A 57,671-nucleotide genomic window follows, 5' to 3' on the forward strand; every position below is an offset into this window, starting at 1 on the left:
CCGGTATCGATTCTTGGAGTGAATTTCAGCCACTAGGTGTGATGGCGGGTATTACGCCGTTTAACTTCCCCGCGATGGTGCCACTGTGGATGTATCCCATGGCGATTGTTTGCGGTAACACCTTTATCCTCAAACCGTCTGAACGTGATCCATCATCCACGCTTTTTATCGCTCAGTTGCTGCAAGAAGCGGGTCTGCCTAAAGGCGTGATCAACGTGGTTAACGGTGATAAAGAAGCGGTGGATGTACTGTTGACCGATAGTCGTGTTAAAGCCGTGAGCTTTGTCGGTTCTACGCCGATTGCGGAATATATCTACAGCACGGCCAATGCCAACGGTAAGCGTTGTCAGGCACTGGGTGGCGCGAAAAACCATGCCATCGTTATGCCCGATGCGGATATGGATAACGCCGTTAACCAACTGTTAGGCGCGGCCTTTGGTTCTTCGGGTGAGCGTTGCATGGCGCTGTCTGTTGCGGTTGCTGTTGGTGATGCGGCGGCAGATACCCTGGTCGCGAAAATGAAAGCGGCAATGGAGCCACTTAAAGTGGGTGCCTACAGCAACAGCGAAAACGACTTTGGCCCGGTTATTACCCGTGCTCATCAGTTAAAGGTGAACGGTTTTATCGATAGCGCCGAAGCGGATGGTGCGACGGTTGTGGTCGATGGTCGTAACCCGGTCGTTGATGGTTTCGACAATGGTTTCTTTGTTGGCGCGACGCTGATTGATAATGTAACCCCGAGCATGTCCAGCTATGAAGCGGAGATCTTCGGCCCAGTATTACAGGTGGTCCGTGCGAATACCATGGAAGAGGCGATGCAGCTGATCAATGACCATGAATATGGCAATGGCACCTGTATCTTCACCCGTGACGGTGAAGCGGCGCGTTACTTCTCAGACAATATTCAAGTAGGTATGGTTGGTATTAACGTACCGTTACCAGTACCGGTGGCGTACCACAGCTTTGGTGGTTGGAAGCGTTCATTGTTTGGTGATCTACACGCTTATGGTCCAGATGCCGTACGTTTCTACACTAAACGTAAAACTATCACCCAGCGCTGGCCTTCCAGTGGTGTGCGTGAAGGTGTTTCGTTCGCCTTCCCAAGCTAAGGTGGTAATGAGTCAGTAGGGCAATCCTGCTGATTCATCTGTCAAAGAGGCACTTTAATGAGTGCCTTTTGAGGATCTTCGATTAACCGGTAGCCGTTCACGCGGCTACCGGTTTTTTGTGTCTGATGATGAGCTTCATGGCCGGTAATGAACAGTAGATCAACCTGATGAATACCCGCTTAGAGTGTCGAATATAATTGTTTATGAATTATATTCACGTATTATCAAATATAAACCATTTTCATTCATGATACGGTGCGGGTATAAAATAGCCTCAGCTATAAAGCCTAGACACGATTGCCGTTGATTCTTGGCGAGCCCCCACATATCAAACAATTGTGGCGGCGACTCGCTGGAGAAACCGGAATAAAAATTGAGACTGTCTAGAAATAGCAAGGAATAAGCTCAGGCTTTATCTCAGACATTAGGGTGCTATTACAATGAACACAGACTTTACCTTTACGATTAAGAGCATAGGCTTCGATGAGAACTATCGCCCGTTAGAGAATACGCGTATCACGACCAATTTTGCGAATTTGGCGAGAGGCGAGAGCCGTCAAGAGAATTTGTGCAATACCTTAAAGATGATTGATAACCGTTTTAATGCTTTGGCGCATTGGGATAATCCCAACGGAGATCGTTATTCTGTCGAACTGGATATTATTTCTGTTGATATGGACATTGAAGGCAATGGTCAGAGCTTCCCCGCCATTGAAGTGTTGAAAACAAACATTGTTGATCATCAAACCGGTGAACGTATCGAAGGTATTGTTGGCAATAACTTCTCCTCTTATGTGCGTGACTATGACTTTAGCGTGTTGTTGATGGATCATAACAAGAACCAGCCCAAATTTACTGTGCCAGAGAACTTTGGCGAGCTACACGGAAAGCTCTTTAAATATTTCGTGAATTCGACGGCTTACCAGCAGCATTTTAAAAAGCCACCGGTTATTTGCCTCAGTGTGTCTGATAACAAAACCTATTATCGGAAAGAAAACCAACATCCTGTTTTAGGCTTTGAGTACCAGCCAAATGAGCCATCGTTGACTGAGCAATACTTTGAAAAAATGGGCTTGCAGGTTCGTTATTTCATGCCTTCAAATAGCGTTGCGCCGTTGGCCTTTTACTTCTTTGGCGATTTACTCAACGATTACACCAACCTCGAGCTGATCAGCACGATTAGTACGATGGAGACCTTTCAGAAAATATACCGACCTGAAATTTATAATGCCAACGCGGTGGCAGGCCAACGCTACCAGCCTAAGTTGAAAAATCAGGACCACTCAGTCACTCAAATTATTTATGACCGAGAAGAGCGAAGCCAATTAGCCAATGCGCAAGGGAAGTTTGCTGAAGAACACTTCATCAAGCCCTACCAAACCGTGCTGGAACAATGGTCCGCTAATTACGCTTAAGCGCTACCTACAATCATCTACTTACACAGACGGCATGACTTATTATGAAAACATTATTACCGACTTCAACGGCAGGCAGCTTACCTAAACCTATTTGGCTGGCGGAACCTGAGACACTTTGGTCACCCTGGAAACTGCAAGGTGAGGAATTAATCGACGGTAAACACGACGCCTTACGGGTGGCATTACAAACGCAACAACATGCCGGTATCGATATTGTCAGTGATGGCGAACAAACGCGGCAACATTTTGTGACGACCTTTATTGAACACCTTGATGGTGTTGATTTTGAAAAACGTAAGACCGTTAAAATTCGTGATCGTTATGATGCGAGTGTACCGACGGTCGTTGGCCCTGTTCAGCGCCGCAAGTCGGTCTTTGTGGAAGACGCTAAATTCTTACGCCAACAAACCCAACAACCGATTAAATGGGCGCTGCCAGGCCCCATGACAATGATCGACACCTTGTATGATGATCACTATAAAAGCCGTGAGAAACTGGCTTGGGAATTTGCCAAAATTCTGAATCAAGAAGCTAAAGAGTTAGAAGCGGCGGGCGTCGATATTATCCAGTTTGATGAACCTGCCTTTAATGTTTTTTTTGATGACGTTAATGATTGGGGGATCGCGTGTTTAGAGCGAGCCATTGAGGGGCTAAAGTGCGAAACGGTGGTACATATTTGCTACGGCTATGGCATTAAAGCCAATACCGATTGGAAAAAGACATTGGGGTCTGAGTGGCGACAATATGAAGAGGTGTTTCCTAAACTGCAAAAATCGAATATCGATATTATCTCATTAGAGTGTCACAACTCTCATGTGCCGCTTGAGTTACTGGAACTTATTCGAGGTAAAAAAGTGATGGTAGGGGCTATTGATGTGGCAACCGATACCATTGAGACCCCCGAAGAGGTCGCTAATACTTTACGAGAAGCGCTCAAGTATGTTGATGCTGACAAGCTCTATCCATGCACCAACTGTGGCATGGCACCTTTATCGCGTGGAGTGGCAAGCGCCAAGCTTGATGCTTTAAGGGCTGGCGCGGAGATTGTTCGACGCGAACTCTTGGCCTAAAAAGTGACTGGGTCAGGTGTTGCTTGTTGCCTCTTGACCCGCTTTGTTTCTTATCAGATTAAACGTGCTTGTTGGTGATGCGTACAAAAGCGTGTGCATAATCTCTAAACCGTTCAGACGGGCCATCGTTATGTTGGTGGTGCGTTATTCAAAGCCCCTTCGGTATAGAGGCGCCGGGTGATGGCCGCGCCGATACCGTTAGCGGCGCCGGTAACAAGTGCGATTTTACCTTGGATACCTTTCATTGTTTTGCTCCTAAGGTCTGAGACTTTTTAACATTAAAAAAGCACATCAGCAAAAGCCCGTGGGATGCGGTATGGGCCTCAGTGCGACGTTGATGTGCTAGGCGTTCGTAAAAAAGGCAGCGATTACCGCTGCCAACGTGTCATAGAGCTAGCTTAGATGATGGACCTCTTGCAGTCCGTAAACCGGCGTGTCGATACCCTCCATGCGGGCTTTAATTTGCAGCGATAGGTACTGTGAGTAGTGGCGGGACTGGTGTAGATTGCCGCCATGGAACCACAATGCTTCTTGCTGAGTTGGCTTCCACATGTTGCGTAATTCACCCTCCCATGGGCCTGGATCTTTCGCGGTATCGGAGCCTAAGCCCCAACATTTACCCACTTTGTCGGCGACTTCTTGGGAGATGATTTTAGCGGCCCAGCCGTTCATCGAACCAAAACCGGTAGCGTACACAATCAAATCTGCTTCTAGCTCTGTACCATCGGTAAGAACAACCGATTTCGGTTTTACTTTGGCAATTGATACCCCGGATTTGAGTTTAATTTCACCGTCGGCAACGAGATCGGATGCACCGACATCGATGTAATAACCCGATCCACGACGTAGGTATTTCATGAATAGCCCTGAACCGTCTTCACCAAAGTCGAGTAAGAATCCCGCATCGGTTAGGCGTTGGTAAAATTCGGCATCGCGCTCTGCAACGGCTTCATAGGCAGGAATATGAAATTGCGGCATGATCTTGAACGGAACCGAGCCAAAGGTGAGGTCGGCTTTATAGGTCGTCATACCATTTTCAACCGCTTCTTCAGAGTACAAACCGCCTAGCACTAGCTCCATTAACGAATCTGATTTGATGATGTGTGTCGAAGAGCGTTGAATCATGGTCACATCGGCATCGTTTTCCCAGAGGGCACAGCAAATATCATGGGCTGAGTTGTTACCGCCCAGCACGATGCATTTTTTACCTTTATAGGCTTCGCCACCGGGGTGCTGGCTCGAGTGATGTTGCTCGCCTTCAAAGGTATCCATGCCCGGAATATCGGGCATGTTGGGAATGCCGGACATACCGGTTGCCAGTATCAACTGTTTAGGGTGTAGCGTTAGCTTTTCGCCATCGCGATCGACTTCTACCGTCCACTCTTGCTTATCCTCATCATATTTTGCGCGTGTGCAGCGGGTTGATCCCCAGTAATTTAGTTCCATGACCTTGGTGTACATTTCGAGCCAATCCCCCACCTTGTCTTTAGGGGTAAATACTGGCCAGTTTTCAGGGAAAGGTATGTAAGGCATATGGTCATACCAAATAGGGTCGTGCAGCGAAAGCGACTTATAACGATTACGCCATGTATCACCCGGCTTAGGTAACGCATCAATCACGATGGTGGGTACTTCTAATTGTCGAAGGCGTGCGCCTAACCCGATCCCGCCTTGTCCGCCACCAATAATTAAGCAGTAGGGCTGTTCGGTGTAGCCTAAGTTAGCTTCTTCATGCTGACGTTTTTCGAGCCACGTTTGGCGGTTTTTGTTCGCGCCGTGTTCAGCACCTTTGGGACGTAATTTGTTACGCTTTTCGGGAAAATCTTTTAGCTCCGTCATGGTGGTAAGGAAGGTCCATGCGAGTCCATCGCGTAACCGCACATAGGCACGACCTTTCGCTATGTTCGTTTCGAAGGTAATCCAAGCATCGACTACGCCATCGGTTTCAGTGGCGTCTTCTTCAACTTGCCAGTTGCTCGGTGCAGCATCGGTCATGGTGGCGGTGAGCATGTCGCTGATAGCGTCACGGCCTTCCATGGTTTTAATGTTCCATGTAAAGGCGACTAGGTCGCGCCAGTATCCATCTTCTTCAAATAAAGAGACGGCGTCGGCGGGTGATGTAGAGCTGAGTGTAGCGGCTAACTTTTCCACCCATGCGACAGCGTCAAGTGTGGGTTTATGAGTAGCGGTTAGTGCGGTATGGGTCATATTTATCTCCAGTGCAGTTTGTTTTTTTTGTGCTGCGTTGACCTAGGAGATAAAGCAGCAAACGTGCCAGTATCAGCAGTTTTAATTTTTATAAAATATAAGTATTTGAATTATATGGTAAGTTTTTGGTTATTTGCTCTGTGTTGAGTGAGATAAGTTAAATTTGAGATTCTCGCTGAGTGTTACAGCTGTAATGCGAACACATAACAGCTGTAACGCTGGATGGTCGTGAACGTTACAGGTGTAACGCTTTTCAGTTAACGATTTTATGCGGCTTGCAGCTACACCATTGATCGAATTTGACGACCGAAGGTGAGGTTAGATACATGCCTGAAAGAAGTATAGAAAACGCCTCTTGTCAGCGGTAGACTCGATGGGATCGTGAAATAAAAATAACAGTCACGGGCTAGGAATAGGCATGAATAACGCAAGCCAACGTCGTCATATCGATACCATACTCAGCTATGGCGGGCATGAGTCAACCAATAAACGTTACTCGCCCACCCATGAGTTGATTGGGCGTTCGTGGCAACGCTGTTTATCAGAATATGGTTTAGATCCGAGCCAGCCAAGGCCGGCGCGCATCGTCACCCATCAAACATTACGTGAGCATCAAGATTCGGTGGATGAGTTTTTGAACGTCGCGCGTGCCGGTGTCGAACAGCTGTACACACAAATTTCTGGCCTTGGATACGTACTGTTATTAAGTGACCATCGGGGGATTACCGTTCAGTTTTTAGGTAATAAGCATGATGATGACCGCTTGCATAAAGCAGGGCTTTACTTGGGGGCTGATTGGAGTGAGCAATATGCTGGCACATCGGCAGTAGGCACCTGTATTCAAGAGCAGCAAGCACTGACTTGTCATCGTGTAGATCACTTCGATAGCTCCCATATCAGCCTAACCTGCACGGCGGCACCGATTAAAGATCCATCCGGGCAGTTGTTGGCGGTATTGGATATCTCTGCATTAGACTCATCCCGTACCCCTGAAAGCCAAAACTTTGCCTTACACCTAACGCAACTGTATGCCCGTCTGATTGAAGATGCTTATTTCTTACGGCGCTATCGCCATAGTTTGATTTTTAAGTGTGATCAATCCCGTGAGCTGGTTCAGGTCAATGGCCAGTTATTGTTTGCCTTAGATGAGCAAGGCAATATCCTGGCGGCTAATACCGCGGGTCGCGCTTTGCTGGCGCAATATCAGCCCTTCGCAACCGATTCGACTTCATTACCGGACTTATTGGAGTGCCAGTGGCGGGATATTTTATCTATCACTTACGAAAGCAAAGATGGCGTCCGTGCGTTTCGGGTAGCAGGCTCTCAGCAAATGTTATACGGCATTTTGATTGAGCCAAGGACGAATACCTCTAGCCAGTTGAACGTATCAGAAGTGTTAGCCTCACAAGAGGAGTCAGTCCCACCGTTAGATAAGCTGTGTGCTGATGATCCTGCTATGCGGCAAACGATTAGCTTAGCTAAGCGGTTACGCCATCGTGATGTTAGCCTGCTTATTTTAGGTGAAACGGGCACAGGTAAAGAGGTGCTGGCTAAAGCCATTCATGCAACCAGCCATCGGTCGGATCAGCCTTTTATGGCTGTTAACTGCGCCGCTATCCCTGAATCATTAATCGAAAGTGAGCTGTTTGGTTATGCGCCGGGTACTTTTACCGGAGGCCGAGTAAAAGGTGCAAAGGGCCTGATTCAAGAAGCCAATGGCGGCACACTCTTTTTAGATGAAATTGGCGATATGCCGTTACAGCTACAAAGTCGTTTATTACGGGTATTAGCCGAAGGGCAGGTGTTACCCCTTGGGTCATCACAGCCAGTTAATATTGATGTCCGTGTTCTTGCGGCCACGCACTGTAATCTGACGCAGCTGATTGCTGACGGACTGTTTAGAGAAGACCTTTACTATAGGCTAAACGGCGCAACATTAAAGCTATCCGCTTTAAAAGCGCGGGTCGATAAGCAGTACCTAATCAAGTTGCTGTTAAAGCGTATCAACCCCGCTGCTCGACTCCGCGCCGATGCGATGAGTGCGTTACTGGCCTACTCATGGCCAGGTAATATTAGGCAGTTAGTTAACACGCTTACGTTTGCCGAAGCTGTCTGCAAAGAGGGAGAGATTACCGTCCACCATTTACCGGAAGAGTGCATTGCCGGGCGACTGGATAAACCGACTCTTGCTTTATCAGTGCAATCACCAACCCCTCATTACGCATCAACAGTGTCGCCAGAACCCTGGTTGGATCCTTTGTTAGATAAGGTTGATGCCATCTCCGAGCAGCAAACACTAATTGATAGGCTCCGTCAGCAGCGCTGGAACATTTCTGCTGTTGCTAAACAGTTAGGGGTATCTCGGCCGACGGTTTATAGACGAATGAAAAAGCTTGGGATTAGCTTGCCGAGGGATGTTTAGCTATTCTCTAATCAAGATTTGCATCGATTTTTACTTTATGAAAAACTGCTTAAAAACACAGTACAAGGATGTACCGTATGAACTTTCTTCTTATTGGCAAACGATGCCAAGCTATTGCTGTCCCTCTCAATTGTAAGCGCAGCGCATGGCCTTCGGGCTTCAGGCTAAACCGCAATTGCCTTATGTCTTTTCATGCTCTGGTGCTGCTCATCACTCTATTGATGACTGCTCTTGGTTTGGCTGATAAAAGCTTTGCTGATAAACCTAAACTACAACTCGCAACGGTCTACCATGCTGGCCTCGATGTACCTCAATATTGGGTGAGTGAAAAGCTCGATGGTGTGCGAGGGTATTGGGATGGTCAGCAGCTTTTAACACGACAAGGCTACCGGATAGATGCGCCGGATTGGTTCACCGAGGTTTTACCCGAACAGCCCCTGGATGGTGAGCTGTGGATCGGGCGAGGGCAGTTTGCTGCGGTGTCCGCATTGATCCGACGTAGCCATATCGACGGGTCGCAGGATGCCTTGAATGGCTGGCGGCAGGTCAAGTTTATGTTATTCGATCTGCCCCGATTTCCCGGCACCTTTAGTCAGCGTTTAAAGCAATTACATCAGCTCGTGGACAGGGTCGATCGGGACTGGATTCAGTTGATCGAACAGCGGCGAGTGTCAAGTGATAGCGAGCTAATGGCGTGGTTAGAACGGGTGGTTGCTGAAGGCGGCGAAGGCTTGATGCTGCACCATCAGAATGCGCGGTATCAAGCGGGGCGTAGCGATCACCTGTTAAAGCTGAAACGATGGCAGGATGCGGAAGCTAAAGTGATTGGGCACCAGCCGGGGAAGGGGAAGTATGTGGGTATGCTCGGTGCATTGTTAGTTGAAACGCCGACGGGTATCCGTTTTAAACTGGGCAGTGGCTTTACCGACCAACAACGGCAGAACCCACCGGCCATTGGTAGTATCGTTACCTATAAATATACCGGAGTGAGTGCAAAGGGTGTGCCTCGGTTTGCCAGCTTTATGCGGGTGCGTCAGCCGTGAGTGTTTATTGGCTTGTTATTCTGTGATGCCTAAGGGCGAGTTGGCATAGTCGCGTTGCTTCTACGGATTGCCTGCCCTTGGGCTTGCCTTGGTGATCATCTATCTATTTTTAGGTATCTGATATTGTCTATTTCTATTCTATAATGATGCGGTTATTGCCGAGCGTAACAGTTGTTACGGGGCACCTATGTCGGATTATTACGGACGCTATCTTATGAAGGCTGTTTCACTTGCTGAGCTTGAGCAACAGTATCCGCAAGGCTTCTGTCAGTCTCTTTCTATGTTCGGTGCTTTGTCTAATGAAAGTTTGCAGTTTTTACTGCAGCAAGGGGAGCTGTTATCGGTGCAGCCGGGTGATCGCCTATTCAGTATTGGCGATGTCTCTGAGCAGTTTTATGTCATTATCAAAGGTGGAGTGCGGTTTTATCAGCATCGCCCTGAAGATGACGTGAGTGTGCCTATGCGTCTCTATGCCGAGGGCGAGCAGATCGGTTTTGTTGGGATGATTGGCTTGCATGCCCGTCGGGGTGATGCCGTTGTCGAAAACGAGGGGTATCTGCTTAAAATCAGTACCGAACTGTTTCACCGGCTGTGTGAGCAGTATCCTGAGATGTTTATGATCTTCCTGATCAATATCACTCGCGAGATGAGCCGTGAAATCAGTCATCTTGATCAAATGTATGCCGATAAAAACTGACGATGGTTATTTCTTTTACGACCTCTCTCTTTGCTGAATAAGTGACGATGAAACTCACTCGATGAGTTCCGTTGATTGTTGAGTTAACAGGCCGATTATTCAACTCTGGACTATTATCAAACTATTGTTCGATTTTTGATCAGCTTAGGTTCGAAAGCCTAAGCTGTTTTAAAAACGGATGACTATCTATCTGATCATTGTTTCACTGAGGTTCAATAAGCCCGTTTCTATCAACCAGCCCTAGGGGGTAAGCGTCATGGAACAGCAACAGTTTTTAGTGGATGAACTGGATAAAAAAATTGAGATGTTTCGCGACAACTCTCAGTCCCATAAAGCCTTACATCGACGCTTGCGCTACGGCTCCTTTGGTCTCACCGCGATGTTGTCGCTGCTGTCCGGGTTAGCGCTTTATCTGCCAGCGTATGCCACCCATCTGAATGTCGCTATTCTAGTTTTCTCTGGTACTGCCGGTATTCTCGCGTCCCTCGAGGGGCTGCGTAAGGCGGATGAACTGTGGATTCATGAGCGGACCACTTATTACACCCTGTGTGATTTAAGGCGTGAGCTGATGTTTCAGATTAAAAGCCAAACCTTGAAGGCCTCAGAGCTTGAGGTGTTTTTTGATCGACTGCAAAAAGTATTGAATAACTCGGCCGAAAAATGGAGTTCTGGCATTGTGCAGGGGCGACAAGGGGATATCGTTCCGGCGGAATAGGGTCGTAAGCGCCGGACTATGGATAAAGCTGCTTGTTGTTATGGCTTTGGTGATACCGAGGTACTCTGATCGAGCGGCTCTAGCGTCACGCGTCCTCGGCGGCCTCCGAGTTCAGAGATCAACATGGCAGCGATAATCATACCTGCACCCACTAACCCCAATGTGCCTAGTTGTTCGTTTAGGAACAACCAAGCGGAGAGGCAAGCAAACACGGGTTCGGTGGCAAAGATCAGCGCCACCTGATGCGAGGCGAGTATCTGCTGACAGGCCGATTGTGCCCAGTAGGCATAGGCCGTGCCCAGTAGGCCGGTAATCAACACCGCACTGATAATCAGAGGGTTAGTGGCGAGGTCCTGCCAACTCAAGGGGGGTGAATCCGAGTGATAAAATGCGGGCTCAGGGCTAATCCAAGCAGCAATACTGCTATACAAAGCCACGGCCAGTAGCTGGAGGATGCTCAAGGGCATCACCGGGAGTGAATCGACGAAGCGGCCGGTCAGCAAAATATGAATGGCAAAGCCAAATGCACAGACCAATATGAGAGTGTCACCCCGGTTGAATTCCAGCTTATCACCCACGGTTAACAGATAGAGCCCTGCCGTGGCGATCACCATGCCGATCCACACCGCCGTGGCGGCCTTGATACGAAATAGCAGAAAGCCTAGCAACGGCACTAACGGCACGTTTAAACCGGTAATAAAGCCAGCATTAGACACCGAGGTGTAATGCATGCCCTCTGTCTGAGTGTAGAAACTGACAAACAGCAAAAAACCGAGCAGGGCGCTGGCGCCACAAAGCGGTAACCAGCGAATGTTGACCAGTTGCTGTCGGTTAAACCAAAGCAGGGGGATCAGTGATAAGCCTGCTAATAAGAAACGGATGGCATTAAAGGTGTGTGTAGGTATCTCTTCAATAGCTAGATCGATCAACACAAACTCCGCGCCCCAGATAAAACAGACGAGCAGGAGTAGCAGTTGTGCTGTGCGTGATGATCGGATAAGCATGGGAAGTCCTTGTCGATAAAGCTAGTTAGTCAGTTTTGCCTGCATCGTTAAGCGGGTTAAACCGTGAGACCCTATGGGTTTAAACAATGGAGACCGAAGTCTCCATGAAACGATGCTACATTCTACGTTAGGCCAGCATAAATCCCAGTGTTACCAGACAGATAAAAGCGATAACGGCGCCAATTAAGGCGTAGGGGATCTGGGTCAGCGCATGTTGCATCGGGGTACAGCCTGACCCTTGGGATGACAGTACTGTCGAGTCACTGAAGAAACAGGCGTGACTACCAAAAGCTGAGGCGGATAGCAGTGCGCCTACGGTGAGCGGCATCGACATATCCATGCTAATGGCCATAGGGATAACGATGGGTAGGGAGACGACAAATACACCCCAGCTAGAACCCGTCGCAAATACCACCATCGCCATCGAAGCAAACACGAGTGCGGGTAACATCTCTTTCGATAGGAAGGGGGTCAATGAGTCGATGATATAAGGGGTTAGGCCGAGTTGATCGTTGATCTCTTTGACCATAAAGCCCGCACAGACGACCGCAATGGGGTGTAGCATTACCTTAAAACCATCCAACATCGCATCCACGAGCTGAGCAAAAGAAAGCAGTCGCTGCCAGAAGTAGAGCACCATGGTAAATATCGAGGCAACCAGTGCGCCTAGCAGTAAGTCGATATCGTAATAGACGCTGGCGGCGACTAACACGGCCATCGGCAACAGGAAGTTTAATAGGCCAATGATCGGTGCGGTTTTCTTTAGCTTAGAGGTATCGAAACCATCTTGCTGAATCCCATCGGGGATGGGCTGACCTGCTTGGGCGCGCTGTTCGGTTTGTTTCATTTCGCCAAAATCACCGAGTATCCCTAAGGCCACTAAAAACACCACCAACAGTGCCGCCCAGCCATACACCATATAAGGAATGGCTTCGATATAGAGAGACATACCTTTGCCTTCGGCTGCGGCGCCGTTTTCTTCCAGCAAGGCGGCAAAGTAAACCGCCCAGGTTGAGACTGGTACCAGAATACACACCGGTGCAGCGGTAGAGTCGACTAAAAAGGCCAGTTTTTCTCGGGAGATCTTATAGCGGTCGGTGAGGCTTTTCATCGACGCAGAGACTGCCAGCGAGTTCAGGTAGTCATCGATAAATACCATAATACCGAGGCTACAGGTGGTGAGCATGGTGCCGCGCTTGGTTTTAATCCGTTTGGCCAGAAGCTCGCCAAAGCTGAGTACGCTGCCACCCCGTTCTAGCATATTGATCAGGCCGCCCATCATGCCGCATACCAGCACGATCCAGGCGATGGTTTCATCCATGACCACCGACATTGAGAGGTCGCCCAGTCCACTGACAACATTACTGGGGTCGAGCAACAGCAAGCCTGCAATAATACCGGCGAAGATAGATTCCAGTGGTTTCTTGGTGATTACCGCCACACATAGAATGAGCATGGCGGGCAGTAGACTGTAAAAGCCATAGGGTTCGCCGTCGACATGCTGGGTCGAAAGGTAGGCAAAAAAGGCCATAATCGCGCTAAAAAAAATCAGCCATTTTTGTGGGCTGCCTTGGCGATTAACGGGCGTATCTGGGGTGTTGTTTGGCTTGATAGCCATGGTGTCGAGGCTGACAGCCGGGCCGATCTCAGTACTCATATGGCACCTTTTTTTATCGTTATAAATTGATGGTGTAAAGCCTGAATCCCCAATATCTCACGGTATTGAGGACCCATAAAAGGGTGAATGCTGTGCTAGTCGCAGGGCGTGATTGAATGACAGCACGATGTTGGCACGGGGCTTCAAGCATTTATATGCATCAAAGACCGCGTGCCGAGGCTGATTAGATACCCAGTTTGTCACGCAGGGTGTAATACCATGCGCCCATGGCGGTATAGGGGATGCGCAGCGCCCGTCCACCGGGGAAGGGGTATTGCGGTAAACCGGCAAAAATATCGAAGCGTTCTGCCTGACCTTTAATGGCATCGCAGAGTACTTTACCCGCTAGGTGCGAACTGGTGACACCGTGGCCGCTGTAGCCCTGAGCGTAGTAAATATTCTTGCCGATACGACCAAACTGTGGCAGACGCATCAGTGTCAGTAGGAAGTTACCGGTCCAGGCATAATCGACCTTAACGCCTTTCAATTGAGGAAAGGTTTTCAGCATGTTCGGCACAATCAATGATTCGATCTTATCCGGTTCTCGTGCGCCATAGGTAACACCGCCGCCATAGATCAGCCGGCCATCACCGGAGAGACGGAAGTAATCGAGTAGATAGTTACAGTCCTCAACACAGTTGTCCTGTGGCAAGAGTTCGCGCTGTTGCGCTGCACTCAGGGGCTCAGTGGTAATCACCTGAGTGCCACAAGGCATCGCTTTTTGTTCCAGCTTGGGAATTAAACCGCCCAGATAAGCGTTACCGGCGACAATCACAAAGTCGGCGGTAACGGAGCCTTTGGCGGTATGTAACACCGCTTTATCGCCTTCATCGACACGGGTAACCGCCGAATCTTCATAGATCACACCACCGAGGCTCTCTAGTGCTGCAGCTTCACCGAGTACCAAATTGAGCGGGTGAAAATGGCCGCCGCTCTTATCCAACAAACCGCCTTTATAACGGCTGGAACCTACGTGATCGCGGATGCTATCGGCGGTGAGCATTTCTAATTGCTGATGACCATGAGCTTCCCAGAGCGCCTTCTTCTGTTCCATCTCATGTAGCTGTCGGTTATTACAGGCGGCGAAGATACCGCCTTCCTTCAAGTCGCAATCAATTTGATACTGCTTAACGAGGCGACGGATGATCTGCCCGCCTTCGAAGGCCATTTTACCCATTTCTCGGCCGGTTTCGTGGCCGTAATGTTTTTCAATAAAATCGATATCACGGCTATAGCTGTGAACGATTTGGCCACCGTTGCGGCCTGATGCGCCAAAGCCGATGCGGCTGGCCTCTAATACCACCACCTTAAAGCCCTGTTCGGCAAGGTGTAATGCGGATGACATACCGGTGAAGCCAGCGCCGATAATGCAGATGTCAGCGCTTATATGTTGGTCCAACGGTGCCCGAAGCGCTTTGTCGTTAGCGGAAGCGGCATAGTATGACGTAGTGTGAGATGGAGCTGCCATATAAAAAACCTGTATTACGGACCCCGTAGGGTGTTGCTGATATTAACCGGGCGCTCTACCGCCCAGCCTTTTAGTGAGGCTATACGATAATATTTTGTTGGCTCGGGAGGCTATACCTACCAGGGGATAGATCAGTATTGTGCAGTTAATAGGGCGGGGCGTTTTCGGCGTTTTTATGGATGATTCTGATTGAATGGAGAAACATATCCCGTGCTCTATTCGGCTGGGCTGACTTTTTGGTAATGACAGCAACCCCTAGACGGAAATGTTTGACCTGTTGCGCCACCGCCTTTAAGAGCCCTTTTTTGATGTAGGGCTGGGCGACTTTTTCCGGCAGAAAGCTGATATAGCAGCCAGATAACAGCATCGCGATACGGGATTCGTAGTGATAGGACGTACTCGCAAGGTTCATCTGAGCCAGTTGATGATAGATCTCTTCGTGGGGCTTAAGGCCAGCATGTACCAGTTTATAGCTGTTGATCACCGATTCAGTTATCTGCTCTTCGGGTAGGTTGAAGAGGTGGTGGTCTTTACCGCAATAAACATAGTTCTCATCGGTGAAAAGATGGATATAATTCAGCCCCTCAAATTTACGATGGTAGGGGATCATCGCGATATCGAGCTGATTATTGAGCACCATCTTTTCCATCATTTTCATATGATCGACTTCAACCTGCAGTTCGACATCCGGTGCTTGTTGGTAAAAATGGCGAAAGATTTCCGGCAGTTTGAAGCGTGGATCGGTACTGAAAGTGTCGCTCAGCGCAATTCTGAGCTTGCCGGCGGGGTGTTCGCCGAGATTATTAATGGTGCTGCGAAAGCGTTCGAGGTTATGTAGCAGGTGGGAGGTTTGATCGAATACCACTTTACCTTCTGGGGTGAGGCTAAAGCCCGCGCGGCCCCGTTTACAGAGAGTGATATTGAGGCGTTTCTCCAGCGCGGCAATATGATTGCTGATCGTCGGGCGGCTGATATTGAGTTCGGCCTCTGCTGCCGAAAAACCGCCGCACTCCACCACTGATTTAAAGATCTTGAGTTGCTTGATTTCAATATCGCCCAACTGGCCAAGTGCAAACTTCGTCATATCCGAAACCCTCAGTTAATCAGTGGTGCGATGAATGATTCATTCGTTCGGTTTTTTATACCTAATAATGAGTGATACGTAAAGAAAGTTAAACGTTAAGGTGGATTCTTTATGATTTATCGTTTCAATATAATTTGTAAGGATAAGACTACAGACAGTTTAATCCGCGACATAAATATTAAAAAACACTGGGTGAAGTATGATTAAAAACCTTAAGAAAAAACTATCGACCTCCGCTTTGGCCGTTACATTAGGCCTTACAACGTTAGCAGCTGACGTTTCCGCTGCTGATTATAACTGGCGTTTCAGTAACCTTTATGGCCGTGGTACTGCCTTTGGTGATGTATACGAAAGTTTAGCGAAGAACATCGAAACTGAGTCCGGTGGCCGTATTAAGGTTCAGGTACTGTATTCTGGCGAAGGTGTTGGCACCAGCGGTCTGTTGGGCGCGGTTAAATCCGGCCTGATCACCATGGGTGCTCCGTTCCAGTCTATGCATGCGGGTGAGCTACCTGCCGGTGTGGTTGAGATCGGTCTGCCAGGCGGCACAGATGATCCTGCTGAACTGCAATCCCTGTTCCACGACAAAGGTTGGGATAAAGTACTGACCAAAGCCTACGGTTCGCAAGGACTGGTATGGCTTGAGCCTTACATTCAGCCACCGGTTTATGTCTTGACTAAAGAGCAGATCAACTCGGTTGAAGACTTTAAGGGCTTGAAAATCCGTGCGCCAGGTGCTTACGGTAAGTTCCTGCGTAACTTGGGTGCATCACCTGTATCACTCTCTTGGAGCGAAATCTATACGTCACTGGCTACCGGCGTTATCGATGGATCTATCGGTAGTAACATGATCGATCACCGCGATGGTAACCACGTTGAAGTGGCTAAGTACATGTACAAACTGCCGTTGGCGGGTGCACAGGTATTGCCAATCGTTGTTAACCGTTCTGCTTGGAAGAAACTGCCAGAAGACCTGCAAGCTGTTGTGCGTAAAGCAACAGAACAACATGCGGCTGACCAACTGCGTCTGTCTAAAAAATGGGAATCTGAAGCGGTTACTGAAATGGAAGCTAAGGGCCTGAAATGGAGCCCAGAGCCAAGCGAAGCCGACAAAAAAGCATGGGCTGACGCCGGTGCAGGTTTGTGGGATGAGTATGCGGCACAGGATAAGTACAGCAAGGAGCTGATCGATATTCTACGCGCAACCAGCAAGTAAGCATTTTGAATAAGTTAAAAGGGGTGCGATCGTGCCCCTTTTTTGTTGCAGGTACTTTTCATGCTTAAAATAATACTGATAAATTTTTGTCTTTCTATTGATTGGGTGGTGCGCCAGGCTGGCCGAGCCGCTTCTTTTATTATGCCGGTGTTGGCATTAGTCGTCGCATTTGAGGTTTTTTCACGTTATGTGTTGGGTAAACCAACCGTTTGGGCGTTTGATCTCTCCCTCTTTATGTTTGGTTATCTTGCCGCGTTGGGCGGTGCTTATGCACAACAAAAACGTGCGCATATCAATGTGGATATTCTCTACCTCAAGGTGTCTCGTCGCACCCGTAGCGTTTTTAATCTGATCTCTTTCTCGCTAGCTATCTTCTTTCTGGTCATCATTGTGATGGTGAGTATCGGCAAGTATGAAGAAGCGATCGAATTTGATTATCGTCGCCAAAGTGAGTGGGCTCCGCCAATGTTTCACTTCTGGATCATGATGGTGATTGCCTGTGGTCTGTTTATTGCCCAGTTGGCAAGAGATATGTTGGCAGAGCTGTATTTTCTACTGACCGGCCATGCGCTTATTGAGGAGAATTGTGATGGGAATTGAACTGTTAACGATCGTTCTTCTGCTGTGTATCCTGGTGTTTTTTGCCCTAGGTGCTCAGGTCGGTTTGGCACTGGGTGGCATTGCGATGGTCGTGGGTTATATGACCTGGGGCGATGGTATCTTTAACGTTATACCGACAACCCTAGAATCCACTTATTTTAGTTTTATCCTGTTGGCGATTCCCCTCTATATCTACATGGGGCAGTTGCTGACGAAATCGGGCATCGGTGATGCGATGTTCAATTTCAGCCAGATGCTGATTGGCCGCGTGCGTGGCTCTCTAGCGATCAGTGTTATCGGCGTTTGCTCCATGATCGGTGCGATGGTGGGTATTATTGGCGCCGGTATTATGACCTCCGGCAGTATCGCGCTGCGGCCTATGCTTGAGCGTGGTTATGATAAACGCTTAGCGCTAGGCGTTATTATGGCGGGTGGTGGTCTGGGTATCCTGATTCCACCGAGTATCCCGATGATCATGTTTGCGGCATCGACACAAAACTCCGTCGGACGGATGTTCTTAGGAGCGATGATGCCTGCGCTGCTGACCGTGGTGATGATGGTGCTGTATGTTGGTATTAGTTGTTGGTTGTTCCCTGAGCGGGCACCACGGGATATGGACAACAAAGATATCGTCAAACTGGAAGGCAAAGAGAAGTTCCGTATTGCCCGTGATGGTCTGTTTTCAATGCTGCTGATTGTGGCGGTGCTGGGCAGTATTATTACCGGTATAGCGACGCCAACCGAATCCGGTGCAATCGGGGTTGTTGGGGCACTGTTACTGGCGATGCTGTTTAAGCGTTTCAAAGTGGATATGTTCCTGCAATCAGGTTTCCAGACCGCGGCGTTAGTCAGTGTGGCGATGTGGATCATCTTTGGTGCATCGGTATTCAGTAACTTCCATCTTTTGATGGGTGTGCAGAGCATGGTGGCTGACTTTACCGGTCAACTGGATCTGCCGCCGATTATGATCATCATCATGTTCCAGCTGATTATGTTGCTACTGGGCTTCATTATTGATGAGTTCATTATCGTCTTGATGTGTGCGCCGTTGTTTACGCCTATTGCGGTGTCATTAGGCTATGACCCGATCTGGTTTGGTGTACTGATGATTTTGAATATTCTGATTGCGGTGCAGACCCCTCCTTACGGTTTCGCGCTCTTCTATCTGAAGGGTATTGCGCCGGCGGGTATTGGCATGTCTGAAATCTATAAATCAGTGACGCCGTTTATCATGCTTAACCTAACGGTTTTGATTCTCTGCATGCTGTTTCCAGAGATCGTGCTCTGGTTGCCGAATTTAGTGATGGGTTAAGGAGTTCGTTATGTACAGTAATATTCTTATACCTCTGGATCTGTCCCATAAAGAGCAGGTGCTTGAACTAGCGCAGATCGCCACCGCACTGGCGGCGGGTATACCCGCTAAGATCAACCTGCTGTATGTTGATCAGAGCTTTGTTCATCGTGCGGGTGATCCGCAGTTTGATGGCAATCTTCATGAGGGGCATCGTAAGGAAGCCCTGCAAGAGATGGAAGATCTGCTCTGCGATCTGCCGGATAACATCAAGGTGATGACGCTTTACCGTGATGGTACGGCCCATGACCAGATTCTGGAAACTGCTGAGCGGTTGAACAGTGATGTGATTGTTATGATGGCGCGTAAGCCGGGCATTAGTAGTTACTTTATCGGCTCTAATGCTGAGCGGGTGGTGCGTCATGCCCCCTGCTCAGTGTTTATTGTCCGGGGTGATGAATCAGACAGTCGTCTCGGCCAGACAGTCAGTAAATAACTGAATGATCAACTGATTGTGTTGTCGTTTACGCCATAGCGCTTTAACGGTGTTGGTGTAGCCATATTGGTCGTTAAACAGGGGGCGGAGATCTTTCTCTAGCCTCCAGTTTCGTACTAGGTGACGGGGCAAAAATCCTAGGTAGTGGCCACTCAAAATTAGCGTGGCCCTCGCTTCCTGATGATGGGCTCTGGCCTGTTTATTCCAAAGTTTCATATCAGGATGTACCTCTCGACCGGTCATTAATCGAGGCGACTCAACAAAGCGGTATTGGCGTAACTCGGCTGCTTGGATCTCATCGGTGCGATTGAACAAGGGATGGTCTTGTGCGCAGTAGAGCAACATCTCCTCTTCGAACAACTTCATGGTGGTCAGTTCGGGGTAGGGTTGGCTGGTGACGGTGATACCGATATCCACCTGTTGGTTGAGTAAGGCGGCGATCACATCGTCAGAACTCATGGTGCTGATGCGGATTTTGACTTCCGGTGCTTTAATTGAGAACAGATGCAGCACTTTCAAAATCGAAGAGTTATGGGCGCCCAGCATATGCTCAGCAAAACCAAGATGAAGATCACCCAGAATACGGTTATGGCTCTGGTTAATGGTGTTTTTAAACTGATCGATGGCGCTAAGTAGTTCTAAGGTGGCGTTATAGACGGTTTGGCCCTGCTCGGTGAGCGAAAAACCGGCCCGACCCCGTTCACACAATCGCATGTCGAGTCGTTTTTCTAAATCGGCGATGTAATTGGAGATGGTTGAGTTGGCAAGGTTAAGTTGAAGCTCTGCGGGCGTAAAGCCACCGCACTCAACCACAGCTTTAAATACTTTTAGCAGACGAAGGTCCATATCGGCCAGTTGCCCGGTGAGTGCTGCTTTTTTACGTCCCATAGGGGCCCTTTGTTCGTGTTAGTGAGGTTGTTACATTTGTTTATGCAAATGTAAATATTTATAAATAATTATATAAGCAAAAGTCTTGTCGATCTATAAATATAGCTATTACGCAGTTGGCTGAGCTACTGCCTGCCGGAGAGAAAGAATGACAATAAAACTTAAAGATTCATCGTTACTTAAAACTCAGGCCTTTATCGATGGCGTGTGGGTCGATGGCGATAACGGTGAAACCTTTGCTGTAACTGATCCTGCCACCGGTCAGCATCTTGCTGATGTTGCCAGTGTTGGGGCTGCAGAAACCCGTCGCGCGATTGCCGCGGCTGATCGCGCTATGGCTGAATGGAAAGCATTACCGGCGAAGAGCCGTAGTGATGTGCTAGAAGCGTGGCATCAACTGATTCTTGAAAATACCGACGATTTAGCGGTCATTATGACGGCTGAGCAGGGTAAGACTCTGGCTGAATCCCGTGGTGAAGTGGCCTACGGTGCATCCTTTGTTAAGTGGTTTGCTGAAGAGGGCAAGCGGGTCTACGGTGATATTATTCCAACCCCGTCGGATCGTCGTGGTGTGGTTGTTAAGCAGCCCGTCGGTGTCGTGGCGGCCATTACTCCCTGGAACTTTCCCAATGCCATGATCACCCGCAAAGTGGGCCCAGCTCTCGCGGTTGGTTGCGCTATTGTCTTGAAACCGGCGGCGGAAACGCCACTGTCTGCCTTGGCGCTGGTGGAACTGGCCAATCGTGCTGGATTGCCCGCAGGGCTTTTCAGTGTTTTGCCGGGTATGGATGCGCCGGCGATTGGCGGTGAGATGACCTCTAACCCAACGGTCAAGAAAGTTACCTTTACCGGTTCAACGCCGGTGGGCAAGCTACTAATGAAACAGTGTGCCGATACGGTTAAGCGTACCTCGATGGAACTGGGCGGTAATGCGCCGGTTATTATTTTTGATGATGCTGATCTCGATATCGCGGTGTCTGGTGCCCTAACCGCGAAATACCGTAACTCAGGTCAGACCTGTATCTGCGCTAACCGTCTATTAGTGCAAGAAGGTATCTATGATGCGTTTGTTGCAAAATTCAGCGCTGCGGTCAGTGAGTTCCGTATCGGTAATGGTTTTGATGCCGACACAACCCATGGTCCGGTGATCACTGAGAAAGCCGCACAAGAGATACATTCTAAAGTACAGAACGCCGTTGAAGAGGGTGCCACGGTAGTGATCGGTGGTCAGCCGGGTGAGCAGGGTGGTTGCTTCTATCAGCCAACGGTACTCACGAACGTTACCGATTCAATGCGTGTCTTCCGCGAAGAGATTTTTGGTCCGGTTGCACCGGTGTTTAAGTTTAGTACTGAAGCGGATGCAGTGCGGATGGCGAATGATACCCAGTTTGGTTTGGCCGCCTATGTCTATACCGAGAGTATGGGCCGTAGCTGGCGGGTATCGGAAGCGATCGATTATGGCATGGTGGGCGTGAATGAAACCGCCATTAGCTCTGAAGTAATACCGTTTGGTGGTGTTAAAGAATCAGGTCAGGGCCGTGAAGGTTCTAAATATGGTCTGGATGATTATCTAGAAACTAAGTACATCTGTTTTGGCGCATTGCAGCGTTAAGCTGCGCATAGTGGAGACGCGTTATGAGTAATATGATCTACCCAACAACTAATTTTAAAGCCACTGAAACGCTGACGATGGAGCGCGGTGACGGGGTTTATGTTTATGATAACCAAGGTAATCAGTACCTCGAAGGCCTTGCTGGCCTGTGGTGTACTTCCCTTGGTTATAATAACCGTGAGCTGATCGATACGGCGGCTGAGCAGATGGGGCAACTGTCCTATTCACATATGTTTGGTGGTAAAACCCATCAGGTGGGTATCGATCTGGCGGACAAACTGACCGCCATGCTGCCGATTGAGAATGCTAAAGTTTTCTTCGGTAACTCCGGTAGTGATGCCAATGACAGTCAGGTGAAGATGTTGCGTTATTACTTTAACGCAATCGGTAAGCCTGAAAAGTTCAAGATCATCGCCCGTGAACGTTCTTATCATGGTGTGACCGTGGCTTCTGCTTGCCTGACAGGTTTGCATGCTAACCATACCTATTTTGATTTGCCGTTTGATGCACTTGGTATTTTGCGTACCGATGCGCCGCATTATTACCGTGGTGCCCTGCCGGGTGAATCCGAAGAACAGTTTGTTGACCGTATTGTTAACAACTTAGAGCAACTGATTCTGGAAGAGGGTGCCGATACGATTGCCGCCTTTATCGCAGAGCCGATTACTGGTGCAAGCGGTGTGATCGTGCCACCGGCCGGTTACTATCAAAAAGTACAGGCGGTGCTGAATAAGTACGACATTCTGTTCTGGGCCGACGAAGTGATCACCGGCTTTGGTCGTACCGGTAATGATTTTGGTTGCACCACCATGGGAATCGAAAAGCCAGCCATGATGACTATGGCGAAACAGCTTTCGTCTGCCTATATGCCGATCAGTGCCGCCGCTATTCGCGGCGATATGTATGAGGCAATGATTCAACCGACTGCAGACGTGGGTGTGTTTGGTCACGGCTTTACCTATTCAGGTCATCCGGTTGCTTCAGCGGTAGCCCTTAAAACGCTGGAAATTTACGAGCGGGATAATATCTTCGGTCATGCGGCGACGATGGGCGAATACATGCAGAAACGTCTGGCTGAGTTCCGCGATCATCCGCTAGTGGGTGAAGTTCGTGGTGCGGGTATGATTGGTGCACTGGAAATGGTGGCAGATAAAACTACCGGGGCGGCCTTTGAAAGTGGAGAAGTCGGTGCGTTCGCTGTGCAGTCATGTCAGAACCACGGCATGATTATCCGCGCCGTAGCGGGTAATTCACTGGCGTTCTGTCCGCCATTGATTATGACTGAGGCACAGATCGATGAAATGGTCGATAAGTTGGCTATTGCGCTGGATGAAACCTTAGACTTTGTGACCCGCAAAGGACTGATCGCCGCTTAGTACGGGCTGAGTTTTGACTGTTTTGCACTATCGGGTTGGTTGAGAACTGGTTGGCCCGATCGATTCACCGGTGGGCTTTGGCCCACTGGCTCAGTTCTATTAGGCAGGTTTCTCTAAGCCGGTCTCGTCTTTAAGCACAGGTCCTTTGGGATCACCTTTTTGGGAGGGCATATGCGTATGTCCTCCCTTTTTTATATCTCCTCTTTAGATTCACTTTCGGCTGCTGCCATGCAGTGATAGGCCCGCCTAATCACTGAATCCTTTCTTCGCTTTTTTTCATCCAAGCTTTGACCCCTCTAATTTTGTCGAATCCGGTCATGCTGTCTATAGTTTGCAATATGAGTTAACGACGTTCGAAGGGGCGTTCGGAACAACAGGCCCACTTGAGCAGAGGTAACGGGGTCGTCGTAAGCGTTCATCAGGTATTTCTGCCGGACAAAGGGATGGAACGTGATAATCAAGGGTATACTCAGGGATTTTCTTGAGAGCCCGAACAGGGAGAGGCGATTATGTCGGTAACGCTGCACGATACTTTACAGCAATGGTTTGGTTTTGATCAGTTTCGACCTGGACAGGAACAGACGATTCGACAACTGTTGCAGGGGGAATCGTCGCTGGCTATTTTTCCTACGGGCTCCGGTAAGTCACTGTGCTATCAACTCACCGCAACCTGCTTACCGCACTTAACCTTAGTGGTGTCACCGTTACTGGCTTTGATGAAAGATCAATTGGCGTTTTTGGCACACAAAGGGATTGCGGCTGCCAGTATCGATTCAACCCTGAGCGCAGATCAAAGCCGGCAGGTGATGAGTGATGTACGCAGCGGTAAGACTAAAATTCTGATGGTATCGGTCGAGCGATTTAAGAATGAACGCTTTCGCCAGTTTATTCAATCGATCCCGGTGTCGATGTTGGTGGTGGACGAGGCCCACTGTATCTCTGAGTGGGGGCACAACTTTCGTCCCGACTATCTGAAGCTGCCGGCTTATCGACGGGCGCTCAATATTCCACTGGTATTATTGTTAACCGCGACGGCCACGAAGCAGGTGAAGCTGGATATGGCCCGCAAGTTTGCTATTGCTGAGGATCATATTGTGCAAACGGGCTTTTATCGGCCCAATCTCGATTTAACGGTTCTTTCTGTGACTAGCCGAGAGAAAAATACTCGCCTAGTCCAACTGATAAAACAACAGCAGGGCGCGGGTATTGTTTATGTGACCTTGCAGCACAGTGCCGAGCAAGTGGCTGAGTGGCTCGTTAAGCAGGGTATTAATGCCGCCGCCTATCATGCGGGATTTGATGATCCTAAGCGGCAACAGATTCAAACGGACTTTATGTCGGGGAACATCGATGTGGTGGTAGCGACCATCGCTTTTGGCATGGGCATCGATAAAAGTAATATCCGCTTTGTTATCCATTATGATCTGCCTAAGTCGATTGAAAATTACAGTCAAGAGATCGGCCGGGCAGGGCGGGATGGGTTGCCCTCCAACTGTATCACATTGGCTAATCTCGACGGCCTGAATACCGTTGAAAACTTTGTCTATGGCGATACTCCAGAGCAGAGCGGTATCGAATTTGTACTCGAGAATATTCGCCATGAGTGTCATAACGGCCAATGGGAATTACAACTGCATGCGTTATCAACAGCCAGTAATATTCGTCAGTTACCGATGAAAACCCTGTTGGTGCAGTTAGAATTAATCGGCGTACTGCAACCGTTATATGCGTATTTTGCTGATTTCAAATATAAGCTATTGCAGCCCCAAGCGCAGATTCTAGAGGGTTTTAAGGGGGAACGGCGGGACTTTTTAGCGGCGGTGTTTGCTAATACTCAATTTAAGCGGGTGTGGGGTACATTAGCTTTCGATGCGTTATTTGCAGGATATCAATGTGATCGTAAGCGGGTGGTTGCCGCATTAGACTATCTGCAAGAGCAAGGCTTGATCGAGCTGGAAACTAAAAAAGTGACTGATGTCTATCAGGTCGATGAAGCGGCGTTGGCGGATGCCACACTTGGACAGCAGTTATACGATTATTTTGTCGCGAAAGAGCATAAAGAGATCGCCCGAATTGCGGCCTTGGTGAAGTTTTTTGAACTAGAGCGCTGCTTGAGTCGCAGCTTAGCGCTCTATTTTGATGACCATAACAGTGCTGAACAGTGTGGCCATTGCTCCTCTTGCCGAGGGCAGTCGGTAACCCTTGAGTATTCAGCCCCGCCACATTGGCCCGCCGACCAACAGTTGGTGAATGACCTTGCTGGGTTAAGACAGCATCTATCCACTAATCTTACGCTGGATACGCAGTGTCGCTTTCTGGCGGGTATCAGTGTGCCGCTGTTCGCTCGGCATAAAGTGCGTCAGTTGAGTGGTTTTGGTTGCTGCGAAGCGTTTCGTTATGCCGATATACGTCGCAAAGTAGAGCAGTTAACCCTTTAACTTAGAGGCTGGTTCGGCCGTTTTGCTGATGCGTTGTTGTTGACGGTGGCGACAACGCTCCAGCGTTGCTTGTTTTTCTGCCTCGCTGGCGGCCCGCCAGGTTAAAATTTCATTTAAGGATCTAAAGCAGCCGAGGCATATATCCTGTTCATCTAAACAGCAATTGCGTACGCAGGGGGTCATCGATTTTCCTGCTATGGCTGGCAAGGGCTGTTCCGTTTTCATTTAATTGTTCCACACCGTTTTGTCGTTGAAGGTCAGTTAAGCATCTATTCGATCGCTATTAGAGCCGTTGTTGGCTATTGGGTCTATCCTTTAGTCTAGTCGGCAACTGAGCTTCTGAGAGAAATAATCGAAAACTGCATAAACTTGGTTAATTTGTTTGATTTTTTCTTTATAGTGAATTCACAGACAGTGGATATCGCGTGGTTGTTTGCTGTTTTTTGGTGCATGAATAATGCGCGCAAGAGTGTTTGAATCACCGGAGAGGCTATTTTGATCAAACTGACTGGAATTGCGTTGTTGACGCTTCTGGCTTGTAGCCCTAGTTTTGCTTCAGATAGAGAGGCTGAGCAGGTTAAAGCGTTATTGGATGCGGGGCGCTTTGATGAAGCGTATGACCTTGCATTGATATATATAGACGATTTAGAAGGCGATCCCGTGTTTGATTTTCAATACGGTGTCGCGGCCATTGATAGTGGCAATATCAGTGAAGGGATCTTCGCGCTAGAGCGGGTGACCTTTCTCGAACCCGACAACCCTCTCGTCTCACTCGAGCTTGCCCGAGCCTATTATCTGCTAGCGCAGTTTGATAAATCTAAACAGATGTTTGAAGCTGTGTTGCTACGTAATCCACCGAATAACGCGCGTATCCGGATTGTTAAATACCTTAATCTGATAGACCAGCAAGACCAATATCCCACCACTGAAGTGAAGGGGTATGTCGAATTGTGGCGCGGTTATGATGGCAATATCAATGCCGGTCCTGAATCTCAGACAAATATCGTCACCCTGAGTAATGATGCCCTAGGTCGAGGTGATCTATTTAGTCGCGTCAATCTCGGGAGTAGCCTCGAACATCATTATGCTGCGGGCCGTATGCTGGATATCAGCTTGAGGGGGAACTTTCGTGGCTACGATGATGAAACCGAACAGAATTACAGCACGTTATCGGCAGGGGCCGGGCACAGTTGGACGAATCAGCAAAATCGTTATCGAATAGGCGCCGATCTGCAGCATTTTCGCCGTGATGGTGAGCGTTATCGAGATCTCTTTGGTATTAACGCAAGCTGGACGCATATGTTGAATAAACAATCTCAGCTGCGTTTATACAGTGGTGTGAGCCGGCTCGAGTTCGCCGATACGAGCTGGAAGGACGGCATTCAGTATTATCTAGGCGCGAACTACCTGTTATCGGGTAGGGGTCGTTGGCGGCCGTTGTGGTTTGCTGGTATGTATATGGGGCAGGAAACTCCCGATACTGCGGGCATACTGGCAGATGCTCAAGTCGATCGTTTTTTTTGGGGTGCCAATTTCGGGGTACAGCTCGCGCTGACGGAGGCTGTTACATTGACACCGGCCGTCACCTATCAGTCGAGCGATTATAAGGGTGATGATTGGCTCTATGGTGTTCAACGGCAGGATGATTTTATCCTTTTCAACCTTAATCTTGAGTGGGCCGTTGAGAAAAATTGGACGGTGTTGGCCGGTTATAGTGTGACCGATGCCGATTCCAATATTGAGCTATATGAGTATGACCGCCAGCAGACAATGCTCGGTCTGCGCTTCAGCTTCGAGTGAGGTAGATTATGAGATCTCTATTTTTTACCGTTGTGTTGTGTGTTTGTTCGGGGTTTGCCAGCGCCGCCGATGTTGTGGGTAGCGTGATTCTGAGTTTTGGTGACAATATTGCGAAGGCGGCGGATGGCAGTGAGCGGGTGTTAAAACGACATTCTGATGTTTATGCCAGTGATGTGCTAACAACCGGAGATAAGGGGCGGTTGCAGTTACGCTTTAGTGATCATTCTCGATTGGCGCTGAAGCCTGCTTCGGTTTTTCGTATCGATGAATACCAGTTTGATCAGCAGCAACCGGAACAAGGTAAAGCCATTTTCAAGTTGTTGCAGGGAGGAATGCGAACCATTTCCGGCAAAATTGGTAAATCGAAACCGGATAACTATCGTCTCGAAACGACCGTGGCAACCATCGGTATTCGTGGTACCCACTATGGCGTCCAATATACCGAAGAGGGGGTTTATTGCGAAACGGTTGATGGTGCGATTGATGTTATGACTGATATCGGGCAGATGCGAGTGAATGCCGGTGAAGGGGCCAGTGTTAGTGCTAATGGCGCAATAGAGAAAAGCGCGGCGACGGGACAAACCGGTGATTATCTGATGCGCAAGAGTACTCAGGAGGATAGTAATACAGCGCCAACCGAAAACACCCAGATAGAGGCGACCATTGAGCAACTGACGGAGGCGGTAGAAGAGACCACTGAATCGGTCAGTAGCCGTGCACCACAGGGCGCGTTAGTGGCGGTTGCGTTTACCCGGGATAGTAAGAAAGGCTTATCGGCAGGCAATGGTTCCGTCATGGCTGATGCTATTTCACGTAAGCCTTCGTCTATTCGTATCGATAGTCGTACCGAACAAGGTGACCTTGTGCGAGGTTTTACACATCTAGCGTCTCGTCCCAATATTACCAACCATGCCTGTTCACCCTGTGTTTTGAGTGCGACAGGGGATCTTGACGCACTATCAGAGTCGGGAACGCTTGAGTTGGGCGGTGCTAATGTGACTTGGGGGCGTTGGAATGCTGATTTTAGTCTGCGTGAAAACCGTAAAGAGCAAGATTTGGATGGCGATTTTCACTTCATGTACAGCGATAGTTTGACGACTCAAGCACAGTTGGATTCATTGGCGCTGGTGCGCAGCGGCGCTTATATCTACAGCCATACGAGTGGATCAAGCATGCTCACCGCGCCTCAAATCGACACTGGTGCGACGGGCTCTTTAAACGGATTTGACTCCAGCGTTGTACCAGCAGGGCGCTATGCGTCGGGTACCTATGTGGTGATTGACTGGGATGCGCAGCAGGTCGAGCAGGTAAGCATTAGTGCTGGGATTGACGATGGTGACGGTATGCGTCACGTTAGCTTGACCGAGGAGGCCGGTGTAAGAACCGATTTGAATGATATTCTTAAAGGTGGTGAACTCGCGCTAACCGGTAGTTGCAATGGTGGGCAGTGTACGGTGAATGGTAATGATACAGCGATGGCGGGGCAGTTAACCTTTGACTTAGTCGGCAGGCAGGCTGAGGGGGCGGTCACTAGTTATGCCGCTTCAGGGGATAATCCTGTAAAACAAAACATTACCGTGGTGGGAACGGTGTTACTTAAAGATACAGGGCCGGTGCCGACGGCAGCGCATTAAATGATTTTTTTCAGTCGTGTTGAGAGCTGTTACTCAATGCGGCGAGTTGCTGAATGTGTTGGTCGTTGGGATGGTTTAGCCGCGTTAACACAGGGTGATTACTTCACCCTGTTGTAGCCGGTCTAGCTGCTGGTTGGGTAATAGTCGATGGCATTGCTGCATAACGACTGCTTCAACGCCGGGTTTTAGATGGGTGATAGCGACTCGAGGACTGTATTCGAGCGGCTTGAGTTGTTGTGCCAACATCGAGGGGGTGAGGTGACCGCTTAATTTAGCTAAGGGGGTCGATTCATCCGTAAAGGACACATCGATAATCAATAGATCCGGTTGGTGTTGGTTTAATAGCGGGGCGAGTTGCTCATTGAGACCGCTGTCGCCGGTAAATAGAAAACTATGGCTGGCATCAGCGATAAGGTAGCCCGCCGTTGGGGTTGGATGCTCTGCCGGGATAACTTCAATGGTTTTGTCCTGCAGTGAGAAGGTATTACCAACATGAATGGGGTGCAGTCGGATAATCGGTTTGTCTTCTGGCAACACCGTGTAATCTGGCCAGATCGTCCAGTTGAAAATATGCGCTTGAAGAGCAGCAAGCACATCCGGTAACGCGTAAACATTGATGGGTGCTCGATGCTGGTCAAAGATGGTCGCCAGCATTAGGGGCAGGCCGATAATATGATCGAGATGACCATGGGTAATCACCACATCGCGAATGTTGAGTTGGCGCTCCATGGACAGTAATTCGACCCCGGTGCCCGCATCGAGCAGCAAGGTATCATCGATTAAAAAGGTCGTGGTTTTCAGTCCCTGACCAATACCGCCGCTACATCCAAGAATTTCAATTTTCACGCATATCTCCGGCTACCCTGAAGCACATGTCTAACTTTATAAGAGTCGTTGTACGTTTATAGCACAGGCAAGCGCGATCCTTATAGTTGTTCGGCATATTCAAACCAATAAATACCGACCTTTGCTACAACCTGATGCTATTTGCAGGATATGATAAAGGTTATAACCAAGTATCACTAAGACTGGCAATTATCCGTCAGGTTCCTGCTTTATACGTTTATAACGGGAAGGCTTATGAAACAACGCAGAATCCGAACATTACTCGGCATCTTGCTGACGCTGTTGATGTTGTATCCGGTGATTCAAAATAACCGGCCGGCGTTATTACAACAACTCGAGTATGACCTCTATGATCTGCGTTTGAGACACTTCGCTAAAGGTGACCAAGACCCACGTATCGTGATCATCGATGTGGATGAGAAAAGCTTAGCGGAGCAGGGGCGCTGGCCTTGGAACCGGGCTAAATTAGCGTTGCTGTTAGACCAGTTGTTCGAGCGCTATGGTGTGGCTATCGTGGGTTTTGATATGGTGTTTTCGGAAGCCGATAGCAGTATCGACCTGAAGCAATTGAGCGATTTGCTACAGGATGCAACTGCCCTGCCAGATGTTGGCGCTTTCTTACAACAGCTTAATCCTGATCAACGCCTCGCAGAGGCAATGCATAACCGCCCGGTGGTGCTCGGTTACGCCTTTGACCGAAGTGACCGTGAGTTGCGGGTAGGGGATCCCGGGAAAGCGGTGATTGACGCGGATGCCTTGCTTGATCAACAGTCAATACCCGAGGCTAAAGGGGTGATTGCCAGTGTTGATGCGCTACATAGTCAGCAATCCTACAGTGGTTTTTTTGATAACCCGATGGTCGACAGTGATGGGGTGTACCGCTGGGTGCCGATGTTGCAGCGTTATGAAGGGCGTTACTACCCTTCGCTTTCGCTGGCGATGTGGCTGGCATTGTTTGAAGAGCATCAAGTGATACCTGAGTTTGAGTCCGATATTTTAGATGAACATCAGGCGTTAGTGGCGCTTACCGCAGCCGGGCAAACTATACCGGTTGATAGCGCTGGAGCACTGCTGGTGCCCTATAGAGGCGGGCAGGGCAGCTTCCCCTATATCTCCGCGACGGATGTAATGAATGGGCGGGTGGAGCCTGAGCAGCTTGGAGGCACCATTGTACTGATTGGCACCAGTGCCGCGGGTTTGCTTGATCTACGGGTGACCCCGGTGAGCAGTCGTTATCCAGGGGTGGAGGTGCACGCTAATATTATTTCGGGACTGTTAGATGACCGGATCAATAGCAGGCCGGACTATACTCTCGCCGTCGAGATTATTCAGATACTACTGAGTGGTGTTCTGTTGTCGTTATTGATTCCTAGCAGTTCGGTTATGTTTTCAACCCTGTTTACGCTGGTCTGGAGCAGTTGCTTGATCGGCTTTAATCTGTACGCATGGGAGAGCCTGTTTTGGGTCATTCCGTTGGGTTACACGCTCTTCTTAGTGCTTATTCTTTATCTATTTCAACAAACCACCGGCTACTTTTTTGAAACCCGGAATATGAAATTATTGGCCGGCCAGTTTGGCCATTATATTCCCCCTGAGGTCGTGCGGGAGTTAGGGCGCAAGAATGAAGCGATACACCTGAGTGGTGAAACCCGAGATATGACGGTGTTTTTCTCCGATATTCGCGGCTTTACGCAAATATCCGAGCAGCTAACACCCCAGCAGTTAACTCGGATGATGAATATCTACCTTACCGGCATGACGCGCATTATCCACCAGCAACGGGGCACCGTTGATAAATATATTGGCGATGCAGTGATGGCTTTTTGGGGTGCGCCGCTACGGGATGAAGACCATGCTCGACATGGCCTCGATACCGCTTTACAGATGTTGTCGCAGCTACCCGAGTTGAATCACTCATTAGTCGCAGCGGGGTTGCCTCCTGTCAGCATTGGTATCGGGCTACATTGTGGGGCTATGAGTGTTGGCAACATGGGTTCCGAGTTTAGGATGGCTTATACGGTGATGGGGGATGCGGTCAATTTGGCTTCTCGACTCGAATCATTAACCAAATTTTATGGGTGCCCTCTGTTAGTCAGTGGTGACCTAGCCGCCCGGCTACCCGGTTATATCTATCGACGTATCGACCGAGTACGGGTTAAGGGGCGTTATGAACCGGTAGAACTGTTTCAACCGATGGGAGAGAAAGCATTGACCGCTTCGGGGCTTGCTGTTCAGGTTGAGGGATTTAACCGAGCGATTGATTGTTATCGTCAGCGTCAGTGGGCTGAATCCAGGTCCTTGCTGCAGGCGTGGCGAGCCGTTTACACCCAGGACAGTGTTACTCAGCTCTATCTCGACCGGCTTGACGCCTTAGAAAATAATCCACCCGGTAATGATTGGGATATTATCTATAACCATCAACAAAAATAGTGTTTGTCTTAACTATGAGTTATACGGGGTTACACGAGCCCTGGCAGTGTAGCTACGTCGACGTGATCGATCTGTCGTGGGGACATGTGTCGGTTGGCATAATCAATATAAGCACCGCTCTTAACAAAGACGGTAAATAGATTCGCATCGAGATGATTGTCCTCAACCATCGTGCCAATAATATTCATCGCCTGTGAGAGTAGCATGCCTTTTTTGTAGGGGCGGTCGGGTGATGTCAGCGCTTCAAAAATGTCGGCAATGCACATGATTCTGGCACGCAGTGATATTTGTTCAGCTTTCAGCCCCCTGGGATAACCGCTGCCATCTAAACGCTCATGATGATTGCAGGCTATTTCAGGTACTTGGGCCAGATGCTTTGGGTAGGGTAGGGACTCCAGCATCTCGATGGTGACCTTAATATGATCCCGCATCACCTGAATTTCGCTTTGTAATAGCGTACCTTTGCGAATACAAAGGTTTTCGGTTTCGTCTTCCGTGAGTAAAGAGTGGCTATGACCTTGGTCATCAGTCCAGTGGATCGTAGCGATCTGTTTGATGCGTGCGACATCATCATCCGCCATAAACTCGGAACCGGTATTACTCTGGCGAAGAAAGGCAATATCTTCATCCAGTTGTTGGCAGTACTGCTGTAATTGTTGTTCTGCAACTTGGCTATCCGCCGGTGATAACTCTGGCAGGCTTCTCAGATGATTGAGTTGCAGTTGCAGTTTGTATTCACGAAAGCGCGATTCAACTAATTCGATGCGGTCAAACATCGTATGCAACTTAGTCGCCTTATCGATGATGTATTCTGGCGTGGTTATTTTGCCACAATCATGTAGCCATGCGGCAATGCCGAGTTCATACATCTCATGGTCATTAAACTGAATCGCTGAATAACCGTTGTCATCGCTGTTATTGACCGCTTCGGCTAACAACATGGCGATCTCAGGCACCTGTTCGCAGTGCTTGCCGGTTACCGGTGACTTATGGTCAATGGCCCGACCCATCAGTTTGATAAAAGACTCAAACAGCTCTTTTTGGGCATTAATCAAGCGACGCTTGGTTAATACCGTTGCAGCTAGGGCCGCCAATGATTCCACCAGATGTTGTTGATCTGCCGGGAAGGTGATGACTTGGCCCTTGTTATCGAGGGCATTGATAAGCTGTAGAACACCGATAATTTCACCTTCGTGATCCATCAGAGGTACACAGAGAAATGATTTCGAGCGATAGTTGAGCTGTTTATCGAATTTGCGAGTACCTGAAAAATCATATTCTTCAGAGCGGTAGACATCTTCAATATTGATGGTTTTTTGTTGTACAAAGGTTTGCGCCGCGACCAAGTTGGAAGCCTGTTGTTGAGCGTTATAGATCTCAACGGTGGGCATATCGCGAGGCTTGCTGTGTATGCCTAACGAACGGTTATGCAGCACCGTGAAGTGCAGTTCGTTATCGTTTTCTTCATCAACGGTATAAAGCGTGCCGCCATCGGCATTAGTCAGAAACATACAGCCAAGGATAATCCGATCCAGCAGTTGGATATGGTCTTTTTCCGTGGTCAACGCACCTGTCAGATCAGCAAGCTGCCTGATAATTTCGTGTGTATCGAGATGAAGCATCATGTTAGCCAGTGATCGCCTGTTAATTAACTTAAATGTGACCCTGTGGCGTGCAACTGTCAAGTTGAACGCCAATGAATGTAATCAATCTGTGTAGGATAATGTTTCTAAGCTAAATGTTGCTATGGATAATCCCCATCGCTGCCGAAACCTTGGGCTAGCGTTTAATGACTGATGTTAATAGACCCTAAGCCTTTGATCTTAGCGCGAGACGTTATACAGTCGGTTTTATCCTTGAATGACAGCCTGTCGGAGCCATTATGCTGAACATGGATTTTACCCAATCAGTGACCATTGATACCCAACAGCAGCCTTGGATTGCCAGTCCTAAAGCTGGCGTGTGGCGCAAGCCCTTGGCCCGTGAAGAAGCCGAGCAGGGGCACGCCACCAGTATTGTGCGTTATGATCCGGGGGCGTCTTTTTCATCGCACGGCCACCCTAAGGGTGAGGAGATTCTGGTATTGCAGGGGGTCTTCTCGGATCAGACGGGGGATTATCCTGCGGGCACCTATTTTCGTAACCCGAAGGGATTTAGCCATGCACCTTTTAGCCAAGAGGGTTGCATCATTCTAGTGAAGTTGTATCAATTTCAGGCGGATGATACCGAGCATCGGGTGGTTCAAACAGCGGGAGCGCAGTGGTTGCTGCACAACGCTTCACTCGAACAACTGATGCTGCATCAACACCGTGGTGAGCAGGTCTTTATGTACCGTAGTCAAGCCGAAGTCGGAGTTGACTTAAGGGCGGCACAGCAGGGGTTGGAAATCTATATTATCCGGGGTGAGTTGACTGAGAATGGTCAGCACTTTGCGGCGGGGTATTGGTTACGTCGTGGGGATGGCAGCCGGACTTATCAGTTGAGTGCTGATGCGCTGATCTGGGTAAAGATTAATCATTTTTAATGGTGGCTCTCGCGAAGCGATTTTCGGGCTTGCCCGGGGCTGATATTAAAGCAGCGTTTAAAGGCACGCGAAAAGCTGGAAGCGTCAGAAAAACCCAGTTCATTGGCCAGCATGGTGAGGGATATATCGCTGTTGTGTAAGAGAAAGCGGGCCCGATGCATACGCCGTGACAGCATATACTGCTGCGGTGTCTGGCCAAAGGCTTGCTGGCAAAGGCAGTAAAAATGACTTTCGCTAAGGTTCATCGCTTGGGCAAGAGTACGGTTATCCGGTGGCGTTGCTAGGTGTTGATCGATGTACTGATTGAGCTGTTGCTGGTTTAATCGAGGGTGTTGACTAGATGTTGTACTGCTCGAATATTGTTGGCATAGCTGGGTCATAAACAGGGTGATCAGCTGACAGTTGATCTGATATCTGCTTTGTTGATTCATCGGTTGTTCGCTTTTAGTTAACTGCAGGGCCGCAAACTCCAGCATCGGCAACATCTCGGGTGCTAGGCTGATAAACGCCGGAGCATTTAAAATGGTGGCTTTAAATGACAGGTTACAGCTTTGCTCAAGAGCCTGAATATAAGGGTCTGCCGGCGCAAGGTCGATCACCAATAGTTCACTATGATCATTTAATCCATTGAATAGATGCATCTCACTTTGCGGTGCAATCGCCAGCTTACCGGATGATACTTGACCGCTAGTTTGGTTAAACACACAGTCTGTTTTACCTTTTAAACCAATCAGTATCTGGGCAAAGTCATGTAGATGTTCTCCCTGTTGGCGAGCAATATGATTACGGCGAGCAAGACTTTGTTTCATGCCATTGTGTTCCGAGTTAATGCGTTGAGGGGCAGAGCTTGAGTCAAAAAAAGGGTAGTTTGGGTCAAGTTTTTCCTGTTGATTGCGGTTAACATAACTTAAAACCCGGTGAGAAGAGAAGCTGATATGCAATTGAATGCAACTGACATCCGTAAAGCATTACCTTGGGATCGCTTAATCGAAGCACTTAACGATATTTTTACCAAAGCGGTGTGTGCACCGGTGCGTCATCATCACAGTATCAACGTACCCAATGATCCTCAGGCAACCTTGCTGCTGATGCCAGCATGGTTAGAGGGTGAATATCTAGGGGTTAAGTTAGTCAACGTCTTTCCGGGCAATAATCTTCGGGGGCTGCCCGGGTTAAATAGTCACTATATGCTGTCTTCAGGTAAAACCGGACAGCCGTTAGCGCAGTTAGATGCCAATGAGTTAACCGCTTTACGTACTGCTGGCGCATCCGCAATGGCTTCGGGCTTTCTGTCCCGTGAAGATGCCTCGAGTCTACTGATGGTTGGTGCCGGCAGAATGGCGAGGTACCTGATATCGGCACATATGAGTGTTCGGCCGATTCGTACCGTGCGTGTTTGGAATCGCAATGAAGCCGCTGCCAAGACGCTGGTGGACGAGTTACTCGCAGAGGGGGTAAATGCACAGCTATGTCCCGTAGCGCAACTGGAAATCGCTGTGGGACAGGCAGATATTGTCAGCTGTGCCACCATGTCAACGGCACCCTTGGTGCAGGGGGCGTGGCTAAAGTCCGGCGCGCACCTAGATCTGGTGGGGAGTTTTACGCCGACCATGCGGGAAACGGATAATACCGCGATGCAGCGCTGTCAGGTATTTGTCGATGTCCGAGCCGGCGCCTTAAGTGAAACCGGTGATCTGATTATACCGATCCGGGAAGGGGCGATTACCGAAGCCGCTATTCAGGCTGAGTTTAGCGAACTGTGTCGTGGTGATCATCTAGGCCGAGCCGCGCTGGATGATCCTCTGAACGCCATTACCCTGTTTAAGTCAGTAGGGGATTCGCGGGAAGATCTGGCTGCCGCCGTGTTGGCTTACCAACAGGCCGGTGGTACTGAATAAATATTAAACAGTGGCCTTCGGCGCAGAAAATACGTTGTCGATGGCTGTGTGATGGGCTATTTAGCTTAGTGATGCACCTAGGTTGTTGTTTGCTTTTGGTTTACACGATGTAAAGAGGTCTTGAATGGTGTTGTCTGTAGCGATTCGGAAAGATAAGCCCATGACCGGTTCTATGGCGGTGGTTGGGGCTGGTGTGGTGGGTTTGAGTTGTGCCCTTGAGGCGCAGCGGCAAGGCCTGCGGGTCACCTTGTTTGATCGTGATGCCCCCGGTTTAGGGGCCTCGTTCGGCAATGCTGGCTATCTAGCAACCGAATTGATCGAGCCGCTTTCCAACCCCGCGACCTTGCGCTCAGCACTGTCATTGTGGCTTAACCCTAAAGGGCCACTCGCCTTACCGTTACGATATTTGCACCGTATAGCCCCTTGGTTGCTGCGCTTTGTTATGGCCGCCCGGCCTCAATCATTGCAGCGCAGTCGTGCCGCCTTATTGCAACTTAATCGGGAATCGATTGCTGCTTGGCAACGTAGCCTTGAGGATATCGGAGCCCCTGAGCTGCTGGTTAAATCCGGTTATCTGTTGGTTTGGGAGTCGGCGGATACCCAGGCGGCCGAACAACACCAGAGATGGTTGAATGACCATGGTATTCAGACCGAGTTGGTGCAGGGGGCGCGATTATTAGAACTTGAACCCGCGTTGGCTAAACAGGTGCATCATGGGCTGTACTTTCCGGATGCCTATCGGGTGAGCGATCCCTATGATCTCTGTCAGCAGTTATTTGCCACGTTTATGGCACGCGGTGGCGAATTTATTCAACAGGCGGTAACCGAGTTAACACCCACCTCTGATGATGTCGCCGTGACGAGCGAGAACGTGGATTACCATTATGATCATGGTTTAGTCTGTGCCGGTGTTTGGAGCCGTAAACTGCTGAGTCAGGTTGGTCTTGAGGTGCCTTTAGAAGCTGAACGGGGCTATCATCTGACGATTCCTTCAGCGGCTTCATTATTGAATCATCATATCGGCTCTGCGGAACGTAAGTTTGTGATGGGGCCCCTCGATAGCGGCTTACGCATCGTTGGGATGACCGAATTGGGAGGGGTTGAATTACCACCGATTAAGCGTCGCTTTGAGGTCTTGCGGCATCATAGTCGGCAACTGTTGCCGGATTTAAATGCTACCTCGTTGACCGAGAGTGAGTGGATGGGGCATCGCCCGACTCTGCCGGATTCATTACCGGTGATTGATCAGCATCCGGATTATGCGCGCTTATGTTTTGCCTTTGGTAATCAGCATCTAGGGGTTACTCAAGCGGCAATCACCGCAGAGCTTGTGTTGCAGTTAATACAGCAGCAAGAGAGCGTAATCGATAGGACGGCGTTTAAGGTAACGCGTTTCTGATCTTATCGGCAGGGTTTAGGCGGCTGACGTATAGTCTAAGACCGTTGTTATAAAAGGTATCGCTATGAAACAGTTATTGTTGGTGGCTAACGGGCCATCAGAAAATACCCGCCGAATGGCCGAGGCAGTGCTACGTGGAGCCAATCATGACGATATTGATGCGGTGCAGTGTCGTTGGTTGGAGCCTCTAAACGCCACGCCGGCTGATCTTTTAGCCTGTGACGGCGTTATTCTTGGCACCACCGAAAACTTGGCTTATATGAGCGGTGCGCTGAAAGACTTTTTTGATCGTTGCTACTATCCCTGTTTGGAGCAAAAGCAGGGGTTGCCTTGTGCCCTCTATGTGCGGGCAGGCCATGATGGCACGGGAACTTGCCGTGCCGTGGAAACCATCTGTACCGGATTGCGTTGGCACTGGATTCAACCACCCTTAGTGTGTCGAGGTGATTGGGATGAGGCATTTTTACCGCAGTGTGAAGCGTTAGGCATGACGATGGCGGCGGGTCTCGATATGGGTATTTATTGATCTGTATGCGTGTGTTTGATCAGAAAATATGCAAATCTTATTGTGCGCTGCACAATGGATGCATTATACTTAGGTCTGTATATTGATCCGTCAGGAGACTCGCAAATGAAACAATCGGTGTTTACCGGAATAGAGTGTGATGATCGTCGTATCGCCAGTGAACTACAAGCGATGGGTTATTACGATGAGTGTGGCAGCGACCAGAAGTCGACCATTGGTACGTTGTTTGAAGCGCTGAGTAGTTTTGTCACCTGGATGCGCTGGAAAGGCGAAGTCGGTGTTTATGGTTGCCGCGTTGGGGCTGATTATGCCCGTTATATGGAAGCAAAAGTTAACGCTTAAGCGCGTTGTTTTGCTACGATTAAAACCGCTTTTTTGAGCGGTTTTTTTTCGTCTGTTATATTTTTTCTACTTATTATCCACGTTATTTTATTTTCAAACTTATGTTTGACTCCTTCGTTTTTTATCCTAAGCTGCCTTTACCTGTTATGAACAGGCGTTTAAAAAAGTACCGGTTATAGCCGTCCTGGATTATAAGAATTTAATTAGTATCTTTTATGGGAATTTCCATTATGGCTGAAATATCACGTCGTTTTGAGTGGGTATATCATGCATCAGGAAAGTTATCAGGTAAGGGTATTGGGCATCGGCAATGCCGACGTGCTGTCGATCGGGCGGTTTCATCAGCGTCTTGGTTTAAGCCGGCAGGATTGCATTCGTCGCATTTTGACGGCCCCCTCTATTTTGCAAACCGAACTGGATATCGATAGCGCCGCCGAGATGGTGAGTGTGCTTAAAAGCGCTGATCTTCCCTGTGATCTTTTACCTCAAAGTGAATCCTGTTTATCCCCACCTGAACGTTTTGAACTCGCCGTTTATATTTCTGATTTTACCCATATCACCGCATTTATTACCGACCTCGCGCTTTTTACCGGACAAAGCAGTGAAGCACTATTAGGTTGCCTCAGGAAAACGCCGGCCATTATTTTAGGCAGCCTGTCTGAAGCGGTTGCGAGTGAATTAATCACCCGCTTTAGTAAGCCGGGTATTGAGTTGATGAAGTCATGCAGTAATACGGCAAAGTATACTGTGGTTGCTTATGCCCCCGGTGGTGATCAGAGCCTAATTGCTTACTATCGAGATTTTGGCTTGCTGCCGGCGGGCGGGCAACCGCAGCAGACTCAATGTTGGCAATTGACCGATCTCAGTTTGCAGCAAGCGCAAGGGTTATGGCAAAAAGCCAATGAGTTGCACCTGCCTTTGGTGATTCATAATCAGGATTATTATCGTTTTGATCTGCTATTACGTTCGGTGCCTGCGGATGCTCAACAGCAACAGAGCATATCCGCAACTTTATGCTCACAACTGAATATTCCTCTTCATCTGCATCCTCGTTTGTTTACTAATCTTCCTATTATCTTAAAACGCTCCGCTGCAATGGCGGATGCTGAGCCGGTAATGAATGCGCTGGTGGCGCAGGGCTGCTCAGTGACCGCTGAGTGGATCGGTGGCATTCGTTTTAATTTGCTGTTTGACAATATCAGTGACGCACCGGTGCAACGGGCTCGGCTAGAAAAGCTCTGCACCGCCATTATGGGTCGCTCAGTGTCTTTTAGGGAAACGACGGATGGCTGGTCCGTGAAGGCGGATGCCAATCTTCATCAAGGGTTGTGGATTCAATATGAAGCTGGTCAGTCTGGCATTCATTGTCGCTTAATGAGGAACGACCATGAGTAATACATCGATTCCCAAAATAAAGCTGGAGGTTGTGCTCCAGGAGGTTGGTAAGAAATTACGACGGCAACAATATGATGCCGCGCTGCTGACTTTGCAAAAACTATTGCAAGCGGGGATGGCGCAGCAGTTCCCATTGATGCTGCAGCGCTATATCTCCGAGCTAGTGTTCGAATGCTTAGAGCAAGCCGGTGAAGATGAAGCTGCACTGGATTATTGCCAGCGTGCCATTGCCGAATATGAAGGCCAAGCGGAAGTAACCGCGATGTCCGAGGCGGTGCAAAATGATCTGGCGGTGTTGAAGTTTCGTCGGATCTGTTTATTGGTCAAGTTGGATCAGCATCAGCAGGCCCGAGATGAGGTTGCCGAGTATCAGCAGTTGAGCGCTGTGGCGGACACGACGCGTTATAGCAAAGCATTTACACGCATTTTGAAGTATTCCAAAGCAACCAAAAATCAGTTGTTAAAAGAGCAGAAGCGGATGGGTTCGTTTCAGCTATCACAACAGTTAATTGTGTCAGGTTAATTCAGAGAGGTCAGGGAGATGAATTTTGATAATCAGGTAGCTGGGATGACGCCGGGACAGGCGTTGATGGATGTACCTATCCCTAAGTTGATTGAAAATACAGCGAAGGCGATAGCCGCCGCGCAATATGAACTCGATTCGACTTCGGTTCGGGCGGCCACCATGCTGAGCGAAACCCGGGTGAGCTTCAACGATGTTGATGGTACGTCTCGGGAACGTAGCCTGCTGGAGTTGGGCTTTATTCCGCAGTTCTATCATTTTAAAGAAACGGAGATGGAGTTTAAGGTGACGATCTCGGTACGGGTGGAAGCCGGTATCGACTTTGGTGTTGAAGCCGGGCTCGGCAGCACCGAAAGCGCCGGATTACCGGTGGCCTTTGCCGGCACTATCTCCTTCGATCTACACCATAAATATGAGTTTGATATGGAAGCGGTATCGCGGATTAAAACCACTATGAAGTCGATTCCGCCACCGCAAGCATTTTTGGACGCTATTCGTAACCACGCGGCTTCTGGCGGCGGCACGATTTCCGCTCCAGATGGCCCGGCACCCATGCCGGATCCGGTTGATCCTGAACCAGCTAATCCGGATCCCGCTCCAGTGGATCCCGTTGATCCAGTAGATCCAGTAGATCCAGGCTAACAGAGGATAGTGCGATGTCGAACAGCAAAGTGATGGCTTCATTAGAGAAATCACCGTTGCCGGGGCTCTTAACGCAGCTAGGTACTGCGATCGCATCGGCTCAGCGAGCGATGGATAGCAACTCTATTCAGATGGCGATGCAATTGGGTGATGCAGAAGAACATGGTGTCGATATTGGTGATGGTGAAAAGGTGTCACTCATCTCGCTGGGCTTTGCGCCGGTGTTCTATCACTTCAATGAGGCGACGATCGATATTCGTGTTTCATTATCGACATCGACCACCACGGAAAGCAAGTTTGGCACTTCTGCAACTGTCGGTGGCGCGGTCTATTTCGTGATGTTTGCCGCTACTGTGAGTGCCGAATTTAGTAATAAATACAGTTTTTCATCCGAGGCCAGTAGTTCGATTACGGCACGGATCTCATCGATTCCACCGCCTAATGCATTTCAAAACTGGATTGCTAGCAGGCAGCAGGCAAACCCGCCTATAGAAACGGAATAACGCTTACTTAACAACAGCTACAGGGCTAGCAAGGAGTTAACTATGTCGATCGGTCAGGACTTACTTAATGTCCCCATGGGGGAGATGATCAGGGAGATGGCATTTGCCATTGCCGATGCGCAGTACGAACTGGATGAAGCCAGTATCCGTGTGGCGCAGATGATGGGAGGACGTGTACCTATTCTCGATGAAGCGGGCACGGTTACCGGTACGGAGGATTCACGCGTTTATTTTGGCACCGATGCTGATGGTAAGGCGCAGAAGGTGAGTATGTTGGAACTGGGTTTTTCACCGACTTTCTATCAATTCACCAATAATATTATTGAAGTCAAAATCGCCATCAAAATAACTCGGGAAAGCTCTTATACCCGGAACACGAAAACGACCGGTACTAAACGCAGCAAACCTGCATTTGGTGGCTTTTTCGGCGGTAGCTCAAAACTTCGCACCACCACCGTAGATGCAACCTATGCCAGCAAATATAGCTATAGTGCCGAGGGCGCGAGTTTACTGCGGTGTAATCTAGTGCCGATTCCACCGCCTGCTATTTTTGAAGAACGGGTGAGAGAGCTGTTCGATACTGAGGATGAGGCAGAAGCGTAAGACTGCAACCTAAAGGAGAATAACGATGGCCAGACCAAGTATTGGACGCGAACTGAGTGATGTTCCCTTTGGGGAGATGATTACCAGTATGGGACTTGCAATTGCAGAGGCCCAATATGCGATGGATGAAACTAGCCTTAGACTTGCCCAGATGATGGGCGGTGAATATGAGGTGCCAGAAGTCGATCCCGTGACCGGTGAAGTCACCACGGTCACGAAAAAATCGCTGGTTAAATTTGATGGTGAAGAGATGTCGCTGCTAGAGCTGGGATTTACGCCCACTTTCTATCAGTTCACCGAATCACTGATCGAAATAAAAGTCTCGATTAGCTTCACGCAAAGTTCGGAGTTTGAGCGTAAATCATCGACCAAAACCATCAGTGCGATGGCAGGTGGCTTCTTGGGAATGGGCATGGCACGGGCGAGAACCACCTCGGTTAGTGCTCGCTATGCGAACAAATTTAACTACAGCGCAGAGGGATCGAGTTTGATGCGGACGAAGATTCTACCGACGCCGGCACCGGCGGTGCTTGAAGAGCGTATCCGCGCCATCGTGGAGAGAAATAAAGCGGCAGATGGTTAATCGGGCACTGGACTTATGGACTTAGTCGTCAACATGATGAGGTTATCGAATGTCGAGCGAATACCTTGATTGGACAGCCTTAGCATCGGCTTCGGAGTCTTCGGCCGACTCGCTTGAAGGCGTGCTTGAGGTTAGTCCACCGGCAGGAGCCTCCATCGCTGAATCGTTGCCGGAGGCTGAGCAGCGCTCACTGACTGATTTGTTAGCGATGGAGAGTGTTCCGGATGAGTTAAAGCAGCTAGTTAATCGACAGCAAGCACTGGAACAGCAGTTGAATGAGCTCACCGGGCATACGGTGGCTCCTGATTGGAATGAACAGCGTTTTTCAATGCCCCAGCATACCGCTGAATCACGCTTAGCAGATAAGCAAAAGGCGCAACGGCATGAGTCATACCGCAGTCGAGTGAGGCGGCAGATTTCGCAAAAGGCGTTATCGCGTTTACAGCTAGATCGGGGGATGCAGGAGGCTGAGTTAGCACGGCAGGAGAAGTTAAAACAGAAAAAGCGTCAGGCGTTACAGTGGCAGCATCGCTTATCGCAGCTTGAGCAGGATAAACGTCGAGTTCAACGAGCCAACGCACAGATGCGTGTGACAGAACGTGAACGGCAGCGAGCGCAAAATGATCTGCGTCAGCAGTTGATCTTGAAACAGGCTTTGCAACGGCGCCAAGCGTTGATTAAAGCTGCGCTGCTTGAAAGTCACAAACGACAGCGTTTAGAACAAGCGTGTTTAGCTGAACGGCAAGCATTGCAACGCTGGCAAGTGCAGCGGGATCGGCAACTGCAAGCTCAGGCGCAATCGCTCTTAGAGGCGCGGGCAGCGGCGAAGCGCCAGAACGATATGTTAATGGAACAACAGGCAAGGGCTGAGGCGAAGCGTGAACAGCGCCTAGCAGTGCTGGCACAGGAACGACAAGTTGAACGACTAGAAGCGCGCAGACGCCTAGCGCAGCAGGAAAAAAAGCTTTTTTTTAGTTGATCAGTACCAGGAGATATTTGAATGGATGACGTAGCTAAAGGGCAAAACCTGGATGACTTTCTGATCAATCTGGCGGAGGGCCTGAGTAAGGCGCAAAGTCGGTTGAATCAGTACCCGGTGATGAATGCTATGGGTCAGCAAAGTATGGTTTATCACATCCCGCGTATGGAGTTTGAGCTGAAGTTGCAGATGACCACGGCGAATAGCACACCGGTGGGCTCTGGACGCACGTCCTCCCGTCTGGCAAAAGCTAAATTGCAATTTCTGCCGGTCAAAGGGTCACAACAGCAGAGCAGCAGTTCTGCTACCAGCATTATTAAAGGGGTGATGGTTGCTGCGCCGCTCGACTCAACAGTGCCGCAAATCCAATTAAGCCTCAGTGTCGAGAGATTATCGGCGCGTAAGGCTGAGGTTAAGGTGTTTGCATTAACAACCGCAGATGCTTCGCTTAAGGGGGCCGTGGTTGAATTGAATATTGATCGAGAGCTGTCGGCAAAAATGGGTAAAAGCGCCCTTAAACCCTCGACTCGATTGGAGCGCGCCGCACTTGTGTTAGATGAGGAGGGTTATGCCAGCGCGGGCTTGGTGATTTCAAACCAAGAGGCTGAAGGGCAAATTATAGCACTGATAGCGGACCTCTTTGGACAGTCTCAAACGTTATTGTATCGCTTTGAACAAGGACGATAATTTATGGCTACCAAAATTAAAGCCGTGTTACGAGATAGCAACAACAAGCCATTGGTCAATACGGATGCTCAGCTGTTTTTTTATACCATGAACGGTGGAGTAACGGCCGTTGCCTCCGGTAAAAGTGCAGCTAATGGTGTGTTGAATATGGTTTGCGGTAGCCGCTTTAGTGGCTTTCTGCCGCGGGTGTTGCTCAAAGTGAAGCTGAATAGCCAATGGGTGAACGCCAGCAATACACCTAAAACCTATAGTCAGCAAACCATCGATTTCGGCATAATAAAATTAAGCCATGAGCCAGTGATCACTTTAGCATCGACGGTTCTCTATAGTATTCCTACGGGCACTATTAATAAGGCGTCGAGTATTAGCGCGGCTGAGACGAAGAAACTCAAGTCATTGGAAACCCAAAATCTCAAGCTGGATGAAGAAACGAAAAGCCTAGCCCTACAGTTGCGGCGTCAGGAGCAGAGCCGTAAAACCCTCGAACGAGAATTGGAGACGCGGCCAACACTACAGATGCTCAATGCTGAGAAAACCCAGGTGACACAGTTAAAGTCACAACTGAAACAACGGGATGATCAGATCAAACAGTTGGAGCGGGGTAGTGGTCAGCTGAGTGAACTATCCCGACAACTTGAATTAAAAGAGGAGCAGCGTAAAAAGCTTGAGATAGAACTGCAAAAAAGGCCTAGCGTCGATGGTTTAATCGTTGAGCGACGGCGGGTTGCTGAACTTCAGAGCCAACTGCAACAAAAAGATAACCGAATCGGCGAGTTGGAAGGCTTGGTTCAGCGCGGTGGCGAGGTTGTGCCGATTAAAGCGAAAACAGTTAAAAGCGAAGACCTTATTTTTTCTGCCTCGGAGGCGATCTCCCGCGCTAGCAATAAACTGGCGAAGCAGAGGGGGTATCGTATCAGTAAAGCGAGTGTTGATCTGAAAGTCGTTGCGGCGGCCAACCAGACCGATCTGATGCTGTTTGAAACCGCCGATGATCTTGCCCGTATCCCCTCAAATTGCTTTGGTAATGTACGCTTTGATCTCAATTTGGATGATGCGGATAGTCGCGCGGATCAGGCGGAAAGTGACTTTAAAATGCCGGATGTGAGTGGTTATACCCGGCAGTTGGCAGAACGAAAATTGGACGGCTTGCAGGATCAGTTATTCTGGTATGAGCAGCAGCTCTCTGAAAAAGATTCCTTTTCGGCGGGGCAAATCATTAGTCAGCATCCTAAAGCAAACACCTCATTGCAGCCTGATACTCAGATTATCCTGATTGTCGGTATTTGAGTCTCAAGGAGACGGTTATGGCAGAGAATCCTTTTACCAAAGTACTGGCGACGCCGCTGGGCGATATGATCGCGGAGATGGGTATCGGTGTCGCGCAGGCTCAGTATGCGATCGATGCGAAAACCATCGAAAATCTAAAGCAGATCTATAGCCTCGACGATGAGCTACTCAAGGAGATGCGGCGGATTGGTTATCGTCCTACTTGGTATGTAATTCCCGAAGCGGAAGCGGAAATCAGTATGGCGTTGACGGTGCAGCAGTCGATCGGCAGTGACCGAAAGGTTAAAACCGAGATAAAAGGCACAACCGTCGATGCCAGCTATCAGAATCAATATGATTTTAAAATCGAAGGTGCGAGTAAGTTAAAACTAACCTTTAGGCCTGTACCCGCGCCGCTTGAGATCGACAATATGCAGGTGGTGCCATTGCTTTCGGGTATTCCTTTAGGGGAGGCAAAAGTGCTGCTTGAGAAAATAGGCATCGAGTTTAAAGTTGCACCCGCCAATGCCAAAGATTCAGCTATTGTGTCTTCGACAAAGCCGGTGGCGGGAGCCTTTATTGATGCGGGTAATGTGGTCACGGTAGGCGTTTAAGCGTCGTAGGAGTCTAATATGAGTAACGGTGGTCAGCAAATTGAATCGCTACTAAGGCGGGTGTCTCAGCAGCAGAATGCCCCTGCAGGTGAGGCATTTGACCTACAAAATCCCATTGCAGGAGGGCTAGGGCGAGTTGGCTCTGTCAGCCTGAGTAATAATAGCCAGCAAAATCAACAGGGCTTCAGTAGCTTAATTGCGAGTCTACGGATGCTGCGTGATATGCCGGGGCTTAATGGGCAACAGATACAGCAAAACTTACAGCAGCAGGGGGCTTGGCCCGATCCTGAAACGGTACCTATGCCGCCGATCGATGAGCGCTTTAATATCCAGCCTGAACCATCGGATGACGATGATGCGCCAGATTAAACCACTTACGGATAAACGCATTCATTCGGTGTAAGTCTGTCTGGAAAAAGATTAAGTGTCGGTGGTGGGTATCTGCCAGTGGCAAGGGAGCAAACATATGTGTAATGACGTCTGTGAAGTGACCAGTCCCGGCACTGATATAAGCGAAGAGTTTGCCTGTGTCAGTGATGCGGTCAATTATTCTGAAATTTATAATCAGCAGATAGAGGATGTGCGTCATGCTGACCGAAATGAACGCACCCGGATTGCCGGCGTCTTTCTTTATCGGATCGCTAACTTTAATTATCCTCTGGTGCGGGTTGAGTTGAGTTCCTATAGCGAAGCCCATGGGCGACCGACGATCGGCGCTTTAGCGGAGATGCTCAAATTGGATCGAAGGACATTGTTTAGCCATATTTTAAATTGGCACAATGGACCTAATGGCTTTATCAGAGCGAACCTTTATCGTCGTTATGTGGGTGGCGATGCGGTTTCCGTTGAGGAACAAACGGCGGCCTTAAGGGCCGTTATGAATGGCGATGCAGCGGCAGGAACGCCCCGCTATCATCGCTGGAGCTTGCCTGTTGGTGGCAATTATCGACTGATTCTGCCACGCACTGAAGCGCTAGAGCAGGAAGTGGCGCTGAATCGCACGGCACTGGTGTCGGCAGACATTCAGCAACTCAGCTCGTTATTGTTGGCTGAAATGGATAATGCAATGGCAAAAGCTGAACGGGTAGCGACAAATCAGCAGGCGCTTGGACGTATTCTTCAGCCCTATAAGCAGGAGTTGGGTGGACTTGAACTGCTCATGGAGTTTATTAATCTAGCCGAGGCTAATCCGGAGTCGGCCTATTCTGCGTCCGAACAGAGCAAAATAGATACCTTACAAACGAAACTCACGACGCTTAAAACATACGCAGAAGAGACTCTAGGCAGGGAGCCGACTCAGAGAGCCCGTTTACTGCAACAGGCTATCCGCGGAGATACCGACAGTTTATATGCGATGTTAGAGGGGAGTAGTCGTCTCAATGATTTGCTGGCTCAGGCATGTAATAGCGACACGATGATTAGCAGTCGTTTCATGCATGATATCTACCGTAAATTGGGTGCCTGTTATCGTGTTATTGCTACCAGTAATCATGCAGAAACGATGATTACTGATCGCTTACAACCCGCTCTGGAGATGATTGTTAGCGGTGAATGGCGTAGCTTTGCTAACCCTTCATGTCTAGCAACGGTGGCCGCTAAGATTAGTGTTGTACCTACCATTGCAGGTAATCTGCCGGGGCCTCCTTCGCTATTGATGGTGGTCATGGAAGCATCGATGCCAAAGATGATTCAGATGGCTTCTTTAGCGCCCAGTGCTGGGCGTATTTTGCGTGACCTTATCGTTGAGGTGACCGCTGAGTTAATTGGCATGGTGGGATCGAATAAAGGTGAATTGATTCGACGTCTAAGCTCATCTGACCCGGAAGAACTTTTGCAGGTGAAAGCGTGGAGTCGAGGTGTCGTCAACTCTGAAGTGATGAGTAGCCCTGGCTGGGGCGTGTTTATGTCGATGATCACCGGCATACTATTTCTTAACGCCTTCGTTAGCGCGGTTACCACGACGACCGATAGTATGATTACCCGAATCCGTTTATGGGGCGATACGATTGCTCAGTTTTCTGGTTTTGCTAACTCCCTAATTCAGGCGCTACAGCGTTTTAAATATGTTCAACAGAGTGTTATCGGCAGTGGTTCAGCGGGTGCGGCTGCCACGGCACGCGTTTTAGGTGTTATCGGTTCATTGGCTGCCATTGCATCCAGTAGTGCGATGATGGCAGAGGAGCATAGAACCCGAGATTATGCAGGCATGACGGTAGCAGGCTTTGGTTTAGCGAGCGGTATTCTGAGTCTGGCTGGATTTATGTTATGGATGTCAGCAGGCACTATTGAAGTTCCACCGTTGGCTGCGGTGTTGTTTGTGGCTGCTCTCATTGCAGGTCTGGTGGGCGCGATTATTGGCTTCTTTACTTCGGATAGCAATAGCGAGGCTTTAGTCGAAGGGTTGGTTGAGCATCTTGGCGGCGCAGCACAGTTTTCTCATCGACTAGGCAGTGATGGTCGTTTAAATACCTATTTTGAGGATGTGAGACGCTATCATCATACGGCTACGATTAAAGACTTGCGCAGTAGTGCACGCACCGCTTTAAACTATCTCTTCGGTCTTGATCAGTTAACGGATACGGACAAACGTGAACAAACCGAAGAGTTGATAGAAGCATTAATCGCTTAGTTGGAAGGGCGATGTTTGCGCTTGAGTTGCTGAAACAATACACCACTGATAATCAGTATTAGTCCGGCAATGGTTGACATCATGATGGGTTCATCGGCGAGGGTCGCTAGCAATATCAATGATAAAGGCGGTGACAGGTAGACGAGATTACTCAGTTGCGCCGTATTATCGGTCATTCTCATCGCCTGCATCCAAAGGAGAAAAGCAAAGCCCATCTCAAAGGTGCCGATGTAGATCCCGCCAGCCACCGCTTGCCAAGGCAGAGCGGTGATCTGGCCCTGAATCAGCATTAACACACTCAGCACCGGTAAGCTCAGGCCAAAACAGAGTAGCAGTGAAACGACCGCATCACGTGGATTGCGGGTGTTGAGAATCCAATAGCTGGCAAAGAACAGCGAGCTGCCGACGCCAAGGATAACGCCGAGTGGATTTTTGAAATCCAATGATAGCAGGTTGCCTTGGGTGGCGATTACGATCACACCGCTGTAGGCCAAAATAATGCTGATCAGTTTTTTTAGGGTGAATGTTTGCCCTAGGAAAGGCACGGCCATGATGCTCAAAACGACCGCCCAGGTGTAATTTAATGCTTGTGCCTGCTGGGCCGGAAGTAGGTCATAGGCGGCAAATAGAATGAGGTAATAGAGGGTCGGGTTGAGTAGTGCCAGCAGCATAAAATAACCGGCCGATTGTTTCAGATACTGCCTCGCTAATGGCAGTTTTTGTTGCCAGATTGTCGCGCATAGGAGAATAACAAAGGACGTTGCCACGGCAATCCAAAGCATCTGTAAGGGGCTGATCAACGCCAGTGTTAGTTTAAAGGCGGTGGCAACGGTCGACCACATAAGCACCACTGCAAGTGCCAAAATAAGAGACGTTCGGTTCACTGTCGCTACTCTGTATTAGATCGTTGGAGAGGTATATTGAGCGCTACATTGATAGCCTTAGGGCCGCATCATTAGCGCTACGCTACGGGGTGCTATAAACGTCTATTTTAGAGCAACTTAGCTTCAATATCTTTGATGTCTTCCATGACCACAAAGGTGCTGGTTTGAGTCACATAGGGTAGCGAAGAAATCTTCTCTCCAAGAACTTCCCGATAGGATTCCATGCCGGTGGTACGTACCTTAAGCAGGTAGTCAAAATTAGCCGCGACCATATGGCACTGTTCGATCTCTGGAATCTCTCTTACGGCTTCATTAAAAGCCTGCAATGCTTTGGTTTTGGTATCACTGAGTTTTACCTGAACAAAGGCGACATGCTTGGTGCCTAATTTCTTTTGATCAACCAGCGCGATATAGCCAAGAATATAGTCTTGTTCTTCCAATCGCTTCATACGGATTTGGCAAGGGGTCTTAGACAGGCCAACACGGGATGCTAGTTCGGTGACGGTAATACGGGCATTCTTCTGCAGCTCGCGCAGAATAGCCATATCAAGTTTATCCAGTTTATCCATAATATTTTATTGTTCTGGTTGTTCGTTTGTGTAAAACATCGTTATGAGAAGGATACGGCTATAAAAAACAAAAATACAGTGAAAAAGACTTCTATTCTTTTCCTATACTTTGTCATTAACTGATATCAATCGAATTTTGTGCCTATCCTGTTATTGTCGGGATAACGTTATCGTGGGTATCTGCACAACCGTGCGGTCGTTTGGCCGTTGTTTGAGCCGATACAGGGAATAATAACAATCCGGTACCTGCCGGACGTAGCGAAAGCTACCTGGAGTCTATACAACATGCATGATTTAGTGGGTCTGACCAAGTCACAGATTATTGATCTACTCAGCGAAAAGCTTTGCGCTCAAGTGAGCAAGAGCTTGCAACCGTCGATGCAATTATTTACCGAAAAGTTTTTTAGTGTTGCCGCACCGGAAGAGTTACAGAGTCGCTCACTGGAGTATCTTTACTCGACGGCGTTGTCTTATTGGCAACTAATGCAAGACTACAAAGCCCCTGCACCGGATGTTCGTGTGTTTAACCCAGACTATGAACAGCACGGTTGGCATTCTAACCATACGGTCATTCAAGTACACAATGTCGATGTGCCGTTCTTGGTAGACTCGGTTAGGATGGAACTTAACCGTCGCGAGCTGGGCATTTTGACGATTAATAACTGTGTGCTGGCCTGCGAGCGTACTAAGACCCACAAGTTAAAAAGCCTTAAGCGCGCCCGTGAACGGGATGAAAAATCTCAGGTTGAGTCGCTGATCTATCTCGAAATCGAACGTCATTCATCTCAAGAAACTTTGGACGAATTACGTGACGGCCTGCTGAAAGTGTTGGCCGATGTTAAAGCGGTGGTTGATGATTTCACCCCCATCAAGGAGAAAACCCTCGAGCTTAAAGAGGAGTTACGTCTTCGTGATGCTAATAGCCCTGAAATCAAAGAGACACGTAAACTGCTGGACTGGTTACTGGATGAGAACTTTATCTTCCAGGGCTATGAAGAAGCGGTGATTCGTCAGCAAGAGGGCAAAGTCTTTGTTGATATGGTTGAAGGCTCACAACTAGGTACTCAGCGTCATTCGCTTAAAAGCCAAGAGTTGAGTCAGTTAGAGCAGCAGTTTGTCTTGGCCGATAACTTGGTCATGTTCAGCAAAGATGTGGTGCGTTCAACCGTGCATCGCTCGGTGTATCGTGATCTGATCATTATTAAACGCTTCGATGATCAAGGTCAGGTGTGTGGTGAATGCCGCATTTATGGTTTGTATACTTCGACCGTCTTCTTGACCAACCCGTTACGGATTCCGGTTGTACGGCTAAAACTGATCAGCATTCTCACCGAATGTGGTTTCGAGCCGGGCGGACATAGCCATAAGGCTTTGGTACAAATCCTCACGGATATGCCTCGTGAAGAGTTGATCCTAGCGAAAACCAGTGATCTGAAACAAACCAGCATCGGTATCTTTAACATGCAGGAGCGGCGGCGGGCGTGCTTATTTGTGCGCCAAGATGCCAGTAAGCGTTTCTATTCCTGCTTGTATTATATTCCCCGTGATTTATACACCACTAAACTGCGTAATTCGGTACTTAGCTTGCTGTACAAAGGCTTGCATGGGCGGGATTATGAAGCCAACTCTCAGATATCCGATTCGGTGCTGTCGCGAACCCATTTTGTTATTTATGGCGATCCCGATCAGCAGGAAAAGGTAGATCTCGATACAATCGAGGCCAAAATCCTAGAGATCTCCCGTTCTTGGGATGATGATCTGAATATCAGCCTGATCGAAACCTATGGTGAAGAGAAGGGTAGTCGGTTTGTTAACCGCTTTAAAGGTGGTTTCAGTTCGGCTTATAAAGAAAATTTCTCTACCGGGAACGGTGTTTACGATCTACAGCACATCTCATATTTGCAAGCGCAAGATGACATTGCGATGAGCTTCTATCGCTCGTTTGAAGAGTCTGATGGGATACTCAAGTTTAAGCTGTTCAGTGTTGATCATCCGCTGGTGCTGTCTGATGTGATTCCATTGCTGGAAAACCTCGGTTTGAAAGTCATGAGTGAGCACCCCTATGTAGTTACCGACCGGGATGCTAAACAGTTCTGGATCAGTGATTTCCGTGTTAGCTATGACCGCCAGACGGTGGTCGAGCTGGATAAAGTTAAAACCATTTTGCAAGAAGCTTTTGCCAAGGTCTGGGATGGTCAGGCGGATAGTGATGAATTCAACCGACTGGTTATTGCTGCGGGTATTAATTGGCGAGAAGTCGCCATGCTGCGGGCCTACGGTCGTTACATCAAACAACTGCGTTTCGGTTTCTCTCAGCCTTTCCTTGCGGATGTGTTGGTGCGTAATGTTGATATTAGCCGCCAGTTGGTTGAGCTGTTTCGTTGCCGCTTTCAGCCGGGTAAGCAGGATGCGGCTAAAGAAGAAGCTATCGAGCAAAGCATTCTGAATGCCTTGGAAAGTGTTAGCAGTCTGGATGATGATAAAATTTTACGCCGCTTTATGGTGATGATTAAAGCTACTTTGCGAACCAACTTTTATCAGCAGGTTGAGGGGGCCGATAAAGCTTATTTCTCATTCAAAATTGATTCCCAGTCGATTCCGGATATCCCACAACCTAAACCTAAGTTTGAAGTGTTTATCTATTCTCCGCGGGTTGAGGGTGTTCATCTTAGGGTCGGAAAGGTTGCCCGGGGTGGCCTACGTTGGTCCGACCGAATGGAGGATTATCGTACCGAAGTGTTGGGTCTGGTGAAGGCGCAGCAGGTGAAAAACTCGGTGATCGTGCCGATGGGGGCTAAAGGTTGCTTTATTTGCAAGCGGATGCCTGATACCAATGATCGTGAAGTGATTCAAGCCGAAGGTATCCAGTGCTACAAAACCTATATTCGTGGGCTTTTGGATATTACCGATAACCTCGTCGCCGGTGAAGTTGTTCATCCTAAAGATGTAGTGCGCCACGACGAAGACGATCCTTATCTGGTGGTTGCTGCCGATAAAGGGACGGCGACCTTCTCTGATATCGCCAACTCCATTTCCGAAGAGTATGGTTTCTGGTTAGGTGATGCGTTTGCCTCTGGTGGTAGCCAAGGCTATGACCATAAAGGTATGGGTATCACCGCTCGGGGCGCATGGGAGTCGGTTAAACGTCACTTCCGTGAACAGGGCATTAATACCCAAGAGGAAGCGTTCACCGTTATCGGTATCGGTGATATGGCCGGGGATGTGTTTGGTAATGGTATGTTGCTCTCTGAAAAGATCAGTTTGGTGGCAGCATTTAACCATATGCATATCTTTATCGATCCAGAACCTGATCTGGCGAGTGCGTTTGCAGAACGTAAGCGGATGTTCGCATTGCCGCGCTCCAGTTGGGCCGACTATAACAGTCAGTTAATTAGTCAGGGGGGCGGTTTATTTTCCCGTTCGGCTAAATGGATTGAGATTACACCGCAGATGAAGGCGCGGTTTGCGATTATTGAAAACCGTTTGGCACCGAACGATCTGATCAATGCCTTGCTAAAAGCACCGGTGGATATGCTGTGGAATGGCGGCATTGGCACCTATGTGAAAGCCACGCAAGAGAGCCATGCGGATGTGGGCGATAAAGCGAACGATAACCTGCGAGTGAATGGTTGTGAGCTGAGATGCAAGGTGCTGGGTGAGGGCGGCAACCTTGGCTTTACCCAGTTAGGGCGGATTGAGTTTGCGCTGAATGGTGGTTCATCCAATACCGACTTTATCGATAATGCCGGTGGGGTTGATTGTTCCGACCATGAAGTGAACATCAAAATTCTGCTAAACGAGCTAGTTAGTCAGGGCGATATGACCATGAAGCAGCGTAATCAGCTGTTACGGGACATGACCGATGATGTGTCTGAGCTGGTGCTTAAGAATAACTATCGTCAGGCCCAAGCGCTGAATATTGCCGAAACGGTCGCGCAGGAATCATTGGATGATTACATTCGCTTAATTAAGAGCTTGGAGCGTGAGGGCAAGCTCAATCCTGAACTCGAGTTTCTGCCAACAGAGAAACAGCTGCAGCAGCGACGGGAACATGGCAAGGGGTTAACCCGTCCTGAACTGTCAGTACTGATCTGCTATGCACGAATCGAACTGAAACAGGCACTGATTAACTCTTGGCTGACCGAGAATCAGGGTTTTGCTAAAGAGATGGAAACCGCTTTTCCCGCTCGTTTGCTGAAGGAGTTTCCAGAGGCGCTGCATAATCATCGTCTGCATCGCGAGATTACCGCCACTCAGATCGCTAATGATCTGATCAACCGGATGGGAATTACTTTCGTTAACAATCTTAGCTCTGCTATTGGTGCTAGCTATGCCAATATCGCCGCGGCCTATATGGTGGCCCGTGAGATATTTAATATCGAAGCGCAGTGGCAGCAGATTGAATCATTGGATAATCAGGTACCTGCGGAGTTGCAGGTGGCGATGATGAAGGACCTGGTTCAACTGCTCGCCCGAGGCACCCAATGGTTGTTGCGACATCACCGTGATGGTTTGGATATGCAAAACTGTCTTGACGTGTATAAACCAGCTATCGATCAGGTGGTCATTTCTGACGAACAGATCCATAAAGTGATTCCGGCTGATCGACTGCAAGAGAAGTATGACCGGTATACGGACGTTGGTGTTCCGGGGCAACTTGCTGCATTCTGCGCCGCCAGTGAAAACATCTACTGGTTGTTGGATGTGATCGATGTCGCGCGGGAAACCAATGAAGATGTTGAGCAGGTTGCAATTACTTACTTCGGTGTAGGCACCAGCTTGAATCTAATTTGGTTGGATAAGCAAATCCGTCAGTTCAGTGCTATCAACCATTGGCAGGCGTTGGCGAAAAATAGTTATCGGATCGAGCTGGATAATCAGCACCGAGCGTTAACGCTTAAAGTGCTGCAGTCAGGTGATACGGGCAGCAGTGTGGAGCAGCGATTGGCGCGTTGGGAAGAAGACCGAGCCGCACAGATAGCGCGTTGGCACTATACCCTTAAGGATATTCAGAACACCAAGGTAATTGATTCTTCAATTTTCTCAGTGGCACTGAGTGTGTTGTTGGAATTGAGTTAAGCGATTCAATGCTCTGAAACGCCTAGCAGATAAGGGCGCTGTATTCGGGGTAATGTGGCATAAGGCAAAACATGAAAGCGATTCAGAGGTATTTTCTGAATCGCTTTTTTTTATGGTTTATAAAGTCATATCTACCTAAAAAACGGAATATAAGTACGTATTTGTAATAGCTGTTGCTGAATATAGACATAATCTTTCTTAATGCTGCGTAAAAAAGGTAAAAAGTCTAGCGGTTGTTCTGTAAGCTTGCCCGTTCATTTGGCCATGCTTCGATCCGCTTCTTTGTGTCTGTTTTTCGGTGAAAACAAGGCGACTCAAAGGGGTTTATAACTTCAGGGTTAATGCTGTAAGTGTGGTCAGCTATAAAAAACGACCAGCGGGAAATCGCGGTACAATATAATAACGATGAGGTTTACTGAATGGTAATTACGATTACTTTTATCATCTATCTGATACTGATGTTAGCGATTGGTGTAGTGGCTTATCGCCGAACTCAGGATCTGTCTGATTATGTTCTGGGTGGGCGTAACCTAGGGCCTATTCCAAGTGCTCTGAGTGCCGGAGCATCTGATATGAGTGGCTGGTTGCTGATGGGTTTACCCGGCTATGCGATGGCGGCAGGGTATGGCTCTTTTTGGTTGGCGGGTGGCCTGCTGGCCGGTACATGGTTGAACTGGTTGCTGGTGGCGCAACGTCTGCGGGTTTATTCTCAGCAGGCCGGTGATGCGCTGACACTGCCGGCTTATTTTGAAAAACGTTTTCACGATACCAGTCATACCCTACGCGTCGTATCGGCATTTTTTGTGTTGGTCTTTTTCCTGTTTTACACCAGTTCGGGTTTAGTGGCCGGCGGTAAGCTATTTGAAACTGTGTTTGGTTTTGATTACAGCATTGCTGTTATTGTCGGTGCAGTTGCGGTTATCTCTTACACCATGTTTGGTGGCTTCTTGGCGGTTTCGTGGACCGATGTAGTGCAAGGCCTACTGATGGTTGGTGCGCTGGTGATGGTGCCACTGGTGGCGATTGGTGAACTCGGTGGTATTGACGCCACGCTTGCTGCGGTTGAGTCGAAAAACCCAGAGTTGTTGGATATGTTTACCAATAAAGATGGTAGTGCTATTACGTTGATCGGCACACTGTCGCTATTGGGCTGGGGGCTGGGTTATTTCGGTCAACCCCATATTCTGGCGCGCTTTAAAGGTATTAAGAGTAAAGACTCTGTGCCTGCTGCGCGTCGTATCGCGGTTGTTTGGAGCGGCATCTCAATGTCCGGTGCTTGCCTCATCGGTTTGGCTGCGATTGGTTACCTGCCGGAAGGTCTGGGCGATCATGAAACCGTATTTATGGTCATGGTGAATACACTGTTCCATCCTGCGGTAGCGGGTATTCTGCTGGCGGCTATTCTGGCGGCAGTGATGAGTACAGCTGATTCTCAGTTGCTGGTGTCCTCTTCTGCATTAGCAGAAGACTTCTATAAAGCACTGTTTAATAAAGAAGCAACCCA

At 48.9% G+C, this 57,671-nt stretch carries 48 protein-coding genes (1 of these 48 running past the window's edge); 36 read left to right on the plus strand and 12 right to left on the minus strand.

Annotated elements, in window-relative coordinates; genetic code table 11:
* The 3 genes from mmsA to ACN0T0_RS09140 form a co-directional block, all read left to right on the plus strand.
* On the plus strand, positions 1-1,109 hold a 1,109-nt coding region (gene mmsA, locus ACN0T0_RS09130), incomplete at its 5' end, for a CoA-acylating methylmalonate-semialdehyde dehydrogenase (protein WP_417225299.1).
* A gap of 440 nt (positions 1,110-1,549) precedes the next feature.
* Positions 1,550-2,524 carry a DUF1852 domain-containing protein gene (locus ACN0T0_RS09135; RefSeq protein ID WP_417225301.1) on the plus strand — a complete coding sequence of 325 codons (975 nt, stop codon included), beginning with the start codon at positions 1,550-1,552 and terminating at the stop codon, positions 2,522-2,524.
* Between the two features lie 44 nt (positions 2,525-2,568).
* A complete protein-coding gene (locus ACN0T0_RS09140; RefSeq protein WP_417225303.1) occupies positions 2,569-3,597 on the plus strand; it encodes a methionine synthase in 1,029 nt (342 codons plus the stop codon).
* 393 nt (positions 3,598-3,990) lie between these two features.
* Here ACN0T0_RS09140 and ACN0T0_RS09145 read toward each other — a convergent pair whose 3' ends face one another.
* Complete coding sequence (locus tag ACN0T0_RS09145; protein WP_417225305.1) at positions 3,991-5,805, minus strand: NAD(P)-binding domain-containing protein; 1,815 nt, start codon at positions 5,803-5,805, stop codon at positions 3,991-3,993.
* 418 nt (positions 5,806-6,223) lie between these two features.
* Here ACN0T0_RS09145 and ACN0T0_RS09150 point away from each other — a divergent pair, with 418 nt between their 5' ends.
* From ACN0T0_RS09150 to ACN0T0_RS09165, 4 genes are all read left to right on the plus strand, one after another.
* Positions 6,224-8,227: a sigma-54-dependent Fis family transcriptional regulator gene (locus ACN0T0_RS09150; RefSeq protein ID WP_417225307.1), complete on the plus strand. Its 2,004-nt coding sequence runs from the start codon at positions 6,224-6,226 to the stop codon at positions 8,225-8,227.
* A 182-nt stretch (positions 8,228-8,409) separates the two neighbouring features.
* Positions 8,410-9,270 carry a DNA ligase gene (locus ACN0T0_RS09155; protein ID WP_417225309.1) on the plus strand — a complete coding sequence of 287 codons (861 nt, stop codon included), beginning with the start codon at positions 8,410-8,412 and terminating at the stop codon, positions 9,268-9,270.
* A gap of 187 nt (positions 9,271-9,457) precedes the next feature.
* Positions 9,458-9,967: a Crp/Fnr family transcriptional regulator gene (locus ACN0T0_RS09160; RefSeq protein ID WP_417225311.1), complete on the plus strand. Its 510-nt coding sequence runs from the start codon at positions 9,458-9,460 to the stop codon at positions 9,965-9,967.
* 256 nt (positions 9,968-10,223) lie between these two features.
* Complete coding sequence (locus ACN0T0_RS09165; protein ID WP_417225313.1) at positions 10,224-10,682, plus strand: SLATT domain-containing protein; 459 nt, start codon at positions 10,224-10,226, stop codon at positions 10,680-10,682.
* A gap of 38 nt (positions 10,683-10,720) precedes the next feature.
* Here the strand turns inward: ACN0T0_RS09165 and ACN0T0_RS09170 are convergent, their stop codons facing one another.
* The 4 genes from ACN0T0_RS09170 to ACN0T0_RS09185 form a co-directional block, all read right to left on the minus strand.
* A complete protein-coding gene (locus ACN0T0_RS09170) occupies positions 10,721-11,686 on the minus strand; it encodes a DMT family transporter (protein WP_417225315.1) in 966 nt (321 codons plus the stop codon).
* A 127-nt stretch (positions 11,687-11,813) separates the two neighbouring features.
* Positions 11,814-13,217, minus strand: coding sequence for a Na+/H+ antiporter NhaC family protein (locus ACN0T0_RS09175; RefSeq protein WP_417225624.1), 1,404 nt, complete (start codon positions 13,215-13,217; stop codon positions 11,814-11,816).
* Positions 13,218-13,527: 310 nt separating this feature from the next.
* Positions 13,528-14,811 carry an NAD(P)/FAD-dependent oxidoreductase gene (locus ACN0T0_RS09180; protein ID WP_417225316.1) on the minus strand — a complete coding sequence of 428 codons (1,284 nt, stop codon included), beginning with the start codon at positions 14,809-14,811 and terminating at the stop codon, positions 13,528-13,530.
* A gap of 145 nt (positions 14,812-14,956) precedes the next feature.
* Positions 14,957-15,895: a LysR family transcriptional regulator gene (locus ACN0T0_RS09185; protein WP_417225318.1), complete on the minus strand. Its 939-nt coding sequence runs from the start codon at positions 15,893-15,895 to the stop codon at positions 14,957-14,959.
* Between the two features lie 199 nt (positions 15,896-16,094).
* Between ACN0T0_RS09185 and ACN0T0_RS09190 the strand changes: the two genes are divergently transcribed.
* Genes ACN0T0_RS09190 through ACN0T0_RS09205 form a run of 4 tightly spaced genes read left to right on the plus strand, consistent with a single transcriptional unit; the run spans position 16,095 to position 19,498 of the window.
* The gene (locus ACN0T0_RS09190) at positions 16,095-17,111 is read left to right on the plus strand and encodes a TRAP transporter substrate-binding protein (protein WP_417225320.1); all 1,017 of its coding nucleotides are present in this window, start codon (positions 16,095-16,097) and stop codon (positions 17,109-17,111) included.
* A 60-nt stretch (positions 17,112-17,171) separates the two neighbouring features.
* On the plus strand, positions 17,172-17,711 hold the full coding sequence (locus ACN0T0_RS09195; RefSeq protein ID WP_417225321.1) for a TRAP transporter small permease subunit: 540 nt from the start codon (positions 17,172-17,174) through the stop codon (positions 17,709-17,711).
* Positions 17,701-19,023, plus strand: coding sequence for a TRAP transporter large permease (locus tag ACN0T0_RS09200; protein ID WP_417225323.1), 1,323 nt, complete (start codon positions 17,701-17,703; stop codon positions 19,021-19,023). Before ACN0T0_RS09195 ends, ACN0T0_RS09200 begins: the two co-directional genes overlap by 11 nt.
* Positions 19,024-19,033: 10 nt before the next feature.
* Positions 19,034-19,498, plus strand: coding sequence for a universal stress protein (locus ACN0T0_RS09205; protein WP_417225325.1), 465 nt, complete (start codon positions 19,034-19,036; stop codon positions 19,496-19,498).
* Here ACN0T0_RS09205 and ACN0T0_RS09210 read toward each other — a convergent pair.
* Positions 19,463-20,386: a LysR family transcriptional regulator gene (locus ACN0T0_RS09210; protein ID WP_417225327.1), complete on the minus strand. Its 924-nt coding sequence runs from the start codon at positions 20,384-20,386 to the stop codon at positions 19,463-19,465. The two genes, ACN0T0_RS09205 and ACN0T0_RS09210, sit on opposite strands and share 36 nt — an antisense overlap.
* Positions 20,387-20,534: 148 nt before the next feature.
* Here ACN0T0_RS09210 and ACN0T0_RS09215 point away from each other — a divergent pair, with 148 nt between their 5' ends.
* From ACN0T0_RS09215 to ACN0T0_RS09225, 3 genes are all read left to right on the plus strand, one after another.
* On the plus strand, positions 20,535-21,998 hold the full coding sequence (locus tag ACN0T0_RS09215; RefSeq protein WP_417225329.1) for an NAD-dependent succinate-semialdehyde dehydrogenase: 1,464 nt from the start codon (positions 20,535-20,537) through the stop codon (positions 21,996-21,998).
* A 23-nt stretch (positions 21,999-22,021) separates the two neighbouring features.
* Positions 22,022-23,374: an aminotransferase gene (locus ACN0T0_RS09220; protein WP_417225331.1), complete on the plus strand. Its 1,353-nt coding sequence runs from the start codon at positions 22,022-22,024 to the stop codon at positions 23,372-23,374.
* A 509-nt stretch (positions 23,375-23,883) separates the two neighbouring features.
* Positions 23,884-25,812 (plus strand): RecQ family ATP-dependent DNA helicase, encoded by a 1,929-nt coding sequence (locus tag ACN0T0_RS09225; protein WP_417225332.1) that lies wholly within the window; start codon positions 23,884-23,886, stop codon positions 25,810-25,812.
* On the opposite strand, the gene ACN0T0_RS09230 is transcribed toward ACN0T0_RS09225, so the two are convergent.
* Positions 25,801-26,037 (minus strand): DUF1289 domain-containing protein, encoded by a 237-nt coding sequence (locus ACN0T0_RS09230; protein ID WP_417225334.1) that lies wholly within the window; start codon positions 26,035-26,037, stop codon positions 25,801-25,803. The two genes, ACN0T0_RS09225 and ACN0T0_RS09230, sit on opposite strands and share 12 nt — an antisense overlap.
* A gap of 270 nt (positions 26,038-26,307) precedes the next feature.
* Between ACN0T0_RS09230 and ACN0T0_RS09235 the strand changes: the two genes are divergently transcribed.
* Positions 26,308-27,612, plus strand: coding sequence for a surface lipoprotein assembly modifier (locus ACN0T0_RS09235; protein ID WP_417225336.1), 1,305 nt, complete (start codon positions 26,308-26,310; stop codon positions 27,610-27,612).
* Between the two features lie 8 nt (positions 27,613-27,620).
* Positions 27,621-29,246: a FecR family protein gene (locus ACN0T0_RS09240; protein WP_417225338.1), complete on the plus strand. Its 1,626-nt coding sequence runs from the start codon at positions 27,621-27,623 to the stop codon at positions 29,244-29,246.
* 84 nt (positions 29,247-29,330) lie between these two features.
* Here the strand turns inward: ACN0T0_RS09240 and ACN0T0_RS09245 are convergent, their stop codons facing one another.
* Positions 29,331-30,092: an MBL fold metallo-hydrolase gene (locus ACN0T0_RS09245; protein ID WP_417225340.1), complete on the minus strand. Its 762-nt coding sequence runs from the start codon at positions 30,090-30,092 to the stop codon at positions 29,331-29,333.
* Between the two features lie 234 nt (positions 30,093-30,326).
* Here ACN0T0_RS09245 and ACN0T0_RS09250 point away from each other — a divergent pair, with 234 nt between their 5' ends.
* The gene (locus tag ACN0T0_RS09250) at positions 30,327-32,522 is read left to right on the plus strand and encodes a CHASE2 domain-containing protein (RefSeq protein ID WP_417225342.1); all 2,196 of its coding nucleotides are present in this window, start codon (positions 30,327-30,329) and stop codon (positions 32,520-32,522) included.
* 29 nt (positions 32,523-32,551) lie between these two features.
* Here the strand turns inward: ACN0T0_RS09250 and ACN0T0_RS09255 are convergent, their stop codons facing one another.
* The gene (locus ACN0T0_RS09255) at positions 32,552-34,147 is read right to left on the minus strand and encodes an HD domain-containing phosphohydrolase (RefSeq protein WP_417225343.1); all 1,596 of its coding nucleotides are present in this window, start codon (positions 34,145-34,147) and stop codon (positions 32,552-32,554) included.
* A 257-nt stretch (positions 34,148-34,404) separates the two neighbouring features.
* Here ACN0T0_RS09255 and ACN0T0_RS09260 point away from each other — a divergent pair, with 257 nt between their 5' ends.
* Entirely contained in the window at positions 34,405-35,046 is a 642-nt protein-coding gene (locus ACN0T0_RS09260; RefSeq protein WP_417225345.1) for a cupin domain-containing protein, read from the plus strand.
* Here ACN0T0_RS09260 and ACN0T0_RS09265 read toward each other — a convergent pair.
* Complete coding sequence (locus ACN0T0_RS09265) at positions 35,043-35,855, minus strand: AraC family transcriptional regulator (protein ID WP_417225347.1); 813 nt, start codon at positions 35,853-35,855, stop codon at positions 35,043-35,045. The two genes, ACN0T0_RS09260 and ACN0T0_RS09265, sit on opposite strands and share 4 nt — an antisense overlap.
* A gap of 126 nt (positions 35,856-35,981) precedes the next feature.
* On the opposite strand from ACN0T0_RS09265, the gene ACN0T0_RS09270 reads away from it, so the two are divergent.
* The 16 genes from ACN0T0_RS09270 (at position 35,982) to ACN0T0_RS09345 (ending at position 49,635) form a co-directional block, all read left to right on the plus strand.
* Positions 35,982-36,944 (plus strand): ornithine cyclodeaminase family protein, encoded by a 963-nt coding sequence (locus ACN0T0_RS09270; protein ID WP_417225349.1) that lies wholly within the window; start codon positions 35,982-35,984, stop codon positions 36,942-36,944.
* Positions 36,945-37,068: 124 nt separating this feature from the next.
* Positions 37,069-38,343, plus strand: coding sequence for an NAD(P)/FAD-dependent oxidoreductase (locus ACN0T0_RS09275; RefSeq protein WP_417225351.1), 1,275 nt, complete (start codon positions 37,069-37,071; stop codon positions 38,341-38,343).
* A gap of 64 nt (positions 38,344-38,407) precedes the next feature.
* The gene (locus tag ACN0T0_RS09280) at positions 38,408-38,869 is read left to right on the plus strand and encodes a flavodoxin family protein (protein WP_417225352.1); all 462 of its coding nucleotides are present in this window, start codon (positions 38,408-38,410) and stop codon (positions 38,867-38,869) included.
* Between the two features lie 105 nt (positions 38,870-38,974).
* Positions 38,975-39,211: a hypothetical protein gene (locus tag ACN0T0_RS09285; RefSeq protein ID WP_417225354.1), complete on the plus strand. Its 237-nt coding sequence runs from the start codon at positions 38,975-38,977 to the stop codon at positions 39,209-39,211.
* 267 nt (positions 39,212-39,478) lie between these two features.
* Positions 39,479-40,606, plus strand: coding sequence for a hypothetical protein (locus ACN0T0_RS09290; RefSeq protein ID WP_417225356.1), 1,128 nt, complete (start codon positions 39,479-39,481; stop codon positions 40,604-40,606).
* Positions 40,599-41,129, plus strand: a complete 531-nt coding sequence (locus ACN0T0_RS09295; RefSeq protein ID WP_417225358.1) for a hypothetical protein — start codon at positions 40,599-40,601, stop codon at positions 41,127-41,129. Before ACN0T0_RS09290 ends, ACN0T0_RS09295 begins: the two co-directional genes overlap by 8 nt.
* Positions 41,130-41,147: 18 nt before the next feature.
* Positions 41,148-41,771, plus strand: coding sequence for a hypothetical protein (locus ACN0T0_RS09300; protein ID WP_417225360.1), 624 nt, complete (start codon positions 41,148-41,150; stop codon positions 41,769-41,771).
* A gap of 14 nt (positions 41,772-41,785) precedes the next feature.
* Complete coding sequence (locus ACN0T0_RS09305; protein WP_417225362.1) at positions 41,786-42,274, plus strand: hypothetical protein; 489 nt, start codon at positions 41,786-41,788, stop codon at positions 42,272-42,274.
* 42 nt (positions 42,275-42,316) lie between these two features.
* Positions 42,317-42,877, plus strand: coding sequence for a hypothetical protein (locus ACN0T0_RS09310; protein WP_417225364.1), 561 nt, complete (start codon positions 42,317-42,319; stop codon positions 42,875-42,877).
* Positions 42,878-42,902: 25 nt separating this feature from the next.
* Positions 42,903-43,460, plus strand: coding sequence for a hypothetical protein (locus ACN0T0_RS09315; RefSeq protein WP_417225366.1), 558 nt, complete (start codon positions 42,903-42,905; stop codon positions 43,458-43,460).
* A 49-nt stretch (positions 43,461-43,509) separates the two neighbouring features.
* Positions 43,510-44,439: a hypothetical protein gene (locus tag ACN0T0_RS09320; protein WP_417225368.1), complete on the plus strand. Its 930-nt coding sequence runs from the start codon at positions 43,510-43,512 to the stop codon at positions 44,437-44,439.
* 21 nt (positions 44,440-44,460) lie between these two features.
* A complete protein-coding gene (locus ACN0T0_RS09325; protein WP_417225370.1) occupies positions 44,461-45,126 on the plus strand; it encodes a hypothetical protein in 666 nt (221 codons plus the stop codon).
* 3 nt (positions 45,127-45,129) lie between these two features.
* Positions 45,130-46,413 (plus strand): PASTA domain-containing protein, encoded by a 1,284-nt coding sequence (locus ACN0T0_RS09330; protein WP_417225372.1) that lies wholly within the window; start codon positions 45,130-45,132, stop codon positions 46,411-46,413.
* 17 nt (positions 46,414-46,430) lie between these two features.
* Entirely contained in the window at positions 46,431-47,006 is a 576-nt protein-coding gene (locus ACN0T0_RS09335) for a PASTA domain-containing protein (RefSeq protein ID WP_417225374.1), read from the plus strand.
* A gap of 18 nt (positions 47,007-47,024) precedes the next feature.
* On the plus strand, positions 47,025-47,375 hold the full coding sequence (locus tag ACN0T0_RS09340; protein ID WP_417225376.1) for a hypothetical protein: 351 nt from the start codon (positions 47,025-47,027) through the stop codon (positions 47,373-47,375).
* 97 nt (positions 47,376-47,472) lie between these two features.
* Positions 47,473-49,635, plus strand: a complete 2,163-nt coding sequence (locus tag ACN0T0_RS09345) for a hypothetical protein (protein ID WP_417225378.1) — start codon at positions 47,473-47,475, stop codon at positions 49,633-49,635.
* Here the strand turns inward: ACN0T0_RS09345 and ACN0T0_RS09350 are convergent.
* Together ACN0T0_RS09350 and ACN0T0_RS09355 are read right to left on the minus strand one after the other, a co-directional pair.
* Positions 49,632-50,519: a DMT family transporter gene (locus ACN0T0_RS09350; RefSeq protein WP_417225380.1), complete on the minus strand. Its 888-nt coding sequence runs from the start codon at positions 50,517-50,519 to the stop codon at positions 49,632-49,634. The two genes, ACN0T0_RS09345 and ACN0T0_RS09350, sit on opposite strands and share 4 nt — an antisense overlap.
* Before the next feature lie 107 nt (positions 50,520-50,626).
* Entirely contained in the window at positions 50,627-51,088 is a 462-nt protein-coding gene (locus ACN0T0_RS09355; protein WP_417225382.1) for an Lrp/AsnC family transcriptional regulator, read from the minus strand.
* A gap of 285 nt (positions 51,089-51,373) precedes the next feature.
* On the opposite strand from ACN0T0_RS09355, the gene ACN0T0_RS09360 reads away from it, so the two are divergent.
* The gene (locus ACN0T0_RS09360; RefSeq protein ID WP_417225384.1) at positions 51,374-56,167 is read left to right on the plus strand and encodes an NAD-glutamate dehydrogenase; all 4,794 of its coding nucleotides are present in this window, start codon (positions 51,374-51,376) and stop codon (positions 56,165-56,167) included.
* 419 nt (positions 56,168-56,586) lie between these two features.
* Positions 56,587-57,671, plus strand: partial view of a sodium/proline symporter PutP gene (gene putP / locus ACN0T0_RS09365; protein ID WP_417225386.1) — the 5' portion only. Its footprint extends 385 nt past the window's final position; 1,085 of the gene's 1,470 nt are visible here — the first part of the coding sequence; its start codon is at positions 56,587-56,589; its stop codon lies off the right edge, out of view.

The organism is Amphritea sp., from assembly GCF_048266285.1.
In the GTDB taxonomy this organism is placed as follows: Bacteria; Pseudomonadota; Gammaproteobacteria; order Pseudomonadales; family Balneatricaceae; genus Amphritea.

Excerpts from the sequence above, each read along its gene's own strand:
- ACN0T0_RS09215 (WP_417225329.1), top strand. The coding sequence starts at position 20,535 with ATGACAATAAAACTTAAAGATTCATCGTTACTTAAAACTCAGGCCTTT.
- ACN0T0_RS09290 (WP_417225356.1), top strand. The coding sequence starts at position 39,479 with ATGCATCAGGAAAGTTATCAGGTAAGGGTATTGGGCATCGGCAATGCC.
- ACN0T0_RS09345 (WP_417225378.1), top strand. The coding sequence starts at position 47,473 with ATGTGTAATGACGTCTGTGAAGTGACCAGTCCCGGCACTGATATAAGC.
- ACN0T0_RS09170 (WP_417225315.1), bottom strand. The coding sequence starts at position 11,686 with ATGCTTATCCGATCATCACGCACAGCACAACTGCTACTCCTGCTCGTC.
- ACN0T0_RS09260 (WP_417225345.1), top strand. The coding sequence starts at position 34,405 with ATGCTGAACATGGATTTTACCCAATCAGTGACCATTGATACCCAACAG.
- ACN0T0_RS09175 (WP_417225624.1), bottom strand. The coding sequence starts at position 13,217 with ATGGCCTTTTTTGCCTACCTTTCGACCCAGCATGTCGACGGCGAACCC.
- ACN0T0_RS09240 (WP_417225338.1), top strand. The coding sequence starts at position 27,621 with ATGAGATCTCTATTTTTTACCGTTGTGTTGTGTGTTTGTTCGGGGTTT.
- ACN0T0_RS09220 (WP_417225331.1), top strand. The coding sequence starts at position 22,022 with ATGAGTAATATGATCTACCCAACAACTAATTTTAAAGCCACTGAAACG.
- ACN0T0_RS09180 (WP_417225316.1), bottom strand. The coding sequence starts at position 14,811 with ATGGCAGCTCCATCTCACACTACGTCATACTATGCCGCTTCCGCTAAC.
- ACN0T0_RS09305 (WP_417225362.1), top strand. The coding sequence starts at position 41,786 with ATGTCGAACAGCAAAGTGATGGCTTCATTAGAGAAATCACCGTTGCCG.
- ACN0T0_RS09140 (WP_417225303.1), top strand. The coding sequence starts at position 2,569 with ATGAAAACATTATTACCGACTTCAACGGCAGGCAGCTTACCTAAACCT.
- ACN0T0_RS09265 (WP_417225347.1), bottom strand. The coding sequence starts at position 35,855 with ATGAAACAAAGTCTTGCTCGCCGTAATCATATTGCTCGCCAACAGGGA.
- ACN0T0_RS09310 (WP_417225364.1), top strand. The coding sequence starts at position 42,317 with ATGTCGATCGGTCAGGACTTACTTAATGTCCCCATGGGGGAGATGATC.
- ACN0T0_RS09340 (WP_417225376.1), top strand. The coding sequence starts at position 47,025 with ATGAGTAACGGTGGTCAGCAAATTGAATCGCTACTAAGGCGGGTGTCT.
- ACN0T0_RS09335 (WP_417225374.1), top strand. The coding sequence starts at position 46,431 with ATGGCAGAGAATCCTTTTACCAAAGTACTGGCGACGCCGCTGGGCGAT.
- ACN0T0_RS09200 (WP_417225323.1), top strand. The coding sequence starts at position 17,701 with ATGGGAATTGAACTGTTAACGATCGTTCTTCTGCTGTGTATCCTGGTG.
- ACN0T0_RS09315 (WP_417225366.1), top strand. The coding sequence starts at position 42,903 with ATGGCCAGACCAAGTATTGGACGCGAACTGAGTGATGTTCCCTTTGGG.
- ACN0T0_RS09145 (WP_417225305.1), bottom strand. The coding sequence starts at position 5,805 with ATGACCCATACCGCACTAACCGCTACTCATAAACCCACACTTGACGCT.
- ACN0T0_RS09225 (WP_417225332.1), top strand. The coding sequence starts at position 23,884 with ATGTCGGTAACGCTGCACGATACTTTACAGCAATGGTTTGGTTTTGAT.
- ACN0T0_RS09155 (WP_417225309.1), top strand. The coding sequence starts at position 8,410 with ATGTCTTTTCATGCTCTGGTGCTGCTCATCACTCTATTGATGACTGCT.
- ACN0T0_RS09230 (WP_417225334.1), bottom strand. The coding sequence starts at position 26,037 with ATGAAAACGGAACAGCCCTTGCCAGCCATAGCAGGAAAATCGATGACC.
- ACN0T0_RS09205 (WP_417225325.1), top strand. The coding sequence starts at position 19,034 with ATGTACAGTAATATTCTTATACCTCTGGATCTGTCCCATAAAGAGCAG.
- ACN0T0_RS09135 (WP_417225301.1), top strand. The coding sequence starts at position 1,550 with ATGAACACAGACTTTACCTTTACGATTAAGAGCATAGGCTTCGATGAG.
- ACN0T0_RS09185 (WP_417225318.1), bottom strand. The coding sequence starts at position 15,895 with ATGACGAAGTTTGCACTTGGCCAGTTGGGCGATATTGAAATCAAGCAA.
- ACN0T0_RS09150 (WP_417225307.1), top strand. The coding sequence starts at position 6,224 with ATGAATAACGCAAGCCAACGTCGTCATATCGATACCATACTCAGCTAT.
- ACN0T0_RS09195 (WP_417225321.1), top strand. The coding sequence starts at position 17,172 with ATGCTTAAAATAATACTGATAAATTTTTGTCTTTCTATTGATTGGGTG.
- ACN0T0_RS09355 (WP_417225382.1), bottom strand. The coding sequence starts at position 51,088 with ATGGATAAACTGGATAAACTTGATATGGCTATTCTGCGCGAGCTGCAG.
- ACN0T0_RS09165 (WP_417225313.1), top strand. The coding sequence starts at position 10,224 with ATGGAACAGCAACAGTTTTTAGTGGATGAACTGGATAAAAAAATTGAG.
- ACN0T0_RS09190 (WP_417225320.1), top strand. The coding sequence starts at position 16,095 with ATGATTAAAAACCTTAAGAAAAAACTATCGACCTCCGCTTTGGCCGTT.
- ACN0T0_RS09210 (WP_417225327.1), bottom strand. The coding sequence starts at position 20,386 with ATGGGACGTAAAAAAGCAGCACTCACCGGGCAACTGGCCGATATGGAC.
- ACN0T0_RS09330 (WP_417225372.1), top strand. The coding sequence starts at position 45,130 with ATGGCTACCAAAATTAAAGCCGTGTTACGAGATAGCAACAACAAGCCA.
- ACN0T0_RS09325 (WP_417225370.1), top strand. The coding sequence starts at position 44,461 with ATGGATGACGTAGCTAAAGGGCAAAACCTGGATGACTTTCTGATCAAT.
- ACN0T0_RS09360 (WP_417225384.1), top strand. The coding sequence starts at position 51,374 with ATGCATGATTTAGTGGGTCTGACCAAGTCACAGATTATTGATCTACTC.
- ACN0T0_RS09280 (WP_417225352.1), top strand. The coding sequence starts at position 38,408 with ATGAAACAGTTATTGTTGGTGGCTAACGGGCCATCAGAAAATACCCGC.
- ACN0T0_RS09270 (WP_417225349.1), top strand. The coding sequence starts at position 35,982 with ATGCAATTGAATGCAACTGACATCCGTAAAGCATTACCTTGGGATCGC.
- ACN0T0_RS09320 (WP_417225368.1), top strand. The coding sequence starts at position 43,510 with ATGTCGAGCGAATACCTTGATTGGACAGCCTTAGCATCGGCTTCGGAG.
- ACN0T0_RS09160 (WP_417225311.1), top strand. The coding sequence starts at position 9,458 with ATGTCGGATTATTACGGACGCTATCTTATGAAGGCTGTTTCACTTGCT.
- ACN0T0_RS09255 (WP_417225343.1), bottom strand. The coding sequence starts at position 34,147 with ATGATGCTTCATCTCGATACACACGAAATTATCAGGCAGCTTGCTGAT.
- ACN0T0_RS09300 (WP_417225360.1), top strand. The coding sequence starts at position 41,148 with ATGAATTTTGATAATCAGGTAGCTGGGATGACGCCGGGACAGGCGTTG.
- ACN0T0_RS09250 (WP_417225342.1), top strand. The coding sequence starts at position 30,327 with ATGAAACAACGCAGAATCCGAACATTACTCGGCATCTTGCTGACGCTG.
- ACN0T0_RS09285 (WP_417225354.1), top strand. The coding sequence starts at position 38,975 with ATGAAACAATCGGTGTTTACCGGAATAGAGTGTGATGATCGTCGTATC.
- ACN0T0_RS09275 (WP_417225351.1), top strand. The coding sequence starts at position 37,069 with ATGGTGTTGTCTGTAGCGATTCGGAAAGATAAGCCCATGACCGGTTCT.
- ACN0T0_RS09295 (WP_417225358.1), top strand. The coding sequence starts at position 40,599 with ATGAGTAATACATCGATTCCCAAAATAAAGCTGGAGGTTGTGCTCCAG.